The organism is Actinoplanes sp. NPDC049316, assembly GCF_040677315.1.
GTDB lineage: Bacteria > Actinomycetota > Actinomycetes > Mycobacteriales > Micromonosporaceae > Actinoplanes.
Genome location: NZ_JBFAQM010000001.1, coordinates 230687 through 286275, shown reverse-complemented (window position 1 = coordinate 286275; position 55589 = coordinate 230687). Strand labels below are relative to the sequence as shown.

Genomic DNA, 55589 nt, shown 5'->3' with positions numbered 1-55589 from the left:
ACGCGGGCGGTGAAGGTGGAGGCGTTCATGCCGTGCTCGGCGGCGCAGATCCAGTAGCGGTCGAGGGCTTCGACGTGGCGCGGGTCCGGGTCGCCCTGCCACCGGATCATGAACTGCTCGGTGGCGGTGCGGCCCTCGTCGACGCGGCGCTGCGGCACCGCGGGCCGGTCCGCGCCGCGGGCCGCCTGAGCCGCGAACGACAGCGTCGCGGCCGAGACCCGGGACAGGTCGTCACGCGCCTGGGCCTCGGTCATGTCGATCAGCGGCCGCAGACCCCAGGCCGGCGCCAGCATCGCCGTCGCGGCCTGCAGGTCCACCCGGATGTCGCCGGAGCGCACCGGGATCGCGTACGGCTCGGCCGGCGGCAACGGCCGGTCGAGGTCGCCGTCGACGAGCAGGCCCCACACATCGGCGAAGCCGGCCCGGCCGACGAGTTGCTCCACATCGACCCCGCGATAGCGCAGGGCGCCTCCATCTCGGTCGGGCTCGGCGATCTGGGTGTCGAACGCGACTACTCCGGCGAGCCCCGGCGGCACGGTCATCATGCGCCCACTGTCGGGCCGCGGTCATCAACTTGTCAATGTTGATTCAGTCAATATGAGAAGATGACCACATGGGTACGGACCGGCTGCTGACGACCGACGACGTGGCGATGCACCTCGGCGTGAAGAAGGCGACCGTGTACGCGTACGTCAGCCGGGGCCTGCTCACCAGCCGGCGCAACGGCAGCGGCAAGGAGAGCCTGTTCAGCGAGGCGGACGTCCGGGCCTTCGCCGCCCAGCGACGCCGGGGAGCCGCCACCGCGGACGCGACCGGGCCGCCCGCCATCCACACCGGCATCACCCTGATCACCGGCGAGTCCCTCTACTACCGCAGCTTCGACGCGGACACCCTGGCGCGGCGGGAGTCGTTCGAGTCGGTGGCCACGCTGCTGTGGACCGGCACGCTGCGGCACGACCCGTTCCCGGCCGACCCGCAGCTGACGGCGCTGGCCGAGGCCGTGACCGCCCCGCTGCCCGGTTCGGCCCGGCTGACCGACCGGCTGCGCGTCATCGTGGCCGCCGCCGGCGCGGCGGACCGGCTGCGCTTCGACACGACGCCGGCGGCCGTGGTCGTCACGGGCCGCACGATCCTGGCGACGATGATGTCGGCGCTGCCCGAGCGGTCGTCCGGCGACGTCCCGGCGCCGGGTCCGTACCCGTTCGCGAGCGCGCTGTGGACACGCTTGAGCGCGGGGCCGCCGACGCCGGGCCGGATCGCCGCCCTGAACGCCGCGCTGGTGCTCCTGGCCGACCACGACCTGGCGGCCTCCACGTACGCGGCCCGCGTGGCGGCCTCGACCCGGGCACACCCGTACGCGGTCGTGAGCGCGGGCCTGGCGGCGCTGGACGGACCGTTGCACGGGGCGGCCAGCGGGCTCGTCGTCGAGCTGCTCACCGCCGCCCTCCGGTCCGGGGACGCACTCGGCGCCGTCTCCGAGCGCTTACGCACCGGCGGGGTGCCCGGCTTCGGCATCTCGCTCTACCCGGACGGTGACCCCCGGGCCGCCACCCTGCTCGACCTCATCACGCGGCTCGACCCCGCCGACCTCGTACCGGACGGCCGCCGCGCGCTGGACACCGTCCTCGAAGTCGCCGCCACGATGAGCTCCCGGGCCGGCCTCAAACCGAACATCGACTTCGCGCTGGCGGCGTTCACGCTGCTCACGGACATGCCCGCGGACGCCGGGGAGGCGATCTTCGCGGTGGCGCGGACGGCGGGATGGCTCGCCCACGCGATCGAGGAGTACGCCGACCAGCCCAGCCGCTTCCGCCCCACGGGCCGCTACGCGGGCCGCCCACCGCACGAGTGACGACCCGCCGGGCGGTCTGCACGAATGCCGGTGAGACCGAGCCGATCGACGACGATGGCTGCGGATGGGATCGGAAGAGTGTCGGATCTGCCCGATGCCGTTCGTAGCGTATGCAGAGACGGACGCCGGATCCGGACGACCAGAGGGAGCGGATATGCCTGAGTACCTCATCTACTTCAATCAGCAGTGGGTGGGTGACCACACCGAGGAGTGGTTCCGCGGGCGGGGTCCACTCGCCCGGGCGGTTGTCGACGAGATCAAGGCCGCCGGGGCGTTCGTCTTCGCCGGGGGCCTGGAGGAAGAGGACGGACCGGTCTTCAGCGCGGACCCCTCCAGCGGGGCGATCGTCTTCTCCGACGGCCCCTATGTCGAAACCAAGGAGTTCCTGGGCGGCCTGACCATCGTGGACGTGCCCGATGAGGAGACCGCCCGGAGGTGGGCGGGCAAGATCGCGGAGGCCTGCGGGTGGCCGCAGGAGGTGCGCCGATTCAAACCGCCACGCGTGCTGCAGGGCTGAGCCGAAGCGCTCGATCCGGTCAGCGGCGCACCTGGTAGCGCAGGTGGAGCACCCGGTTGCCCTGGATCACCACGTCCGGATCCTCCAGCAGGTGCTGCGCGTCGACCGAGCCGAAGTAGCGTTTGCCGGACCCGAACACGACGGGGACGACGTCCATGCGGACCTCGTCGGCCAGGCCCGCGGCCAGCACCTGGCCGCCGACGTCGCCCGCGGCGACCTCGACGATGCGGTCGCCCGCGAGCTCCTGCGCCTTGGCCACGGCCGCCTCGATGCCGGCGATGAAGTGGAACGGCGCCTCGGGGTTCCAGCCGTCGGGCTGCGGCCGGTGCGTCACCACGACCACGTGGTCGATGCCGCTCGGGGGTTCTCCGCCCCAGCCGTCCGTCATGTCGAAGACGTGACGGCCGCAGATCGTCACGCCGATCTGGTCCCAGTACGGCCGGATGTAGTCGTAGGAGGTCTGCGACACCTTCACCGCGCCGCTCTCGTCCAGCGGGACGTCACCGCCGGCCAACCAGTCGAACAGCGGTCCGGGCTGGTCGTTCTCGTCCGCGACGAAGCCGTCCACCGACACCGAGCTGTACAGGACCACCTTGCCCACGGGCTCTCCTCCGCTGTGAATCGCCCCCAAGTTAGCGTGTCCCGGCCCGGTGTTCTTGTAAGAAATCAATCGGCCGGCAGCGGCCAGCCGTCCAGCGCGTGACCGGGATGTTCGCGCAGGAACCGCCGCCGGACCTCGACGTACCGGGTCGGCGTGAGCCCGGTGAACGCCCGGAACCCCCCAGCATGGCCCACGCCCGCCGGGGTCCCGCGCCGGCACGCTGGGTGGCAAGGATGCCGGAACGGACGGGACCAAAGTCCATGGTTTCGACGTAGTCCGGCGTCATAACCTTCAGGGCGTGATGAGCACCGCCACCCGCCCGGCCCGCCGGCGTACCGTCCGGCAGTTCGTTCCGCCGCAGCACGGGGCGTGGGCGATGCTGCTGCTGCCGTACCTGGCCGGGGTTGTCGTGGCCGGCTTCCGCGTGCCGGATCTGCCGCTGCTGGGCGCCTGGATCGCCGGTTACCTGCTGTCGTACTTCGCCCTGCAGGCGCTCAAGACGCGCCGGCCGCAGCGGTTCCGCGAGCAGCTCATCTGGTACGGGTCCGTCACGGCCGTGCTCGCCGTGCCGGTGATCGTGACGTCGCCGCAGGTGCTGCTGTTCGCTCCCGCGTACGCGGTGCTGCTCGGGGTGAACGCCTGGTACGCGATCCGCCGGCGGGAACGGGCGCTGCTCAACGACTTCGCCTCGGTGGTACAGAGCTGCCTGATGGTCTTCGTCGTGGCGGCCGTGGCCGGGCAGGCGCCGGGGCGGGTGCTGGTCCCGTTCGTGGTCGTGCTCATGTACTTCGCCGGCACGGTGCTCTATGTGAAGACGATGATCCGCGAGCGGGGCAGCCGGGCGTACCGGCACGCGTCGGTGGCGTACCACGCGGTGGCGCTCGTGCTCGCGGCGACGCTGGGGCCGGTCCAGGTGGCCGTGTTCGCGCTGCTGCTGGCGCGGGCGTGGGTGCTGGCGGGGCGGCCGCTCAGCCCCAAGCAGGTCGGGCTCGTCGAGATCGGCGCCACCGTGCTGGTGCTCGTGGCGGCAGTCGCCTGACTGTGCCCGTACTTGTCAGAAGCGGGACCGTTACGACGCGATGCCGCGACGGGGGTCGGGGTAGACGGCGTCGAAGGTGGTCAGCCAGCGCACCTGCTCGCGCGGGGGTACGCCGCAGCCGCGCAGGAAGGCGACCAGCGATTCCCGGCGCGGCACGGTGCGGCCCGTGACCAGGTTGTGCACGGTGGCGCGGGAGATCGGCGTGCCGGCGTCGGTGCTGCGCCGGGCCACGCTGTCGAGGGAGCGCCGGCATGCGATCATCAGGGCGCGCAGGCGGCGGGCGAACTCGTGCGGTGTGGCGGCGCCGGTGGGGTCCGGGGGCGCCGAGGTGATGCTGGTGACTGTGTTCATCGCTTGCAAGACTCCGTCGTGGCCGGCGGTGCGGGGGTGGATAGCCACCGCCCATGCTGCGGCGGGCCCGGGAGCCGAAACAAGAACGCGGCCGCGTACGACTTCTAGAGCGGCAACCACTCGATGCCGGTGGTGATCTCGGCGAGGATCTCCGGCAGCGGCTCGACCCCGAGCCCCGGCCCGGACGGCACCGCGAGATGACCTTCCTCCAGCACGAACGGCTCGGTCAGGTCGGTGCGGAAGTAGCGGCCGGAGGCGGACGTGTCGCCGGGCAGGGTGAAGCCCGGCAACGCGGCCAGCGCCACGTTGGCCGCCCGGCCCAGGCCGGTCTCCAGCATGCCGCCGCACCAGACCGGGACGCCGTGCGCCGCGCAGACGTCGTGGATGCGGCGCGACTCCAGGTAGCCGCCCACCCGGCCGGGTTTGATGTTGACGATGCTGCAGGCGCCGAGCCGGATGGCGTCCGCCGCCGCGCGGGCCGAGGTGATCGACTCGTCGAGGCAGATCGGGGTGCGCACCTTCGCCGCCAGGTCCGCGTGCCCGACGATGTCCTCCTCGTCCAGCGGTTGCTCGATGAGCAGCAGGTCGAAGGGGTCGAGGGCGGCCAGCAGCGCGGCGTCCGCCCGCGTGTACGCGGTGTTCGCGTCGACCTGCAGCAGCACGTCGTCGCCGAAGCGCTCGCGGACGGCACGCACCGGCGCCACGTCCCAGCCCGGCTGGATCTTCAGCTTGATCCGGACATAGCCCTCGGCCAGGTAGCCGTCCACCGCGTCGAGCAGCTCCCCGAGCGAGTCCATGATGCCGACCGACACCCCGCACGGCACGCGGTCGCGCACCGCGCCGAGCTCGCGGGACAGCGGGCGGCCGGCGGCGCGCAGCTCCGCGTCCAGGATCGCGGTCTCCAGCGCCGCCTTGGCCATCCGGTGGCCCTTGAAGCGGTGCAGCGCCGGGGCCACCGCGGCGGCGTCCGCGGGCTGCTCGGCGGCGAGCGCGGGGACCAGGAAGCGGCGCAGCACGTCGGCGACCGCCTCGGCGTACTCGCTGGAGTAGAGCGGGTCGGCCATCGCCACGCACTCGCCCCAGCCCTCGGCGTCCTCGGTGACCGCGCGGACCAGCAGCACGTCGCGGCCGGTCTGCGTGCCGAAGGAGGTGCGGAACGGCGCCACCAGCGGCATCCGTACGCGGCGCAGCTCGATCCCGGTCAGCTTCATGCGGTCCCCCCGTCGGCGGCGGCGCGGGTGACGACGTACCACCCCGCGCGGTCGAATCCCTGCGCCGTGGCGCCCTCGGCCAGCAGCGTGCCCAGCGCCTCGCGGACCGCCAGCCGCCAGCGCCGCGCGCGGGCCGCGTCGGTCCGCCGCAGCGCCTCGATGTCCGGCGGCACGGCCACCAGCACGGTGTCGCCGTCGGTGCGCCCGGGCACCGGCTCGCCGTCCGGCGAACGGTCCAGGCCGATGACGGCGCCCGCGCAGCTCAGGTCCGCGACGTTCCAGCGGCGCACGTCGCCCGCACAGGCCTGCCGGACCCGCGGCGCGGCCAGCTCCCAGCGCACGAGGAGCCGGTCGGTGTCGTCGCCGCCGTTGACCCCGTCCCGCATGCCGCCGTAGAAGTCGGTCAGGTACTGCACCGGCACCCCGCCGAGCTTGACCAGGTTGAAGTACGCGTTGCGGCTGACCAGCGGGTCGAACGTCCACGTGACCGTGTCGACCCCGTGGCGCAGCGCCCACGCACGCTGGTGCAGCTTGAGCGCCCGGCCCACGCTGCGGCCCATCGCCGCGGGTGCGACCCCGGCGATGTGGCTGTGCAGCTCCCGCTGGGCCGGTGGGGCGAAGAACCCGACGCAGGCGCCGACCATGCCGGAGTCGTCGAACGCTCCGGCCACATAACTGCCGGCCTTGCTCAGCGCGCGCAGCAGCTCCGCGGTGACCAGCGGGGTCGCCGGATCCGGCCGCCAGATGGCCGTGAACAGCCGGTCGACCTGCCGCAACTCGCTCAGCTCGGTGAGGACCCGGACCCGCACCCCGGCGGCGCCGGCGGCCGCGTCCGCCGCCAGGTCCGCCTCGCCGGGCCGGGCCAGCACCCCGGTGTGGTCGCTCACGACACCACCGCATCCGGGTACGCGGCCGGCGCCATACGGTCCGCGGCGAGCAGGTCGGCGGTCAGGGCGGCGACCAGCGCGGCTCGCCGCGGCAGCTCCGCCACCACCACGTGCTCGCTGTCGGCGTGCGCGCCACCGCCGACCGCTCCCAGACCGTCCAAGGTGGGCGTACCGACGCCGGCGGTGAGGTTGCCGTCCGAGGCCCCGCCGACCGCGGCCTGCCCGGGCGCGGGCAGGCCGAGACGGCCCGCCACGGCGACGGCCCGGGCGTAGAGCGCCGCGGACGCGGAGGCCTCCAGCGGTGGCCGGTTCGGTCCGCCGTCCAGCTGGTGCCGCGCGCCGGGCAGCACCGGGGCGAGCGCCCGCATGGCCCGGTCCACCCGCTGCTGCTCCTCGCGGCTGGCGGCCCGCACGTCGACCGCGGTCTCACCCTCGGCGGGGACGGTGTTGACGGTGGTGCCGGCCGCCAGCGCGGTGGGCACGACGGTCGTTCCCCGGCCCGGATCGGCCAGCGCCTGGATCGCGAGGATCTGATGCGCCAGCTCCACGGAGGCGTTGACGCCGCGGTCGGGTTCCAGGCCGGCGTGGGCGGCGCGGCCCCGCACGCGCAGCCGATACATCGAAACCCCCTTGCGTTCGGTCTTCAACGCGCCGCCGTCGGCCGAGGCCTCGAGCACGAGCGCCGCGGCGCACCCGGTCGCCGTCGCCTCGATCAGCTCCCGGGAGCTCGGCGCCCCGAGCTCCTCGTCTCCGGTGATCAGCACGGTCACGCCCGTACGGTCCGGCAGCTCGGCGACGGCGTGCAGCGCCTGCACCACGCCCGCCTTCATGTCGAAACAGCCGGGGCCGCGCAGGACGCCGTCGGTGATCGAGAAGGGCCGGGACCGCAGCGAGCCGACGGGCCAGACCGTGTCGTGGTGCCCGGAGATCAGCACCCGCACCGGGCCGTCGCCGAAGCGCCAGCGCAGATGGGTACGCCCCTGCAGCACGATCCGCTCCGGCGGCGCGCCCAGCAGCCGGACGCCCATCTCGGCGACCACGTCGGCGCTGCGGGCCACGGCGACCACGTCGTGCGACGGCGACTCGCAGGTCACCAGCCGCTCGATGTCGGCGAGCATCTCCGGCAGCCGCCGGGTGAACCGGCCCAGCACGTCCATGTCAGGCCACCTTCGGGGTCGCGCGGACGCCGAGGTGCACGTACCGCTCCCCGGTCGGCAGCCGGTAGAAGGTCACCGGGATCCAGGTGCCGCTCTCGGGCAGGCGTACGGCGAACCGGTCGGCCGAGACGGGGACGAGGTCCAGTTCCTGCACCGGGTCGGGGGTGAGCTCGGCCAGCGGACCGGTGACGGTCATCCGCAGCCGGGGCCCGTCGTCGCCGTCGAGCACCTCGATGCGCGAGCCGGCGCGCTCGTACGTGCCCAAGGGCAGGTCCGCGTCCACCGGGCCGGCCGGCGGCGCGAACGGCTCGGGCATCCGTACGCCGGCCACCTCGGCCAGGATCTCGGCGTAGAGGTCCTGGTAGAGGCCGCGGCCGTCGTCGGTGTTGGTCAGCAACGCCACGGCCAGGCCCTGCTCCGGCAGCAGCCGCAGGAACGCCGCCTGGCCGATGGTGTTGCCGTCGTGGCCGACCAGCCGCCGGCCGTCCCAGCCGAACCGGATCCAGCCCAGCCCCCACGAGTCGCCGAGCACCTCCTTGTCGGGCAGCTCGACCTGCTCGGCCACCATCTCGGCGGCGGCCGCCTCGCTGAGCACCCGGGTGCCGTCCGGGGCCAGGCCACCGCTGAGGTGCAGCCGGGCGAAGCCGAGCAGGTCGGCCACGCAGGCGTTGATGAGGCCGGCCGGTCCCATCGCCCGCGGCAGCATCCACACCGGAGCGCGTACCGGGCCGTCCGGTCCGGAGCTGTGCCCGGCGGCCGTGCGGTGCAGCAGCGCCTCCTCCGGCAGGGTGCCCGTACGCCGCAGCCCGAGCGGCTCGCTCAGCCGCTTCCGGACGGCCTCGTCCCACGTGCCGCCGGTCAGCTTCTCGATGACCCGGCCGGCCAGCACGTATCCGGAGTTGCAGTACGACCAGGTGGCGCCCAGCGGGTGGTTCTGGGCGACGTCCGCCAGCCCCGCCACGTACTTCTCGACGCAGTCGTCGCCGCGGCCGGTGTCGGTGAAGACGTCGCCGTCGATGCCGCTGGTATGGGTCAGCAGGTGGCGCATCGTCACCTTCTCGGCGACGCCCCGGTCCGAGAGCCGCAGCTCCGGAAGGACGTCGACGATCGGCGCGTCGAGCTCCAGCTTGCCCTCGTCGGCCAGTTGCAGGGCGAGCGTCGCCGTCCACACCTTGCTGATCGAGCCGATCTGGAACACCGAGTCCGTGGTGGTCGCGACGCCGGAGTCGGCGTTGACGACCCCGTACGCGGCCTCGACCAGCTCGTCCTCCCCGCCGCGGCGCAGCCGCAGCACGCCGAGCACGGCCCCGGGCACCTGGTGCCGCTCCGCGAGCGCGGACAGCCGGCGCTGCCAGTGGGCGGCGTCCAGCGGGGCCGGGCGCTGCTCGGCGTGGCGGCGTACCCACTCGGCGACACGCCGGTTGTAGTCGATGCGCTGTGACGGCGGCCCGTCCACGATGACCAGGTGCGAGGCGCCGGGGTAGAGCACCAGCTCGGCCGGGATCCGCCGCTCGCGCAGCGCGGTGTACCACTGCTGGGCCTGGCCGGCCGGGCAGCGCACATCGGCCTCGCCGTGCAGGATCAGCGTCGGGGTCCGCACGGCGCCGGCCCGGGTGATCGGCGACATGGCCGCGTACCGCTCCGGGATCTGCCACGGCGGGCCGCCCAGCTCGTACGCGGCCAGGAACGCCCCGTCGTCGGAGGTGCCGGCCATGCTGGCGAGGTCGCTGACCACCCCACCGGCCACCGCCGCGGCGAACCGGTCGTCGTGCGCGGTCAGGTAGCACGTCAGGTAGCCGCCGTAGCTGTAGCCGGTGACCGCCAGGCGCTGCGGGTCGGCGATCCCCTCGGCGACGAGGTCGTCGAGCGGCTCCAGGAAGTCGGCGGCGTCGGCCTCGCCCCACGCGCCCAGGGTGGCGTTGAAGAACCGCTCGCCGTAGCCGTCGCTGGCCCGCGGGTTGAGCAGCAGCACCGTCCAGCCGTCCGCGACGAGCTCCTGGTGGTAGAGGTGGACGTCGTCGGCGGCGCCGTTCCACGCGTTGTGCGGGCCGCCGTGGATGTCCAGCAGCAGCGGGCCCGGGCCCTGCGCCGCCGGGTCGCGGATCAGCCAGCCGTGCACGACGGTGCCGTCGGAGATGGTGAACTCGCGTTCCTCACGCGGGAACAGCTCCACGTCGGTCCCGGCCGCGGCGGTCAGAACCGTCTCGGCGCCGGTGGCCAGGTCGACCGTCACCACATCGCCGTACGAGGTGGGGGTGGCGAGCACGACGGCGGCGGTGGGGCCGGACACGGACAGCCCGGACACCACGCGGCCGGCGCCGGCCACGACCGGGCGCGGGTCGCCGCCGGCGGCGTCGACGGCGTACAGGTGGGTGCAGCCGCGGTCGCGTACGCAGAACAGCACGCTCGCGCCGTCGGCGGTGAACCGCGGCGCCGCGCCCGGGTAACCGGGAGCGCCCGGCATGACGTTGCGGTCCAGCCCCGCCGCCAGATCGCGCACCTCTGCCCCGTCCAGCGGTACGCGCAGCAGCCGCGCGTGCCCGACCGGGTCCCCGGGCATCCCGACGACGATCAGCGCGTCGCCGTCCGGCGTCCACGTGACCGTGCTGCCGAACCCGTCCGCCAGCCCCACCGCGCGCGGCCGGGCGTGCCGGTCGCCGACGTCGAGGACGTGGACGGGCGCGCGGGCCGCCAGATCGGCGTCGGAGGCGGTCGCGGCGCTGAACGCCAGCCGGGTGGAGTCCGGCGACCAGGCCGGGTCGCCGGCGTGCCAGTCGCCCTCGGTCAGCTGCCGGCACCGGCCGGTCTCGACGTCGACCACGAAGAGGTGTTTGCGCAGGCCGCGCAGGAGGCCGGTGCCGTCGGCCTGATAGTCCAGACGGTCGATGACCACCGGGGCGTGCGCGCGGCGGCGGCCCGCCGCGGCGGCGTCCTCGCCGGGGACGGCGCCGGTGTCCACGCCCGCCGCGAAGGCGATCCGGGCGCCGTCGGGGCTCCACACCGGCGGGCCCGCGCCGAGCGGGAGATCGGTGACCTGCTCGGCCTCACCACCGTCGGCGGGCAGCAGCCACAGCTGCGCGGGTCCGTCGTCCGCGCGCAGGAAGGCCAGCCGGCTGCCGTCCGGCGACCACGCCGGGGCGGTGTCGGCGGGCCCGCGGGTGAGCCGGCGCGGCTCACCGCCGGGCCCGGCCGACCAGAGCTCGTACCGCACCCGGTCGGCCTCCGCGTCGGCCGTGCGCAGCACGTACGCGACCCGCCCGTCGTGGCGCAGGGCCGGCTGCCCCGGCACGGCGACGGCCAGAAGATCCTCGATGCGCTGGCGACGCGGCACGGCACCCTCCCACAGGTTCGTCGGCTTCCCTGCGCGAAGCCTGCCCGCTGCCGTGGTGCGGTGTCTTGGTACGCCGCGACGAGAAGAGGCCGCCCCTCTCGTCGGTTACGCCAGCGGCGCGAAGACGCGGAGCTGGAGCATCGCGCCGAAGCGGGCGTCCGGGTCGGCCAGGTCGATCGCGCCCAGCTCGGCGAGGCGGCGCAGCCGGTAGCGGAAGGTGTTCGGGTGCACGTGCAGCACCGCCGCGGCCGCCACCACGTCGCCGAACGCGTCCAGCCACGCGGCGAGCGTCTCGACCAGCCGTGCGTTGTGCTCCGCGTCGTACGCCAGCAGCCGCGCCACCGCGCCGCTGGGGGTGTCCCCGCGGGCGGCGACGGCGTCGCGCAGCTCCAGCAGCATCGCCTCGGTGTGCACGTCGGTCAGCCGGGCCACGCGCCGGTCGCCGGGGTGGCTGCGCAGCACCCGCAACGCCCGGTCGGCGCTGGCCCGCGTGGTGGGCAGCTCCGCCACCGACGACGCCACCGGGCTGACACCGGCCACGATGCAGGCCCGCTCGCCGATGCGGTCCAGGAAGCCGGTCGCCGCCCGGACCGCCTGCCGTTCGCCGTCGGCGGCGGTGACGGGCAGCAGCCCGTACGTGATGTCGCCCAGCAGGGCCACCGCGCTGCCCGCGTGCACGGCGCTCAGGTGCATCGCCAGCGCGTCGCTCATCCGCTGCCGCTGGGCGGCGAGGCCCGAGGTGTCGGTGGCGCCGCCCTCGGGCGGATCCGTCACACCCACCGCGATGACCACGAGCGGCCGGTCGGCCAGCCCCAGCCGGGCCAGGGAGTCGCGGGCGCCGGCGCCGCCCTCCAGCGCCGTGCCGACCAGCTCGGTCCGCAGCCGGCGCTCGACGTCGGCGCCCGCGCGCAGCCGCAGCATGTGCAGCGCGACCAGGTTGGCGGCGTCGCTGAACGCCCGCGAGCGGTCCGGGGTCAGCGGGCGGCGCACCGCGGCCCAGATCGAGCCGAGGAACTCGTCGCCGGCGCGGACGGCCACCGCCACCCGGGGCACCGAGAAGTCGCCCGCGTCCCCCGGCGGGGCCACGAACACCGGCTGCTCGCTGCGGTGCAGGTCGCGGGTCACCCCGGTACGCGAGAGCATGCGCGCGTACCGCTCGGGGACCTGCCGGCCCAGGATCGTCTCCACCCGCGACTTGTCCGCTTCCTCCTGGCGCCCGGAGAACGCCAGCACGCGGGAGTCGGGGTCCTCGATGGTGACCGGCGCGTCGACGAGCGCGGCGACGGCGTTGGCGAGGGCGAACAGGTCGCCGGACGGCATCCCGCCGAGGGTCTCCGGCCCGGCGTCGCCGACGTCGCCCTGGCTGAGCATGGACCGCAGCAGCGCGGCGAGCTGCGCCCAGGACGCCCCGCGGGTCAGCGCCAGCACCGCGACCCCCGCGTCCTGCGCGGCGGCGCGTACCTCGTCCGCGGCGGGGACCGGGGCGCGCAGGACCAGCCCGGCGGCGCCGTGGCGGCCCAGCGAGCGCAGCAGCGCGGTGATCTCCTCCGGCTCGCGCAGCCCCACGCCCAGCACCAGCGCGTGCGGCGGCAGGCTCGGCTCGTCGTACGGGTCGTGGATGGCGACACCGCCGATCGGGTCGCCGCCGCGGGGCTCGCCGTGGACCAGCTCCAGCAGGGTGGCGCCCAGGTCGTCGAGGACCCGGCCGAGGCTGGCGCGAGGCTGCTGGCTCATGGGCGGCCCTTCCGGATGCGCGACGAGAGCTCGATGATCGTCCGTCCGGGCCCGCGCGGGCAACGGAACCGCCGGATCCGGTGCGGGTCAGCGGGCCACTACGGCCGCGGCCGGTGCGGCGAAGTGGCAGGCTGCGAGGTTGCGGTGGCCGGGGCCGTCCGGAGCGCTCGCGCGGCACACGTCCCGCTCGGGCAGCACCAGGGGGCCGACGGGGCAACGCGGGTGGAACCGGCAGCCGGCCGGCGGCTGGTGCGGATCCGGCGGCGCGGCGTCGGCGACCTGCCGCGGCGGCTCCGGCACCGCGGCGCCGGCCCGCGGCACGGCCGCGAGCAGCTCCCGCGTGTACGGGTGCTGCGGATCGCCCAGCACGTCCGCGACGGGCCCGTACTCGACGATGCGGCCCAGGTACATCACCGCGACGATGTCGCTGACGTAGCGCACCACGGCCAGGTTGTGCGAGATGAACAGCATCGTGAGGCGCATCTGCCGCTGCAGGTCGCGGACGACGTTGAGCACCGCGCCCTGGATGGACACGTCCAGCGCCGAGGTGATCTCGTCGGCGACGATCACCTCGGGCCGGCCGGCCAGCGCGCGGGCCAGCGCCACCCGCTGCCGCTGGCCGCCGGAGAGCTCGTCCGGGCGTACGCCGGCCCGGTCGGCGGGCAGCCCGACGAGCTCGAGCAGCCGGCCGGCCTCGGCGCGGCGCTGCGCCGAGGCCGGTGCCGGATGCCGCGGGATCGCCTCGGCGATCGAGTCGCCGATGCTCATCCGCGGATCGAGCGCGGAGTACGGGTCCTGGAAGACCATCTGCAGCGGCGGCCGGCCCGCCTCCCGGGAGACCTCGCGCACCGGCCGGCCGGCCAGCAGGATCCGGCCTCCGCTCAGCGGCGCCAGCCCCACCGCCGCCCGGGCCAAAGTCGACTTGCCCGACCCCGACTCGCCGACCAGCCCCACGACCGCGCCGGCGGGCACGACGAGGTCCACCGCGTCGACCGCCACGGTGCCCCGGCGGCGCGACCCGAACCGGACGCTCACCTGCTCGAAGCGCAGCTCCCGCATCGCTGCCTCACGCCCGGCGCGGGGTGGCCCGCGCGCCGAAGTGCACGTACCGCTCGCCGCCGGGAAGCTGGTAGAAGGTCGCCGGGATCCAGTTGCCGGTCTCGGGGTCCTGACAGACGAACAGGTCCGGCGCCACCGCCACCATCGGGTAGTCGACGTCCTGCTCCTGCAGCACCTCGGCGAGCGGCCCGGTGAGGCTGACCCGCATCACCGGCCCGTTGTCGCCGACGAGGACCTCCTGGCGGATGCTGGCGCGCTCATACAGGCCCGCGTACGGCGCCGGGTCCACCTCGACGGGCTCGTCCGGCGGGCCCAGCGGCTGCGGGAGGGTCACCCCGGCGAGCTCGTCGAAGATCTCGCGGTACAGGTCCTCGTACAGTTTGCGGCCGTTGCCGCCGTTGGTGAGCAGCGCGACCGCGAGGCCCCGCTCGGGCAGCAGGCGCAGGAAGGCCGCCTGCCCGATGGTGTTGCCGTCGTGGCCGATGAGCCGGCGCCGGCCCCAGCCCATGCGTTCCCAGCCGAGACCCCAGGAGTCGCCGAGGGTGTGCTTGTCCGGCAGGTCCGCGTGGAACTCGGCCATCGCGGCGGTGGCGGCGGCGCTGAGCACCTGGGTGCCGTCCGGCGCCTTGCCCTGACGCAGGTGCAGGCGGGCGAAGCCCAGCAGATCGGCGGCGGTCGCGATGATCGCGCCGGCCGGTCCGGCGGAGCGCGGGATGCCCCACACCGGCGCGGGTACGGTGGTGCCGTCCTCGGTGAGGTGCCCGACGGCGGCCCGGAACAGCAGCGCCTCCTCGGGCAGGGTCATGGTGTGCGTCAGCCCGAGCGGGGTGATGAGCCGCTCGCGCAGGGCCGCGTCCCACGTGCCGCCGGTGATCTTCTCGATGACCCGCCCGGCCAGCGAGTAGCCGGAGTTGCAGTACGACCACGTGGCGCCGAGCGGATGGTTCTGGGCGGCGTCGGCGAGCAGGGCGGCGTACTTCTCCAGGCAGTCGTCGCCGCGGCCGGTGTCGGTGAGGATGTCGCCGTCGATGCCGCTGGTGTGCACCAGCAGGTGCCGCATGGTGAGCCGCTTGGTCACCTCGGGGTCGCCCACCCGCAGCTCCGGCATCACCTCGAGCAGCGGCGCGTCCAGGTCCAGGCGGCCCTCGTCGACGAGCTGCATCACCATGGTGGCGGTCCACACCTTGCTGATGGAGCCGATCTGGAACACGGAGTCGGTGGTGACCTCCACGCCCGTGCGCAGGCTCAGCACCCCGTACGCCGCCTCGGCCAGGTCGTCGCCGTCCGGCCCGGTACGCAGGATCCCCAGCGTCGCGCCCGGCACGCCGTGCTCCTCGGCGAGGGCGGCGAGCCGCCGTCCCCAGTGGTCGGTGTCCACACTCATGACTGGTCCCTTCCTGCAGTGGTCTCCTGGGGCGCCACGGCCACGGGCGCCAGATCGGCGTGGTGACAGGCGACGCGGCGCCCGTCGTCGTACGCGGCCGGCGGCGGGTCCTGCTCGCGGCACACGTCGGTGGCGAGCGGGCAGCGCGGCGCGAACGCGCACCCGGACGGCAGCCGCGCCGGGTCCGGCGGCCGGCCCGGGATCACCGCGAGCGGCCGGTCGCGGTCGGTCGCCATGCCGGGCACGGCCGCCACCAGGGCCCGGGTGTACGGGTGCCGCGCGTCGCCCAGCAGCGCGGCGGAGGGCAGGTCCTCGACGATGCGCCCGGCGTACATGACCAGCACCCGCTCGCACACCTGGGCGACCACCGTGACGTCGTGGCTGATGAACAGCAGCCCCACCGAGTCGGCCGTACGGATGTTCTCCAGCAGCCGCAGCACCTCGCGCTGCACGGTGACGTCCAGGGCGGTGGTCGGCTCGTCGGCGATGATCAGCGCCGGGCCGGCCATCAGCCCCATGCCGATCATGGCGCGCTGGCGCATGCCGCCGGAGAACTCGTGCGGCAGCTGCCGGGCGCGGCGCTCGGCGGCGGGGATCCGGACGGCGCGAAGCCGGTCGACCGCGCGCGCCCAGCCGGCCCGCCGGTCCGCGCCCTGATGCCGGCGGACCACCTCGGCGAGCTGGTGGCCCACCCGGTGGGTCGGGTTCAGCGAGGTCATCGGGTCCTGGAACACCATGGCCAGGGAGGTGCCGAGCAGCCGCCGGTGCGCCGCGGCCCCGCGCCCGCGCAGGTCGGCGCCGAGGAACTCCAGCCGGTCGGCGTCCACCCGCCCGGGCGCCGCGACGAGCTGGGCGATCGCCAGGGCGGTCAGGCTCTTGCCGGAGCCGGACTCCCCCACGATCCCGACGGCCTCGCCGGGGCGCAGCTGGACGCTGACTTCGCGCACCGGGCTGATCTGGCCGCCCCGGACCGGGAAGGTGACCCTCAGGTTCTCCACGGCCAGCAGCGGTGCGATCTCCGCGGCTGCGGCGGCCGGCCGCGGCGGCGTGGCCGCGGTCCGGGCCGCCGGGACGGCGTCTTCCGCCGACCGCAGGCCGATGGCGCGCGCCACGACCTCGCCGGTGAGGCTGAACGCCATGGCGGCGAGGATCACGGCGGCCGCGGCGGCGAGCGCCCCGGCGGGGTGGATGTAGATCTGCGCCAGGCCCTCGCCGAGCAGCCGGCCCCAGTCGTAGGCGGGCGCCTGCACGCCCAGGCCGAGGAAGGACAGGCCGGCGAAGGCGAGCAGCGCGCTGCCGGCGGCCAACGTCGCGGCGACCACCAGGGGCTCGGCGATGTTCGGCAGCACGTGGCGCAGCAGGATCCGGATCCGGCCGACCCCGGCGATGCGGGCGGCGGCGATGTAGTCGCGGCCGGCCACGGTCGCCGCCATGGTCTGGGTGAGCCGCGCGAAGCCCGGCGCGGTGGCGAGACCGATCGCCAGCACGGCGCCCTTCGCGCCCACCCCGAACACGACGGCGAAGAACAGGGCGAGCAGCAGGCTGGGGAACGCCACCGCCACGTTGATCACGGCGCCGATCCACCGGCCGGCGCGGCGGCCCAGCACCACCGGCGCGGCGCCGAGCAGCAGCCCTGCGCCCACGCCGAGCACGGTGGCCGCCAGCGCCAGTTCCACCGACAGCCGGGTGGCGACCAGCACCCGGGCCAGGATGTCGCGGCCGAGCAGATCCGTGCCGGCCGGATGGCGCCCGGACGGTCCCTGCAGGATCTCCGCGGGGTGCACGGCGTCGGCGCGGGTCTGCCACACCATCGGCGCGAACACCGTCAGCAGGAGCACCGCGAGCAGCAGCACCACGGCGGTCACGCCGAGCGGGCCGCGTACCGTCCGGCTCCAGCGGCGGCTGGTTCCCCCGGCCACCGCTCAGCTCTCCCGGATCACGGAGCGCGGGTCGAGCACGGCCAGGGCCACGTCGACGGCCAGGTTCACGAGCAGCACCCCGACGCCGTAGACGAGCACCACGCCCTGCACGGTCGGGTAGTCCTTGGCGAGGATCGACCCGACGATGGTGCCGCCCAGGCCCGGCCAGGCGAAGACGTTCTCCACCAGCACCGTGCCGGCCACCAGCCCGCCGAGCATGAGGCCGCCCATGGTGAGGGTCGCGGTCACGGCGTTCGGCAGGGCATGGCGCAGGTACACCACCCGTGACGGCAGCCGCTTCGCCCGGGCCGTACGGATGTAGTCGGTCTGCAGCACCGCCAGCATCTCCACCCGCACGAGCCGGGCCAGCACGAGCGCCGGACCGAGGGCGAGCGCCAGGACCGGCAGCACGTACGAACCGGGTCCGGACCGGCCGGCCACCGGTGCCCAGCCGAGCTGCACGCCGAAGACGAACACCAGGCCCACGGCGACGAGGAACTCCGGGACGGTGGCGAGCACGACGCTGGCCGAGGTGAACATCCAGTCCCCCGCGCGGCGCCGCCCGTCGCCGGCCAGCACGGCCATCAGCGTGCCCAGCGGTACGGCCACGAGCACCGAGACGGCGAAGGCGAGCAGGGCCAGCTCGACGGTCGCCCCCATCCGCGCCCCGATCACCTGCGACACCGGCAGGCCCGAGGTCATCGACGTGCCCATGTCGCCGGTGAGCAGGTTGCCGAGGTAGTGCGCGTACTGCAGCCACAGCGGGTCGTCCAGGCCCATCGCCGCCCGTCGCTGCTGGACGAGCTCCAGCGGCGCCCGCGGGCCCAGCGCCGCCCGTACGGGGTCGCCGGGCAGCGCGTGGATCATGAGGAACGCGGCCGTCACGAGCACCCACAGCGACAGCAGCAGTTGCCCGGTGCGGCGGACGGCGAACCGCACCCAGGCGTTGTCACCGAGGCGGCTGCGCCGGCCGGCCCGTACGGCGAGGGCGGTCACGCGTCTCTCCCCTGCATCGTCCGGCGCTCAGCCGAGCATCCGGATCGACGTGGGGTCCACGTCGCCGTCGGACAGCTCGACGGTGGCGCCGCGGGCGTAGAGGGGCACGTTCGAGTTCGCGAACGGCACGAGGTCCAGCTGCTGCAGCAGCGCCTTCTCGGCCGCCAGCCACTGCGGGCAGCCACTGTCACCGGGCAGCTTCTGCGCGGCGGCGACCGCCGTGGTGTAGTCCTTGTTGTCGATGAAGGCGAAGTTGGTGCCCTGCGGCGGCGTCGGGCCCGACACGTACGACACCAGCTGGCTGGGCAGCGTGACGGTGATCGGGAACAGCGCGACGTCCCATGCCAGCTCACCGCTGACGATCTGGCCGACCTGCGCCTCGCTGATCGGTTTGAGTTGCACCTGCACGCCCGCCGCCGTCCACTGCTGCTGCATCAGCTCGGCGGCGGCCGGGGTGCCGGCGCTGCCGGACGTCGGATAGACCAGCGTCAGTGACAAGGGCTTGCCGTTGCGGGCCGTCTCCAGCGTCGCTTTGCCCCCGGCGGCGTCGAACGCGGGCAGCGTCCCGGTGACCGTGTCGCCCTTGCAGGGGGTCATGGCCGGGGCGACGAGGCCGGTCGGGGCGGATCCCTGCCCGCTGGTGTAGACCTGCCGGAGCGGGGTCAGGTCGAGCGACTGCACCAGCGCCCGGCGTACGGCCGCGTCCGCGGTGAGCAGCCCGGACTTCTGGTTGAACAGCATCTCGCCGGACGGGGCGAGCACGTCGCGCCGCTGGTAGCCGTCGCCGCGCAGCCGCTGGCCGTCGGGGCCGGTGAGCCGGGCGACGTTGACCTCGCCGGAGAGCACGAGGTTCGCGGTCGTGGCCTCGTTCGGGATGATCCGCAGGACGACCTTGTCCGGCAGGCCGGGCCGGCCGGCCTCCCAGTCGCCCGGGCCCCACGCGTACTCCTTGCGCCGGGTGAGCGTGTAGTGGTCGTTGGCGACCGCCTCGGTCAGCGTGAACATGCCGGTGCCGTCGGCGCCCTGCTTCAGGCTGCCGCGGTTCTTCATGCCCTTGTCGCAGACGATCGGCAACCCGCCGAGGTTGCGGTCGAGGAAGGCGTCCGGCGTCGGCGAGGTGACCGTGACCGTGCCGGCGGCCTCGTCCGCCGTGGCCTTCGCGCCGGCCGGGACGTACGTGCCGACCCGGCTGGAGCCGTTCTTGACGTCGCCGACGAAGGTGATGTTCGCCGCCACCGTCGCCGGGGTCAGCGGGCTGCCGTCCGCGCACGTGATGCCCTTGCGCAGGGTGAACGTTGCGGTGGTCGTGGTGGCCTGCCACTTCTCCGCCAGCGCGGGCAGCAGCTTGCCGTCCGGGGCGAAACCCAGCAGCGAGTCGTACAGGAACCGGTCGACCTGTCCCGTGACGGACAGCGAGGTGAAGTGCGGGTCGAGGTTGCCCGGGTCGCCCGCCAGGGCCATCGTGAACGTCTTGCCGTCGGCCAGGCGGGCGCTCGCGCCGCCCTGGTCGTCGCCGCAGGCGCCCAGCAGGAGCGTTGCCGCGCCCACCGCCGCCACCGATCGCAGAGCCTTCATCTCGCCCTCCACGTGCTCCGTGTTGGCCGCCAGCGTGCCGATCGGGTGGTCCCGTTGTCTTTGGCCTCTCCGACAACATCGCGCGGACGCAGTTGTCCGCGACGACGACGGCGGCGACCGGGCCCCGCCTCATCGGCTGGGGTCGATGCCAAGCCGCGGGCCTCAGACCGGCGGGCCGGTTGCCGACAGAGGAGGTGTGCGAATTCGTCGCGGCGCCGCGCTGGTGCTCAGCTGCGTGCCGGCGCTCGCCCTCGTCGGCCTGGTGGGCGGCTACCTGCTCGCCACGGACCGGGCGGCGAGCGAGCGCCTGCGCAGCGAGTTCGCCGACCGCGCCACGGTGGCCGCCCAGCTGACCGGCGGCGCCTTCACGGCGAGCGATCAGCAGAACCGGTCCACCGCCGAGCAGACCCATGCCGGCGACGCGAGGTCCGTGCAGGCCGCCCTCGACAAGGACCCGAGCTCGGCGTTCAGCGCCGTCGTGGCGGACGACGGGACCGTCCTCGGCGCCCGGCCGCCCCAGCTGCGCAGCGCGGCGGGCATGGCGCTGCTGGCACCCGTACGCACGCTGGCGCAACAGCGCTCGACGATGGTCTTCGGCGACCTGGTGCAGGACGGCGAGGCGCGGCGGCTGATCTTCGGCGTGCCGTTCACCGTCGCGGGCCAGCGAAGGGTGTGGCTCACCGCCGTGCCCCTGGAGACCATCGACGTCTTCACCAAGGGCTACCTCAAGAGCTCGCTGGGAACCCCGGCGGGGCATGCCTTCATCATCGACGCCCACGGGCTGCTCATCGCGTCCTCGGACGACGACGACCTGGGCGGCCCCCTGCCCGGCGACGGTCTCGCCGCGGCGGTGCGGTCCGCCGGATCCGGGGTGGTCGGCGGCGGCTACTACAGCTCGGCGCCGATCCCCGGCACCGGCTGGCGGGTCGTGTTCACCACGCCGCAGCGGGCCCTGCTGGCGCCGATCCAGCCGACCCGCCGGCTGGCCTGGCAGATCTTCGGCGGGTTCGCCCTGGCCGTGCTCTGCATGGTCGCGCTGGGCGCCACCGCGGTGGCGCGCTCCGCCCGGCTGGCGTACGAGCGGCTGCACGACGGGCTGACCGGCCTGCCGAACCGTACGCTGTTCCTCGAGCGCGTCGAGCGTGCCCTGTCCGAGCGGCGCCGCCACGGCGGAAAGCTCGCGGTGCTCTTCATCGACCTCGACGGCTTCAAGCCGATCAACGACCGCCACGGCCACGCGGCGGGCGACGCTCTGCTGCGCGCGGTGGCGTTGCGTTTGCGGGAGGAAGCGCGGCGCGGCGACGCGCTCTGCCGCTTCGGCGGCGACGAATTCCTCGTGCTCTGCCCGGATCTGGCCGCCGACGACGCCGTCGCCGTGGCCCGCCGCCTGGTCGAACGGATCGGCGAGCCGTACGAGATCCAGGGCCGTACCGTCCGCGTGGGCTGCTCGGTCGGCGTGGCGGTGACCGGCGCGAGCACCACCGACCCCACGGCCCTCATCCACGAAGCCGACCAGGCCATGTACGAGGCCAAGCACGGCGGCCGCAACCGGATCGAGGTGTTCCACCCGGTCGCGGCCACCATGTGAGCGATCGGCGTCAGCTGTCGAGCGTGCGGTACCAGACGGCGTCGTCGTGCCCGGTCACCGCGACGTCGATGCCGGTGGCCGATCCGGCCGCCGACGGGCCCGAGTTCAGCCGGCCGCCCACCGACGACCAGCCGGACCACGTGCCGCGCAACGACTTGCGCCACAACGCGCCGTCGTTGCCGGCCGCGAACAGGTCGAGCCGCCCGGGTCCGGTCGACGCCACGGCGGGGGCCGACGCGACCACGCCGCCCCGGGAGACCCAGCGGCTCGACCAGGCGCCGCCCGCGTACGACTTCTGCCAGACCGCGTCGTCCGTGCCGGCCACCACGACGTCGATCCGGTCGGGCTCCGAGGAGACCGCGGACGGCAGCGAGGCCGCGTATCCGCCGAGCGACGACCAGCCGGACCACGTACCGGACAACGACTTGACGTAGATCTCGCGGTCCACCCCGACCGCGAAGAGGTCGAGCCGGCCCGGCCCCCGTGAGGCGATGGCGGGGGCGGCGATCAGCGTGCCGCCCAGCGACTCCCACCGCGACCACGCGCCGTCGGCGAAGGCCAGGTGCACGACGTCGTCCGCGGCGCCGCGCGCGACCACGTCGACGCGCCCGGGGCCCGCGGCGACGGCGGCAGGCGCCGAGGTCAGCGTCCCGCCCAGCGACTCCCAGGTGGACCAGGTCCCGGCCGTCCTCGCCTTGTGCCACAGCCCGTGGTCCGCACCCACCACGAAGACGTCCAGCCGGCCGGCGCCGTCCGACGCCACGGCCGGCTGGGAGATGGCCGTGCCGCCGAGCGAGGCCCAGTCCGCGTCGGCGGCCACCCGCGCGGCGCGGCCCGTGACCGTGCCGGTCATCGGATCGATCCCTGCCGGGCCGGCCGCCTGCACGGCCGCCGGAGCCCCCATCACCGAGCCCGCGACGGCCACCGCCGCGAGCACCAGCCTGAGCCGAGTCCCCATTCCGCCTCCATCCATAGACGTCGGTCGATGAGCATAGCGACTGGCGTTGCGTTCACGGCTGCTGGGCCCGAGTCCTGGCTGCGGGCATCTCCGAGCCCTCTCCCCCTCAGGCCGCGGCAACCTGTCCGCTCCGGCGCTGGGCCGGGCCTGCACCCGGCGCCGCCAAAACTCGACTGGACGACATGCGGGACCCGGCGCCGGTCGCCGTCCCGCCCCGACCGTCCAGGCCGAGGAGCGTACGCCCGATGACCACCCGACATATCCGCGCCCGAGCACGGCAGCCGTTCACCGCGGCGGTGATCGCGGTGCTCGCCACGATCCTGACGACCACGGGTACGCCCACCGCGGCGTCCGCCTCGGTGCCCTCGGTGGCCCAGAAGTGGTCGTCGCTGATGTACCACAGCCTCACGCCGACCCCGGCGTACCTGCAGCTCCGCAAGACCCTCTCCGCTCAGCGCAAGAGCCTGGCGACCTGGTCGGACCGGCTCGTGCAGCGCCGGACGACCCACGACGCCGCGCAGAACACGCTGACGACCGCGGTCGCGACCGACGCGGCCGCGCGTACCCGGTATGCGCTGGCGCGCGAGACCCTGGCCACCGCGCGCAACAACCTGACCGTCGCTTCGCAGCAGCGTCCGCGCAACGCCACCGCGGTGACCAAGGCGAAGAACGCCGTCACGGCCGCCGCGACGACCACGGCTCTCCGCCGGACCCAGGCGAGTGCGGCCGCGGCGGTCCTCAAGACCGCGCAGACCGCCGCCTCGACGGCCACCGGCAACCTCGACGCCGCCGGGGTCGCGTGGGACCGCACCTACGCGGCGATCGTGACGAACCAGCGCCGGCTCAAGACCGCCGACGCCCAGCGCGCCGCCGACGCCACCCAGGCGTCCGGGCTCAGCCGTGACGTCGTCTCCCAGGTCCGCAAGGCGTTCACCAACGCCGATACCACCTCGGTCAACGGCACCACCGTGCACCGGAACGTCGCGTACGCATACCGCGCCATGCTGAACGCGGCGAAGGCCGACGGGGTCGTCCTGTCCGGCGGCGGGTTCCGCACGAAGCAGCGGCAGATCGAGCTGCGCAAGATCAACGGCTGCCCCGACGTCTGGCGGGCGCCGGCGTCGTCCTGCCGCGTGCCGACGGCGATCCCCGGCACCTCGCTGCACGAACTGGGCCTGGCCGTCGACATCACGTCCGGCGGCAGGAGCCTCACCCGCGACAGCGCCGGGTTCCGGTGGCTGTCGGCGAACGCCGGCCGGTACGGCTTCGTGAACCTGCCGTCCGAGGCCTGGCACTGGTCGATCACCGGCGGCTGACCGGCCCGCCCCCCTCCTGCCGCATGCCGTCGCGGAGCAGCTCCACGAGGTGTCTGCCGCGTACGCCGGCCAGGTCCTCGGACTGCGTGCGGCAGGAGAAGCCGTCGGCCAGGAACACGTCGCCGTCGCCCGCCGCGCGCAGCGCCGGCAGCAGCTGCTGCTCCGCGACCTGCACCGACACCTCGTAGTGGCCACGCTCGACGCCGAAGTTGCCGGCCAGGCCGCAGCATCCGCCGAGCCGGACCACGTCCGCGCCGGCGGCCTTGAGCAGCTCGGCGTCGGGCGACCACCCCATGACGGCGTGGTGGTGGCAGTGCGGCTGGGCGATCACCTTCAGGCCGTCGAGCGACGGCGGCGACCACCCTTCGGTACGCGAGAGCAGCTCCGCCACGGTGACCGTGGCGGAGCTGACCTTCTTGGCCGCCTCCCCGTCGAGCAGCTCGGTGAGGTCACTGCGCAGCACACCGGTGCAGGACGGCTCCAGACCGACGATCGGGATGCCGTCCTCGGCCGCGGCCTCCAGCTCCGACACCGTCCGGCCGAGGATCCGCTTCGCCGCGTCGAGCTGACCGGTCGTGATCCACGTCAGCCCGCAGCAGGCGTCCTTCGACGTGATCCTGGGGGCGTACCCGGCGGCGGTGAGCACCTCGACGGCCGCGCGGGCCACGCCGGGTGCGAAGTGGTCGGTGAAGCTGTCGACGAACAGCACGACAGGTTTACCCTCGGTGGCCGGCTGCTGCCGCGCGTGCCAGCCGCGGAACGTCCGGTCGGCGAACGCCGGGATCGAGCGGCGGGCGTCGACGCCGGCCAGGAACAGCGCGACCCGCCGCAGGCCGGGCAGGGTGATGAGCCGGTTGGCCAGCCGCGGCATCCGCGAGGCGAGCCGCGACCAGCGCGGCAGCCAGCCCAGCGAGTAGTGCGACCGCGGCCGCAACCGCCGCGAATAGCTCTGATGCAGCACCTCGGACTTGTACGACGCCATGTCGATCCCCGTCGGACAGTCCGACAGGCAGCCCTTGCAGGACAGGCACAGCTCCAGCGCGTCGTGCACGGCGGGTGAGCGCCAGGACGGGGCGAGATCGCCGTCGAGCATCTCCTGCAGCACCCGGGCCCGGCCGCGGGTCGAGTCCTTCTCGTTCTTCGTGGCCAGATACGACGGGCACATCACGCCGCCGGTACCGGTGTTGTCCGCCCGGCACTTGCCGACGCCGGTGCACCGGTGCACCGCCTGGTTGAAGTCGCCGTCGTCGCCGTGGTATGCCAGCGCCAGCCGCTGCCGAACCGGGCGGGCCTGCGCCACCCGTACGTTCGCGTCCACCGGATCCGGGTCGACCAGGTTGCCGGGGTTGAGCAGGCCGTCCGGGTCGAAGGTGCGCTTGATCTGCCGGAACAGGCTGATCGCGGCCGGCGAGTACATCCGGGTGAGCAACTCGCTGCGGGCGCGCCCGTCGCCGTGCTCGCCGGACAGCGACCCGCCGTACGAGACGACCAGGTCGGCCGCGTCCTCCAGGAACGCCCGGAACCGGCCCGTGCCGCCCGGCTTGTCGAGCGGGAAGTCCAGCCGTACGTGCACACAGCCGTCGCCCAAGTGCCCGTACGGCATCGCAGTGAGCCCGTGCCGGTCGACCAGCGCGTCGAAGTCACGCAGATAGGCCCCGATCTTCGCCGGCGGCACGGCGGCGTCCTCCCAGCCGGCGTGCGCGGGCAGCCCGGAGGGCGCCCGCCCGGCGAGCCCGGCGCCGTCCTCCCGGATCCGCCACAGCGGCGCGGCCGCGACCGGGTCCTCGACCACCATCGAGTCGACGGCGGCGGCCGCGGCGACCAGCTTCGCGACCCGCTCGCGCACCTCACCCAGGTCGTCGCCGGCCAGCTCCACCATCAGCCACGCCTGCCCGCCGGGCAGCGGCGGCACCGAGCCCGGGCCGCGGCGGCTGCGCAGCACCTCGCAGATGCGCGAATCGATGCCCTCGCAGGCGGTCGGCGCGAACTCCAGGATCGCCGGGATGACGTCCCCGGCCGTGCCGAAGTCCGGGTAGCCGAGCACCACCAGCACCCGGTGCGCGGGGTCGGCGACCAGCCGTACGGTCGCCTCGGTGACCACGGCGAGCGTGCCCTCGCTGCCGACCAGGAACTCGGTGAGGTTGAACCCGCGCTCCGGCAGCAGGTGCTCGACGGCGTACCCGGAGACCTGCCGGCCGAACCGGCCGAACTCGGTGCGCGCCACGGCCAGGTTGGCCCCGACGACCTCGCGCAGCGCGTCCGTGATCTGCTCGGCGCCGCTGAGCTGCGGCCCGGTCACCAGCCGCGACCCGTCCACGGTCAGAGCGGACAACGCGAGCACGTTGTCCGACGTACGCCCGTAGCCCAGCGTCCGGGCCCCGCACGAGTTGTTCCCGATCATGCCGCCGATCGTGCAGCGGGTGTGGGTCGACGGATCGGGCCCGAACCGCAGCCCGTGCGGCCGGGCCGCGGCCTGCAACGTCGCCTGCACCGTGCCCGCCTGCACCCGTGCGCTGCGTCCGGCCGGATCGAGGTCCAGCACCCGGTTCAGATACCGGCTGAAATCCAGCACCACGCCCGGCCCGATGGCATTACCGGCCACCGACGTGCCGGCGCCCCGGGCGGTCAGCGGCACCCCCAGCTCACGGCACACGGCCAGGGTGGCCGCCACCTCGTCCTCGGACCGGGGCCGCACCACGGCCCGCGGCACCACCCGGTACAGCGAGGCGTCCGACGCGTACATCGACCGGTTCGTCGCATCGTCCAGCACGTCGCCGACACCGGCCCGGCGAAGACGGACGGCAAGGTCTGCCCTGGTCACGTGGCGGGCACCGCGGCTGCTGAACACATGGCTGAACAATATCCCGCGGTACCGCCCGGCCCCGGCGACGGGATCCCCGCCATCCCGGCATGCAGACCCGCCCCTCCTGCGCGGTCTCAGTAGCCGACGTCGCGGCGGCGCAGGCCCAGGTAGCCGGCGCCCATGGCGGCCGCGGCCACGACGACGATCGCGATCAGCGGCGCCGGCGCGAGGTGGGCCGGCGGCACCTGCGGCGTGTGGGCGAACGGGGATGCCCGCTGCGCCCAGCCGGGCACGTCGAAGGAGTCGGCGAACAGCGCGATGACGGCGCAGTAGCCGACGGCCACCCAGCCCACCACGGCGGCCTGGCCGACCAGGAACATGTTCATCAGTGCGACCACGGCTCTCTAGGGACTGCACCAGCACGAGGAGCACGGTTCCCAGCAGCCAGCACGGCAGGCCGGCGCGCTCCCGGCGGAGCATGAACCGCAGCAGGCTCCCCGTACCGGTCATCAGGCCGGGAGGCGGATGCCGACCCGGGCGCGGACCGCGTCGACCGCGTCCCAGTCGGTTCCGCCGAGGGTGGTCAGCGCGGCCGGGAACACGCCGTCCTGTTCCTTGAGGATGTGCTCGCGCAGCACCTCGAGGGTGACGATCAGCTCGTCCGGCCATCCGCTGTCGGCCGGGATGCCCGTGGCGGCCGCGCCGAGGACCGCTTCGACGCGCCGGTGTTCGTCCTTCAGGGCGGCCACATGGTCGGGGAAGTCGTCGGCCATCAGCGGGAACAGCCCTTCCTCCTCGACCGCCGTGTGCGGCTCGAGGACGGTGGCGATGCGCCGGGCCAGGTCGGCCATGAGCTCCACGTCGCCCGCGGCGTGGGCGGTGCGTACTTCGGCGATCATCCCGACGACCTCGTCGTGTTCGCGGGTGAGCTCCTCGATGGCGGTGACGGACTGGCAGCCGCAGTACTCACACATGATCTGACCCCCGGGCCTCGGAACGGTCCGGCGCACACCGCCGGACCGTTCAACTGTTGCCGCAGCCGAGCGGGACCTGCCAGGGACTTTGTACCCGGCCTCGGGGGACCTCGGTGCCGCCGGCGCATCCTGCGTCACTTCACTCACGTGCGTTGGGGCCGTCCGGCCCTGCCGATCTCGTCCCGGCCGATCGGCACGATGGGCACACAGCCCATCACTGAAGGTGGTTGGAGTGATCATCTACCGCGTCCGGGTGGGGCCGCGGTGACGGCCGCCGTCCTGCCGTACGGTGCCAAGGCGCTGGTGCCCGCCGGTGCGGGGGCGGTCCCGGCCGACCTGGATCTGCGGCCGGCGGCCGAGCCGGGCGTCACCGTCGTGACCAGCCCGTCGGCGTCGCTGCTGACCGAGAGCCTGACCACCGCGCTGACCGGCGCCGGGCGCCGCCCGGTGTGGTTGCGGCTGGGTCCCGAGGACCGCGACCCGGCCGAGCTGCTGACGTCGCTGGTGGTGGCGGCCCGGCGGCGGGAGCCGGGCGCGGGGCGGGCCACGCTCGAGCTCATGCGCGCCCGCCCGGGTCCGGTGCACGGCTGGCCCGACCTCTTCGACCGGTTCGCCGACGAGCTGGGCGTCCTGCTGGCGGACCGCGGCGCGCTCGTCCTCGAACACGTACACCATCTCCCCGCCGCCGGTACGGGGCTGGCTCTGCTGGGGCGCCGCGTCTTCTCGGCGCTGACCGGGGCCGGGGTGTCCTGTGTGCTGCTCACCCATCAGGAGCTGTCCCCGGCGGCGCTTCCGCCGGGCGTCGTTCGCAGCATCGGGCGCGAGCTCCGGCCACCCCCGCCGGTCGCCCAGGCGGCGCTGCGGGCCGCGCGGGAGGCGCTCGGCCCGGACGCCGGCCAGGGGTGGCCGGCCGGGGGCTGCGTCGACGACCTGCTGACACGGGTGGCCCGCGGCCTGCTCAGCACGGCCGCCGTCGCGGAGCTCCGCCGCCTGGGGCTGGCCACCGAGCTCGAGTACGCCGACCTGTCCGCGGGCCGCCTCCCGGACGGACCCTGGTGGCAGCCGCTCGAGCAGGGCTGGGCCCGGATCAGGACCGCCTGGCGCCGCCCGTTGCAGGACGTTCTCGGGTCGCGCCACCTGCCGGGGCACGACGAGCTATGCCGCGTCGCCGAGGCGCTGGCAGCCGCGGGCAACCTGGAGCGGGCGGTGCCGCTCCTCCTGGACCTGCACGAGGAGGAGCAGGCCGCCCGGCTGCTGTCCGGCGCCGCGGAACGCCTCATGGACCTCGGCCAGTGGGAGACCCTCGACCGCTGGGTCGGCCGGCTGCCGGCGGCCGTGCTGGCGGGCTACCCGGAGTTGATCCACGATCAGGGCGAGATCGCGGCGGCCCGGGGCGAGGTCCCGGCCGCGCACCGGTGGTTCGACCTCGCGTCGTCGCGGTTCACTGCGCGTGCCGACCATCGCGGCGCCTGCCGCAGCATGCTCGCGGCGAGCGCGCTGGCGGCTGCCACCGGCGACCTGCCCACCGCCGGGGCGCGGGCGGCCGCGGCCCGCGCGCTGGCCGAGGCGACCGGGGAGCCCGCGTACGGGATGTGGGCCACCTGGCAACAGGCGAGCGTCACCCTCGCCGGCGGCGAACCCGACGCCGCCCTGGTGGCGTTCACCCAGGCCGCTTCCGGTACGGCGACGAGCGAGCCGGTGGGCCTCGCCGGACGGCTGAGCCGCAAGCTGCTCGGGGTGCGCCGCGAGCGCGAACGGCACCGCAGGGCGCAGGCCGCCCTGGAAGCGGTGGAACGCGAGACACTCGCCCGGCTGCACGCCTCGGCCACTGAGCCTCCGGCCGTGGACCCGGCCGAGGGCTGGTCCGCCACGCCGGTCCCGCTGCGCGTACGCCACCTCGGTGGGGCGCCTGCCGTCGCGGCGGCGCCCGAGCCGGGCACCGTACGCGCCGAGGCGTCCCCGCCCGGACCCGTCCTCGTGGCGCAGCTGCTCGGGCCGCTCCAGGTGGCCCTCGACGACACGCCGGTCCAGGATCTGATGGGCAGCCGGGTCCGGTCGCTGCTCGCGTACCTGGTCACCCACCGCCGCCCGTGGCCCTCGCGCGAGGTGCTCGCCGAGGCCCTCTGGCCGGACGCCCCGCCGGAGGCGGCCCGTAACAGCCTGCACGTCGCCGTCCACGGCCTGCGCCGGGCCCTGCGCGCCGCCTCCGAGGCGCCGGTGGTGATCCGTACGGGCGCCGCCTACCGTCTGGCCCCGCAGCTGCGGGTGTGGCTGGACACGGACGACTTCGAGGACCGGATCCGGCGCGCCCGGGAGCGCGAGCGGGTCGGCGATCGGGAGGCCGCGGTGGCCGGCTACGAGCACGCCGTCGGCCGCTACCGCGGCGACTTCCTCGCCGACCTGCCCTACGAGGACTGGCCGGCGCTGCTGCGCGAGCGGCTGCGGGTGGCCTACCTGGAAACCCTGGACCGGCTCGGCGCCCTGCACTTCGGCGCGCACCGGTACGCCCGCTCGGGCGAGCTGTGCCGGCGGCTGCTGGAGCTCGACCCGTGCCGTGAGGACGCGCACCGCAGGCTGATGCGGTGCCACAGCCGCGAGGGTCAGCCGCACCTCGCCCTGCTGCAGTTCCGTGCGTGTGTCCGCACCCTGGCCCAGGAACTCCAGGTCGAGCCGGGCCCGGAGACCGTGGAACTGTACCGCCGCATCCGCCGGCACGATCCGGTGTGAGCGCTTAACGGGGCGCGCGCAGCCGTTAAGCGGCAGATCGAGATCGCTTAATCGCCCGGCGGCAGCATGACGGTGTCAGAACAGGTCCATCTCGCAAGGGAGCAAACCATGTCCCAGTTCGAGGGCCCGGTGGGCGGGATCAAGGGTGCCTTGACCCTCAAGCCGCGCGACCCCGCGGCGCCGGGAACCACGCCCTACATCATCCAGGTCGACAACCCCTTCGAGGTCGAGGTCGACTGGTACGTCGCCGGGGACAGCGCGGCCTATCTCGGCGGCAAGTGGCACCTGCGGCTGTACATCGCCCCGGCCGACGGCACCGCGACGAAGTCCGGGCTGCTGGGCAAGACGGACGTCGACGTCAGCACGGTGTCGTCGCTGCCGGTCCCGCGCAAGTACAGCCACACCTTCAAGATCGCCGCCGGCGTCATGACGGAGGGCGTGTACCACATGACCGCCGTGCTCACCTACGACAACGGCGGGCCGCCGCTCGAGATGGCGGCCTTCGGCGAGATTCCGTTCATCGAGTTCTACGTCGCCTGACCAGCAGCCGTCCCGCCGGCGCGGGCTTCCGCGCCGGCGGGACGCCGCCACCGAGGAGGAGCAAATGGCGACCGAGGACACGGCGCACCGCATGGCCGTCGGTGACCCCGTCCCCACCGGCGACGGGCAGCGCTACGAGAGCTTCCTGTGGCGGCTCCGGATGGCCGAGGACGGAACGGTGAGCGACGCGAGCGTCCAGCATGTCGCCACCGGGGAGATGAAGCACTGGCCGGCCTGGGACCCCGCGGCGATGCTCAGCTTCGTGACCTCCCGCGCCACGAGGGACACCCGGGCCACTAAGGAGGCCCGCGCGGCCGAGGAAGCTCGAGCGGCCGAAGAGGCCCGCGCAGCCGAGCGAAGGCGCGTGGCCCAGGAGAAAGACGCGGCCCAGGCGAGAAGCGCGGCCCAGGAGCGAAGCGCGGCCCAGGAGCGAAGCGCGGCCCAGGAGCGAAGCGCGGCCGAGCAGAAGCGTGCGGCCGAAGAGGACCGTGCGGCCGGGAAGATCGGGCGGGCCGCGGAGGCCGGCAGGGCCGGGACGGAGCCGGCGCCGGCGGCCGGTCTGCGGCTGGGCAGCCCGCCGGTCCCCGCGGGAACACGGTTCGGCCTCACCCTGACGCTGGACTTCGGCGCGGGCGGCGGGGCCCCGTACCGGATGGTCTACGACCTGGTGGTGGTGGCCCGCCGGCTCGACGGCGACCTGCACGAGGCCGTCGTCCGCGACAACGGCATCCTCGAGGCGGACTCGTCGGGCATCACGGTGGAGGCGGACGGTCTTCCGGCCGGCGTCTACCGGCTGGACGCCGCGGTGACGCTGACCAAGCCCTCGATCGGCTTGCGGGGGCGGACCGCCCTCGTGGAAGGCGTTCTCCTGACGGTGCTGCCCCGGTGAACCCGCCCGGCGGCGGTCAGGCCGCGGGGCCCCAGTCGATGCCGTTGTCCCGCAGCCAGGAGCGGTCCGATTCGGCCACCTCGGGCTCGGCCGCGGGGGCGACGCCGGGCTGCATCCGTACGCCGCCCTTGCCGCCCACGTGCGTCACCTGTTCGTCGCCGGGCTCCAGCACGACCTTGTCGTAGTTCGGCGGCCACCGCAGCAGCATCCGGCGTCCGCAGTCGCGGCAGTGCCATTCCTCGGCGCCGGAATCGCCCTGTCCGGCCAGTTCCATCTCGTGCGTGGTCACAGGTGTCCCATCCGTCGACCGCAGTGACGTCAAGATCGACATACGTCACTTCCTGGGCTGAAGAGTGCCCGGCCGGCGCTGCGTGAAACCTGGCAGGGCGCTCCTGCCCACGTTGTGGGATCGCCGCGGCCGCGCCCCGGTCACGCCATGAAGCCGCCGTCGGCGGTGACGATCGCGCCGTTGACGTTGGCCGCCTCCTCGCTGGCCAGCCAGGACACCAGGGCCGCGATCTGGTCCGGCTGCGCCGCCGGCCGGCTCCTGGCGAAGGACCGGCCGAGCCGTTCGAAGGCCCATTCGACCGCCGGCGCGGACGTGACGCCGATGTTGGTCTCCACCCCGCCGGGGCACACGGCGTTGCAGCGGATGCCGTCGTCGGCGTACAGGGCCGCGATGGACCGGGTCAGGCCGATCACCGCGTGCTTGGAGGTGACGTACGCCGTCCCGGCCACCCAGCCGGTGAGCCCGCCGATGGAGGCGACGTTGACCACCGCGCCGCCACCGGCCTCGCGCATCGCGGGCACCGTGGCGCGGCACAGGCGCATGACCGCGGTCAGGTTGACGGCCAGGACGTGATCCCAGGTGGCGTCGTCCAGCTCGGTGAGCGGCAGGAAGTGGTCCATGATCCCGGCGTTGTTGACCACCACGTCGACCCGGCCGCCGGCCTCGGCGACGATCCGCGCGATCCCGTCCGGATCGGTGATGTCGGCCCGGACGCCGCGGGCGTCGTGGCCGGCGTCGGCGATCGCCTTCAACGTGCCGTCGAGGGCCGCGCCGTCCACGTCGGTGGCCACCACCCGGGCGCCCTCGCGGGCGAACCGGATCGCGGCGGCCCGGCCGATGCCGGATCCCGCTCCGGTGATCAACACGACTCTGCCGTGGTGCCGCATGGCGTCCATGACCTGCTCCTTCATGGCTCGATCCCGTCACCGCCAGCATGATCCGCTCGCGAGCGCAGCGGTACGGACCTTGGTCACGCCGGCCCGGACCACCGGCCCTGTCCTGCCCCGGGCCGGTGGCGCACCCCGGCCGGCCGGGCACATCATGGGCGCATGACACTTCGCGGCGCAGCGGACACGACTTTCGCCGAAGGCGCCGGGCTGGCCTGGCGGGCCTGCCCGGGCGGGCACGACGCGGCACTGCGGCTGTCCGGGGCACGGCTGCCCGTGGTCGGCACGGCCCGGCTCTACACCTGCGGGATCACGCCGTACGACGTGACGCATCTGGGGCACGCGGCGACGTTCATCTGGTCGGACCTGCTCACGTCGGTCTGGCGGCTCTGCGGGGTCGACACCGTGGGCTGCCGCAACGTCACCGACGTCGACGACGTCCTGACCCGGGCCGCGGGCGCGCACGGCAGCGACTTCGCCCAGTTCGCGCTGCAGCAGGAGTACGCCTTCGACAAGGACATGACCGCGCTACGGGTACGCCGCCCGGCATACGAGCCACGGGCACGGCACTACATCCGTACGGTGCAACAGCTCGCCGAGGCGCTGCTGGCCGCGGGTCACGCGTACCTCCGCAACGGTTTTGTGTTCTTCCGCGGCGCGCACGTCGCGCAAGCCTCGGGCCTGCCGCGCGAGGAGGCGCTGGCCCGCTCGGCCGAGTTCGGCGACGACCCGCACGACCGGGACCGCGACGACCCGTTCGACGTGGCGGTGTGGCGCCCGTCGGCGCCCGGCGAACCGGCCTGGCCGAGCCCGTGGGGCCCGGGACGGCCCGGATGGCACGCCGAATGCGCGGCGATGGCCCTGTCGGTGCTCGGTCCGAGCGTGGACGTGCTCGCCGGCGGCGAGGACCTGGCCTTCCCGCACCACGCCTACCAGGCGGCGATGGTGGAGGCGGTGACGTCGGTGGCGCCGTTCGCCCGCGCCCGCCTGCACGTCGGCGCGGTCCACCAGGGCGGCGCCAAGATGGCCAAGTCGACGGGCAACCTCACGCTGGTCGCCGACCTCCTGCACGACCACTCCCCCGCGGCCGTCCGGCTGCTCGTACTCGACCGGCCGTGGCACACCCCGTGGGAGTACCGTCCCGGCGACCTCGACCGGGTCGCCTCCCGGCTGGAGACGCTCTACGCGGCGGCCGGGCGGCCCGGCGGCGCCGGGCACGCCGCAGCCGGGGTCGTCGAAGCCCTGCTCGACGATCTCGACGTGCCGCGCGCCATCGGGATCGCCGTGGCGGACGGCGGCGAGGCCGCGCGGCTGCTGCTGCGGGTGCTCGCGCTGGCCTGAACGGCTTCCAGCTCGTCGGCGTCGAGGAGATACAGGTACGGGCACTCCTGTGGGTTCGCCGCGAGGCAGCTCCCGCAGGGACGCGACGGATCGATGACACACATGCCGGCCTCCTCACCGTCGTTGCTGCCCCCAGTCTCGTGCCGGCGCCGCGCGTGCGGACGGGGCCGACGGCCCGGTCGCCCGGGTCCGACGGCCCCCACCGCCCCGGGCTCAGGAGCCGCCGGAGATGTACCAGTAGCCGGTGACCGACCCGGCGGGCACGTCGGGGCTGACCGCGCCCTTGCCCCAGAAGTAGTCGTTCAGGCTCACCGCGCCGCCCGGCCCGATCGGGCCCATGCTGGCCCACACCACCGAGGCCGGCTGGTCGTCGATCGAGGCCTGCGCCCAGGCGGTGCGGACCGGCATCGGCTTGTTCCACCACAGGAACGGGCTGCGCAGCAGATAGTTGGCGTACGTGCCGCCGTGCGAGGCGCTGTGGTACGAGATCGTGTGGAAGCTGTTGATCTGGTGCAGGCCGGCGAACGCGGGACCCCAGCGCTGCCACCACCGCCGGCCGCCGGAGTCCTGCGCGAGGACCAGGCAGGTGAACAGGCTCATCCACTCGGCGTCGCCGTTGCCCCAGCGGGCCTCCGTGTTCGCCAGGAACGAGTCGTCGTTGCTGCTGCACCCGGCGAAGCTGAACCCGGTCGGCGCGCCGTGGCCCTGCCAGTAGGTCATGTCGACGTGGTCGGCCCAGTTGCTGTCGTCGCCGCCGTACGCGGGATCCTTGAAGTCCTGCTCCCACGCGTTCTGGTCACGCCAGCTGAACTCCACCGGGATGCCGCGGCCGCTGAACTGGTTGTTGAACGAGGCGAGATTGTTGCTCGTGTACGGCAGCCCCGAGCACGGACCGGTGCCCTCGCTGCCCACGTCGGCGACGCCGTACGCGCGGGACATCACCCGGCCGGCGCCTCCCGGCCGCGGTTCCTGCGGCGCCGGAGGCTCGGGCAGCCGGGCGTCCACCGCGGCGGGTACGACGACACGCTGCGCCTGGGCGCCCGCCCGGTCCACGCCGGAGCACCGGAAGCTCGGCTCGATCGCCTGCAGGGACGCGGACAGCTCCGGCGCCCAGTAGACCGGCGCGGCCGACGTGACGCGGACGCCTTCGCCCATCGCCCGGGCACACCGGTCCATCGCGCCGGCCGCGTCGAGCACGTCGACCGAGCCGGCCTCCGCCAGCTCGCGCGTGCTGAACGATAGGCCGGTGACGGCACCCTTGCCGTCGAAGGCGAGGCGGATCTTCGCGCCCGGGCCCTCGTAGGGCAGCCCGCCGAGCGTGAACGCGTACGAGACGCTCGTGTCCAGCGCGGCCGACACGAGGGTCCGCCCCCGCCGGTCGACCGCGGTCATCGTGGTCTTGCGCGCGACGGGCTTCGCCTCCCGCGGCAACAGCTTCGCCACCTTGAGCGCCCGTGTCGCCCGGCGCAGCGCGTCTCCCGTGCTGATGGTCCGCAGGCGCTTGAGCGCCGCGACGTCGAGCAGGGCCCTCGTGGTCGGCCGGCCGTCCTCGTCGCGCTCCTTGCCCCGCCCACCGGCCCGGGTCGGCACGGCGAGGAACGACTGCTCGGCCGCGTACCGGACGCTGCCGTCCTCGCCGCGGGCGACCTGCTTGAGGCCCAGCGCCCGGGTCAGCCCGGCCGCCTGCTCATCGCTCAGGCCGGACGACCGTACGGCGAAGACCGGCAGCGTCAGCCGCTCGGCCGCGACCGCGGGCGTGCCGGCCACGACCGCGCCCAGCGGTACGGCGAGCGCCACGGCCAGCATCCCGGCCACCGCGCCTCGCCGTCGTTCCGGTGTTTCCGTCTCGCACTGCATCACTGCCCCCCGCGTTCGTCACTGCGGCACCGGTCGGCGCCGGGCCCAGTATGGGCAGCCGGAATTGCCGGAAATGCCGTTACGGAACGCGAGACGGATAGGCGACAGGGACGTCCGATTTTTCCGGCTTCGGTCAGGCAGACCTCGTCCTGCCGATCACGGACGCCCGTCCCTCCGATCGACGAGATCGCAGCCTGAGCCGAGAATGTACGGTCAGTGGCCCGTCGGCGGGATGATCGATGTCTTGCCCACCTGCGCCATCCGCTTCTGCTTCTTGGCGGCCTGCTTCTCCTTCAACGTCTTGCCTTGCTTCTTCGCGCTGTGCTTCTGCGGGGACTTGCGAATCATGATGACTCCCTCACGATGGTCCGCCGAGAGACCGTCAGCCGGAGATGTACTGGAGGAGGCCGTACACCAGGAAAGCGGGCCAGACGAAGGCCTTCAGCACGCCGATGACGCCCGCGCCGAAGCTGTCGGCCTGGCTGATGTACCAGACGAGGGCGCCGATCAGGCCGATGCCGTAGACGGCGTCTCCGCCGCCGGGGCCGCGGATCACGTTCCGGCGCTGCTTCGTGTCGCTCATGCCTGGCCCCCTCATGCTGCATCGGCCCCGCCCCGGTCCGGAGGTTCTCAGCGTGTCCCCGGCGACCGCTTCGCCGGCAGGGTCGTTGGTCCCCGTATCCCGTGCTGCCGCCCCGCCCGGCGGCCCTCATCCCGGTGACCTTCCGCCCTGGCCACGGTGGACGCCGCGGGGGTGGACTCGAGGGGAGAGACCAGGAGACTGGAGTCCGCCATGTCCGGGACACAGACGAACCACCGGCGCGTCGGCGTACGGAAGTTCAACAAGGCGATTCTCAACCCCGTCATGCGGCTCGCGGCCGGGCGCCGGCACTTCTACGCCGCCGCGCTGCACCACGTCGGACGGCGCTCCGGGCGGGAGTACACCACACCGGTCGTCGCCGAGCCCGTCGAGGGCGGGTTCGTGATCCCGCTGCCGTACGGGACCGATGTGGACTGGCTGCGCAATCTGCTGGCGGCCGGGCGGGCCACGATCGACGTGTACGGCGTCGGCTACACGATCGGTGAATTCCGGGTGATCGACGCCGCGCAGGCGCTCCCGACCGTACGGCCGAGCCGCCGCCGGGTGTGGCAGCGGCTCGGCATCGAGCACTTCCTGCACGTCCACGCGTTCTGAGAGCCATGGAGGCGATGGTGATGACCCGTGTGCTCGTGGCGTACGCCACCAGGAACGGCTCCACCCGGCAGGTCGCGGAGGCGGTGGGGACCGCGGTCCGCGCCACCGGCACCGAGGTGGAGGTCGTGCCCGCACACACCGTTGTCGAATCCCCGGCCGGCTGGGACCTCGTGATGCTCGGTGCCCCGATCTACTCGGGGCGGTGGCATCGGGACGCGCACCGGTTCCTGAAGCGGCACCGGGCCGCGTTGAGCTCCGTGCCGGTGGCCGTCTTCGCCCTGGGTCCCCGCCGCGACGAGGAGGAGGCCTGGCAGAGCAGCCGGGCTCAGCTCGACCGTGCGCTGGCCAAGCGGGCTTGGCTCGTACCCGTCGCGGTCGGGTTGTTCGGTGGGGCCGACCCCGTCGGCCGCCGCCGGGCCGGCCGGCGGGACCTGCGGGACTGGGCGCGGATCGGCGCCTGGGCGCGCAAGGCCCTGGCCTCCTCCGGCGTGGCGCCGGAGGAGGTGGAGGACTCGCCCGTCAGGGGCGCGCCGGCTGTTTCGTGAGGATCGTCTCGGCGACGAGCGCGAAGAGGTGGTCGACCCGCGAGGCGAGGGCGGGCTGATCGCCGACCCACGCGAGCGCGCCGCCGAGGGCGTACAGGTCGGTGCCGTCGATGTCGGTGCGCGCGGCGCCTTCGGCCTGGGCGCGGTCGAGGAGCCGGGCGCCCGCGGCCCTCATCGTGGTGCAGGAGGCGTGCAGCGCGGAGTCCGGGTCCTCGATGGCGGCCACCATCGAGTCGATGACGCCCCGGTAGTTGTGCGCGCACGCGACGAATTCGCGCAGCCAGGACACGAGGGCGTCGCCGGCCGACGGGGCAGCCTCCAGGTCGCCGGCCTTCGCCGCCAGCTCGTCGAAGCCGGTCCGGAGCAGCGCCTCGAACAGGGCCTCCCGGGTGGGGAAATGGCGGTACATGGTGCCCAGCCCGACCCCGGCGCGGCGGGCGATGTCGCGCAGCGACGCGTCGGCGCCCTCCTCGGTCACCACGACGCTCGCGACCGCGAGCAGCTGCTCGTAGTTCCTTCTGGCGTCAGCCCGCACGTACCCCTCCCGTTGCTAAACGGAGCAGTGACCCGTATATTCGGAGCACCGACCCGCTTAGGGTAGTCCATCCGCACACCCGAGGGACAGCGATGCCGACCAGGACCATGAAGGCGACCCGGCTGCACGAGTACGGCGGCCCGGACGTGCTGCGCCACCAGGACGTCCCGATGCCCGAGCCGACGGAGGGTGAGGTCCTCGTCCGCGTGCACGCCGTGGGCGTCAACCCGCCCGACTGGTACCTGCGCGACGGGCTGACCGTCATGCCCGCGGAGCTGCGCCCGAAGATCGACCTGCCGGTGACCCCCGGCACCGACATGTCCGGTGTGGTGGAGGCGGTCGGCGCAGGCGTGCCGGAGTTCTCCCCCGGCGACGAGGTCTTCGGCATGCTGCGCTTCCCCGGCTTCCGGGGCAGCACCTACGCCGAGTACGTCACAGCCCCCGCGTCCGACCTCGCCCGCAAGCCGGCCGGCCTGGACCACGTGCACGCCGCGGCGGCGCCCATGGCCGGGCTCACCGCATGGCAGTTCCTGATCGACCTCGGGCACGATCACCCGTCGCCGTTCCAGGACCACCGTCACCGCCCGGTGCCGCTCGGCCCCGGGACGACCGTGCTCGTCAACGGCGCCGCGGGCGGCGTCGGCCACATCGGGCTGCAGCTGGCGAAGTGGAAGGGCGCACGGGTCATCGCGGTGGCGTCGGGCACGCACGAGGCGTTCCTGCGGGAGCTCGGCGCCGACGAGGTCGTCGACTACACGAGGACCCGTCCGGAGGAGGTCGCGCGTGACCTCGACCTGGTGCTCGACACCGTCGGCGGTCCGGCAAGCCGTCGCTTCCTGCGTACGCTCAAGCGCGGCGGAGCCCTGTTCCCGGTGTTCTCCGGCGAGTTCGACGCCGACGAGGTCGCACGGCTGGGCGTCACGGTGTCGATCACCCAGGTGCGCTCGAACGGCCCTCAGCTCGCCGAGCTCGGACGGCTGCTCGGCGACGGCACGATCCAGGTCGCCATCGACAGCACGTACCCGCTCGCCGAGGCCGCCGAGGCGCACCGGCGGGCCGCCCGCGGCCACATCCAGGGCAAGATCGTCCTGACCGTCGAGCCATGAGCAGGGCCGTGCGGGCGAGCCGGACCTCGCGGCGCCGCCGTAGCGGGCGCCGGATCAGCGCAGCCCGTACGGCAGATCGTCGCCGGCCTCGATCTCGATCAGCCGGTTGTACTTGGCGACCCGCTCGCCGCGGGCCGGCGCCCCGGTCTTGAGCTGACCGCAGCCCGTGCCCACCGCGAGGTCGGCGATGAAGGTGTCCTCGGTCTCGCCCGAACGGTGCGAGACCATCTGGGCCCAGCCGGCCTCGCGGCACAGGCGCATGGTCTCCAGCGTCTCGGTCACGGTGCCGATCTGGTTCACCTTGATCAGCGCCGCGGTGGCCGCCTTGCGGTCGATCCCCTCCGCGACGATGGCCGGGTTGGTCACCAGCAGGTCGTCGCCGACGAGCTGCGCCCGGCCGCCGAGGCGTGCGGTGAACTCCACCCAGCCGTCCCAGTCGCCCTCGGCCAGGCCGTCCTCGATGCTCCACACCGGGAAGCGGTCCACGATGGCCTCGTACCGGGCGATCATGTCGTCGGTGGTGAGGCTCTCACCCGCGACGTGGTAGCGGCCGTCGCGGTAGAACTCGCTCGCGGCCGGGTCCAGCGCGATCGCCACGCCGTCGCGGCCGGGGGTGTAGCCGGCGTCGGTGATGGCGTCGACGAGGGTGGAGAGCACGTCCTCCGGGGCGTCGATCTCGGGGGCGAAGCCGCCCTCGTCGCCCAGGCCCGTGGCGAAGCCCTTGTCGGCCAGGCGGCGGCGCAGCGCGGCGTACACCTCGGCGCCGGCGCGGACCGCCTCGGTGAGGTCGGGCGCGCCGACCGGCGCGATCATGAACTCCTGGAAGTCGAGCCGGTTGGGCGCGTGGGCGCCGCCGTTGACGACGTTGAAGTGCGGCACGGGCAGCCGCGGGGTGACTCCGGCGGGGGTCAGGTAGCGCCACAGGGGCAGGCCGGCGAGCAGCGCGAAGGCGCGCGCCGCGGCCATCGACACACCGATGATCGCGTTGGCGCCGAGCCGGGCCTTCGTGGCCGTGCCGTCCGCCTCGATCATCGCCCGGTCCACGGCCGCCAGGTCGGCGAACTCGCGACCGCGGAGCAGGTCGGCGATCTCGCCCTCGACGTGGGCGACGGCGCGCAGGACGCCCTTGCCGGCGTACCGCAGCGGGTCGCCGTCGCGGAGCTCGACCGCCTCGCGGCTGCCGGTGGACGCGCCGGACGGCACTCCGGCGCGGACGGTGCGGCCGTCGGGCAGCCGCAGCGTCACCGCCAGGGTCGGGCGGCCCCGCGAGTCGAGCACTTCCACGGCCGTCAGGCCGGCGATCGTCAAGGTCATTTCGGGCTCCCACAGCCAGAGGCGACAGGCCACGTTCCTCTGCCGACTCTTCCAGTGGCCGTACGCGTCGTCATCGGGCCGAAGGTCCCGCCGGGCGGGGCGAGGGAACCGGTGGGTCAGCGCCAGAGCGCCTCGGCGAGCGCGATCCCGCAGAACGCGGCGCCCAGCCCGGCGACGACGCTCGCGACCACATTGAGCACGGCGTACGCGCGCACCCGCTCCTCCAGCAGCCGCACCGTCTCGAACCCGAACGTGGAGTACGTGGTCAGCGCGCCGCACAGCCCGGTGCCCAGCAGCGCGTTGACACTGCCCGGCACCGCGTGCACCGCGACGCCGTGCAGCAGCACGCCGAGGATGAAGGAGCCGGTGACGTTGACGGTGAACGTGCCCCACGGGAAGACGGAGTCGTGCCGCGCCTGCACGGCCCGGTCGGCCAGGTAGCGCAGCGGTGCCCCGATCGCGGCGCCCAGCATGACGAGCAGAGCCGTCACGAGTCACCCTGCGCGGCACGGCCGACGTACCGGATGACCTCGACCGGGTCGATGATCACCAGACCCTCGGCGACCAGCTCGTCCAGCTCGGGCAGGAACCGGCGGATCCGGTCCTCCTGGTCGACGATGATCACGGCGACGGGCAGGTCCTCCGACAGCGACAGCAACCGGGTGGTGTGGATGCGCGACGAGGCGCCGTACCCCTCGATGCCGCGCAGCACCGACGCCCCGGCCAGCCCGGCGACGTGCGCGCGGTGCACGATCTCGTGGTAGAGCGGCTTGTGGTGCCACGTGTCGTCCTCACCGATGAAGACGGTCAGCCGTACCGCCGGACCCTCGATCTTCATGAGGCCTCCTTCCGCCGCCCGCGGCGCCGCCGGCGGGTCACCAGGCGGGCCGCGGAGACGCCGGCGTACACCGCCGCGAGCGCGGCGAGGACCGTGCCGGCCAGATAGACGAGCCCGGTACGCGCGGCGCCGGCCGCCACCAGCTGCTGAACCTCACCGGTGTACGTGGAGAAGGTGGTGTAGCCGCCCAGCACGCCGACGCCGAGGAAAGGCCGGACCAGCCGGTGCGCCGACCACACCTCGGTGATCAGCACCATGAGGATGCCGATGAGGAGGCAGCCGGAGACGTTCGTGGCGAAGGTGGCCCACGGAAAGCCTCCCGGCAGGTGCGGCCACGCGGTGGCCAGGCCGTAGCGGGCCAGCGCACCGAGGGCGCCGCCGAGCGCGACGGCGCCGAGCACCGCCCGCGGCGTCCGGGACAGCTCCCGCCGTTGCGAAGCGACATGCAGGTCGACGTCCGGATCCGTAGGCAGTCCGGTGGACTGAGACACGAGTGATCCCCTACCAGTGGCGGCAGGTCGACTCTACAACCGCGAGATCACCCGGAGTGCGCGGCCTCCGCCCGCTGCGTGGCGCCGCCGTGCTGCTCGTGCTCCTCGTAGAACTCCCGGAACGCGTCGAACGCCCGGGCGCCGTAGACGGTCGCCGGCCCGCCGTTCATGAGGAACGTCACGCCGATCGCCTCGGCCGCCTCGGCCGGGGTGGCGCCCTGCTGGACCGCGGCGTGGGCGTGCGCGGCGATGCAGCCGTCGCACTCCTTGCTGACCGCGATCGCCAGGGCGATCAACTCCTTGGTCCGTGCGTCCAGCGCGCCGGGCGCCAGCGCGGCGCCGTGCAGCTCCCGATAGCCGCGGTACACCTCGGGAATCGCCTGCCGCAGCGCGCGGGTGGGTCCTCTGAGCGCGTCGCGTACCGCTTTGCCGTGGCTCATGACATTGCTCCCTTGCCGACGACGTTCGTTCGCCGGGTCCCATCATCGGCCCGCGGTACCGGAATCCGGGCAGGGCCGAAGGTCCACTGAATGCGGGAAAGCCGGCCGAGTCGGTAAAGCTAGCCTTACCTCTACAGTTGGCGGGTGACCCGAGTGACCCCCATGGCCCCAGCCGCCTCCCGGCTCCCCGCGCAGCCGGCCGGGCGGATCGCCGCGCTCGCGGATTTCCCGCCGGGCAGCCTGGTGCGGGTGACCGGCACCGCGGCGGAGGCTCCGGCTCCCGTCGTACGCCGGCTCGAGGATCTGGGATTCACCGCGGGCTCGCAGGTGGAGGTCGTGCGGCGGGCGCCGCTGCGGGACCCCACGATCTATCGCGTACGCGACTACGACGTGTGCCTGCGCCGCGCGCAGGCGGCGTACCTGCTGGCGCGGGAGTTCGACGAATGAGCGACCACTGCGGCGCCCCGGGCGACCGCGGCGCGGGCGGGGTCGGCGTCGCCACACCGCGCATCGCGCTCGCCGGCAGCCCGAACGCCGGCAAGACCAGCATCTTCAACGCGCTCACCGGCCTGCGCGCCAAGACCGGCAACTATCCCGGCGTGACCGTCTCCCGCTTCGTCGGCACCAGCCGGATCAACGGCCGCCAGTATGTGATCGAGGACCTGCCCGGCACCTACAGCCTGGCCCCGATCAGCCCGGACGAGCAGGTCATGGTCGACGTGCTGGACGGCCGTCTCGACGGCGAGACGCCGCCCGACGCGGTGCTGGTCGTCGTCGACGCCACCACCCTGCGCCGCTCGCTGCGGTTCGCGGCGGAGGTCATCGGGCGCGGGCTGCCGACCGCGGTCGTCGTGACGTTCACCGACGAGCTCACGGCCCGGCAGGGCGCCCTCGACGTCGAGGCGTTCGGGCAGGCGCTCGGCGTACCGGTGGTCGTGGTGATCGGCCGCGGCGGCCAGGGCGCGGACCGGCTGCGCGAGCTCGTCGACGACTGGCGGTCCTGGGCCGCTCCGGCCCTGGCGCCGCCCACCGATCGGGCCGAGCTGGACGCCTGGGCCGAGTCCGTGCTGACGTTCGCCGGCTACCGGCCGCCGGGCCGGCACCGGATGACGCAGCGGGTCGACGCCGTCCTGCTGCACCCGGTGGCCGGCACGATCGTGTTCCTGGCCGTGATGGTGCTGTTCTTCCAGGTCGTGTTCCGGCTGGCGGCGCCGCTGCAGGGGTACGTCGAGTCGTTCTTCGGCTGGCTGTCCGCGCTGGTCACCGCGCACGTCCACAACCCGTGGCTGGGCGGGCTGCTCGGCGACGCCCTGATCGGCGGGGTCGGCGGCGTGGTGGTCTTCGTGCCGCAGATCATGCTGCTGTTCCTGCTGATCGCCGTGCTCGAGGGCATCGGCTACATGTCCCGCGCTGCGTTCCTCATGGACCGGGTGATGGCCCGCGCCGGCCTGGAGGGGCGGGCCTTCGTCTCGCTGCTGTCGTCGTTCGCGTGCGCGATCCCGGGCATCATGGCGACCCGCACGCTGCCCTCGGCCCGTGACCGGCTGGCCACGATGATGGCCGCCCCGCTGATCACCTGTTCCGCCCGCCTCCCGGTGTACGTGCTGCTCATCGGCCTGCTCGTGGACCCGTCGGCCCGGGTCGGCCCGCTCGGGCTGCAGGGCCTGGTGATGTTCGGCATGTACCTGCTCGGCGCCGTGTCGGCCATGCTGGCCGCCTGGGCGTTCAAGAAGATCGGCGGGCGCAAGGGCACGGCGATGCCGTTCTACATGGAGATGCCGCCGTACCGGATTCCGACGCTGCGGTCCGTGCTGATCGCCATGGGGGAATCGGCGCGGTCGTTCCTGCGCAAGTGCTCGACCATCATCACGGTCACCACCGTCGTGCTGTGGCTGCTGCTCAACCTGCCGCTGCACTCCGCCGCGGACCTGCGCGCGCACGGCGTCGACCCGGGTGACGACCGGGCGGTGTCCGCGTACGTCACCGATCACAGCTATGCCGCGGCGCTCGGGCGCGGGGTGGCGCCGGTGTTCGCGCCGCTGGGCTTCGACTGGCGGATCAACATCGGCGTGCTGTCCGCCCAGTCGGCCCGGGAGACCTTCGTCGCCACGCTCGGCCAGGTGGCCGCCGCCGAGGACGCCGAGCATCCGGCCCAGGCGCTGCGGACCATGACGTACCCCGACGGGCCGGACGCCGGGCAGCGGGTCTTCACGGCGCCGACCATCGCGGCGCTGCTGGTGTACTTCGCCTTCGCGCTGCAGTGCATGGCCACGGTCGGCATCCTGCGACGCGAGACCGGCGGGTGGAAATGGCCGCTGGTCGCGTTCGGCTATCTCACGACGCTGGCGTGGGTGATGGCGTTCCTGGCGCATACGGTCACCGCCGCGCTGACCGGGGGCGGCTGATGATCCCCATCCACCCCCAGGCCTGCCCTGGACGCCCAGAACGGCTGCGCTGGATCACCCCGGCCGGCGTGCTGGCGTTCACCGGCGTCCCGGACAGCGTGCCGGGGGCGCTGGCCACGCTGCTGCGCGACGGGACGCTCGCGGCGGTGTCGGTGGAGGCCGCCGCGGTCGTCACCGACCTGGCCGCGGGACGCAGCTGGTCGCGCGACGGCTCCCGCGTACGGTCCGCGCTGCACGAGGCGCTCGTCGACCCGGACGGCTGGACCGCAGCCGCCCCCGGCGACCCCGACGAGCCGTTGCGGGCCGCGGCCGCCGCGCTGATCGGCGGCCGGGCGGGCGAGCTGGCGCTCTCCCACGGCGGCGGCCTCGAGCTGGTGGACGTCCACGACGGCGTGGTGACGGTCCGCATGTCGGGCGCCTGCAACGGCTGCCCGGCCGCGGGGATCACCCTGCGCCACCGGCTCGAGGACGAGCTCCGCCGCCGGTGCCCCGGCGTCCGCCGGGTCGTCGCCGGCGCTTAGGCCTCGAACAGCGGCGTGCTCAGATACCGCTCGCCGGTGTCGGGGAGCACGACCACGACGGTGCCGCCCTCGTACTCCGGGCGGCGGGCCACGCGGGCCGCGGCGTACAGGGCGGCGCCGCTGGACACGCCTGCCAGGATGCCCTCGGTGCGGGCGAGCCGGCGGGCGGCCGAGCGGGCCTGCCCCACGTCGACGCGGACCACCTCGTCGTAGACGGTCGGGTCGAGGACCTCCGGCACGAAGCCGGCGCCGATGCCCTGGATACCGTGCGGGCCGGCAGCGCCGCCGGAGAGCACCGGGGACTCGGCCGGTTCCACCGCGTACACCCGCAGGCCGGGCTTCTTCTCCTTGAGCACCTGGCCGATGCCGGTCAGGGTGCCGCCGGTGCCGACCCCGGCGACGACCGCGTCGAGGTCTCCGTCGGTGTCGTTCCAGATCTCCAGGGCCGTGGTACGCCGGTGCACGTCCGGGTTGGCCGGGTTGTCGAACTGCCGGGGCAGGAACGCGTTGCGCTCGTCGGCGATCTCGAGGGCCCGGGCGACGGCGCCGCGCATGCCCTCGGCCGCGGGGGTCAGGACCAGCTCGGCGCCGTACGCAGCCAGCAGAGCCCGCCGCTCGGCGCTCATGCTCTCCGGCATGGTCAGCGTCAGCCGGTAGCCGCGCGCGGCCGCCACCACGGCGAGGCCGATGCCGGTGTTGCCGCTGGTCGCCTCGACGATGGGCACGCCGGGCCGGAGCTCCTCGGTGGCCTCCGCCGCCTCGATCATGGCGAGCGCGATGCGGTCCTTGACGCTGCCGCCGGGGTTGGCGGACTCGAGTTTGGCGAGCAGCCGGGCCGGCAGGCCGGGCTCGAAGCGGGACAGCCGCACCAGCGGGGTACGGCCGATCAGAGCGGTGATGTCGTCGTGGACCATGGCAGGCTCCCGGGGATGACTTGGGCCGCCGGCGCGCGCAGCCGGGCGCCGGCGGGGACGTCGGACAGGACGAGGCAGAGGGCGCCGATCTCGGCGTCGTCGCCGATGTGGACGGGCCCGAGCACGGTGGCGCCGACGCCGAGCACGACGCGGTCGCCGACAGTGGGGTGCCGCCGGCTGCCCTTCGGGTCGCGGCGCCACCCCCGGCCGCCGAGCGTGACCTGGTGGTACATGGTCACGTCGTCGCCGATGCGGGCGGTCTCCCCGATGACGACCCCGGCGCCGTGGTCGATGAACAGCCGCCGGCCGACGACGGCGCCGGGGTGGATCTCGATCCCCGTGACGGTGCGCATCGCCTGGGAGATCAGGCGCGGCAGCAGGGGTACGCCCCGGCAGTGCAGCCAGTGCGCGAGGCGGTGGCCCCAGACGGCCCACAGGCCGGGGTAGAGCAGGACTTCGGCGCGGTGGATGCCGTACAGGGCCGGGTCACGCCGGCACGCGGCGCGGACGTCGTCCAGCACGAGGTGTTCCTTGTCGGGAAGGCGTGAACAGGGGCTGAGGGATCAGCGCCCCGGACAGCGCTCGTCGAACACCCGGCGCACGTGCCGGCCCGCGAGGGGTACGGCGAATCGGTAGCCGGCCAGCCGGCGTCGCGTACCCCTCTCGATCATGGACGCGACGCTATCCACGCGTTTCCGCGCCGGACAGGGCCGAAAGACCCGCGCGGTGCAGGCGCACCTGCCAGACGTCCGGGCCGTCCTGCAGCCATTCGGTGGCGAACTGGCCGCTGTATCGCCGGTCGATCTCGCTGAGCAGCGGCAGCGGCGCGTGCGGCGCCACGAGCACCAGCGCGCCGTCGGCCGGTACGGCGTCGACGGCGGCCAGCACCTGGGCGTGCCGCTGCGCGTGCGGGAGCTGCCGTACGTCGATCCGCGCGTCGATGCTCAGCGCCGGGGCCGGCGCCTCGGCCGCGCCGGACGAGTCACCGCCGCACCCGCAGCCTCCGCAGCCGCACCCGGACGCCGCGGGCTTGCCGTCCTCTTCCCCGAGCAGCTCGTGCATGCCCGCGAGCAGGGCCGCGAGGTCGACGTCGTCGGCGTCCACCAGCACCGGCACGATGAGCTCGTTCTCCTTGGCCAGGTGGGACTCGAACACCGCGCGCAGCGCCCGGCCCGCCGCCGCGGCCGCCACCGGGGACGGCGTGGTCTCGAGCTCGGTCACCAGCTCCGCGATCGCCCGGTGCTCCTCCAGCATGCCGTCGACCAGCAGTTTCGCCTCCGGCCGGCGGGCGGCGGCCGGGTAGAGCGCCTCCTCCTCGGCGTACGCGTGCGGCAGCAGCTCGGTGTGCACCCAGCCGACGAGCGCGTCGCGGACCGTCCAGGTGCGCCGCAGGCTGCCGACGTCAGCGGCCTCGACGAGCTCGGCGACCTGCCGGGTCAGGGCCGCGGCCAGCTGCTCGTGGTGGCTGACGACGGCCGCCGCCGCGGTTCGGTCGGACTGTGACATGACGCGCTCCTCTGGTTTTGATGCCAACTGACGTTATAACGTTTAGCACCGTGGAAACCTCCGGTACAGGCCCGAGCGGCGAGACGATCGACACCCCGCGGCACCGCGCCCTCGGGTCGGCGAGCCGGGTCACGATCCTGCGGCTGGTGCGCGACGCGGCCGGTGGCCTGACCGCAGCCGACGTGGCCACCGCCACCGGTCAGCACCTGTCGACCACCCGCGCGCACCTCGAACGCCTCGTCGAGGCGGGGCTGCTCGTCAAGGCCCGCGCGAGCGGCGGGCTGCCCGGCCGGCCCGCCTGGCGCTACCGGGCCACCGCTGCCGACCCCGCGCCGGCGCCGTACCGGGCGCTGGCGGCCGCCCTGCTCGCCCACCTGCCGCACGGCCAGGGCGACACCCGGGAGGCGGCCGGCCGCGTCGGACGGGACTGGGGGCGGCAGCTCGCCGCGACCGCGCCGGCCCACCACGACCCGGTCGACACGGTCAGCACCGTCCTCGACGGGCTGGGCTTCAGTCCGCGACGGCTGTCCGCCGAGCCGGGGGACCCCGTCGAGCTGCACCTGCACACGTGCCCGTTCCTCGAGCTCGTCGGCCAGAATCCGGACGCCATGTGCGGCCTGCACGCCGGCGTGGTCCAGGGCGTCCTGGAGAGCCGCGGCGGGGACGGCGACGGCACCGTGCTCGAGCCGTTCGGCGCGCCGCACGCCTGCGTCGTCCGTCTTCCGGGGCTCCGCCGGCGCGCCGCCGGGGAGCCGTGATGCCGATAGCGGCCGCACTTCCGGTCCGCCTGCGCGTCCCCGTCCTGGCCGCAGCGGGGCTCGCCCTGCTCGGCGGCCTGTATGCGGCCCTGCTCCTGCTCGGCACCGCGGTTCCCACGCCGCCGTCGTCCATCGAGGACGTGCACGGACCGGTCATGGTGTTCGGCTTCGTCGGCACCCTCATCGCGCTCGAACGCGCGGTGGCGCTCGGCCGCCGCACCGCCCTGCTGGCGCCCGCGTGTTCCGCCGCGGGCGGCCTGACGCTGCTGGCCACCGGCCCCACTCTGCCCGGCAAGCTCCTCCTGATGGGCGGGGCCGTGGGGCTGCTCGGCATCTATCGGATGCTGTGGACCCGTCAGGAGTCGGCCGCCCTGCTCGCCCAGGCGGCCGGCGCGCTCGCCTGGTACGCGGCCACCCTGCTCTGGCTGGCCGGCTTCGCCGTGGCTGACGCCGTACCGTGGATGGTGGTCTTCGTGGTCGCCACCATCGCGGGGGAACGCCTCGAGCTGGCCCACGTCGCGCTGACCGCCCCCGCCGCGCAGCGCTGGTTCCTGACCGCGCTCGCCGCCCTGGTCACCGCGGCCACCGCCGCCAGCCTGTGGCCGCAAACGGGTACGCAGCTGTTCGGCCTCGCGCTGCTGGGCGTCACCGCGTGGCTGGCGGTCTTCGACGTCGCGCGGCGCACCGTGCGCGGCACCGGACTGCCCCGCTACGTCGCCGCCGGCCTGCTCGCCGGGTACGCCTGGCTGGCCCTCGCCGGACTGCTCTGGGCCGGGGCCGGGAGGACCGGCGCCGGTGCCCGCTACGACGCCACCCTGCACGCCGTCTTCCTCGGCTTCACGCTCTCGATGATCTTCGTGCACGCGCCCGTGATCCTGCCCGCGGTGCTGCGCCGTCCCCTCCCCTACCGCCCCGTGCTCTACCTGCCGCTCGCGCTGCTGCACGGCTCCCTGCTGGTGCGGGTCGCAGCAGGCGACGCCGCAGGCCTGCAGCCGGTGTGGCGCTGGTCCGGCGTCGCCAACGTGGCATCGGTGCTGCTCTTCATCGGATGCGCCGTCGCCGTCTCCGTCTCCGCGCCTCGTAGCCGAGTCCTCGCATGAGCACCGCGGTGACCGGCCGAGCCACCTGGCACCGCCGCACCGGGCTGCTGCCGGCCGCATATCTGGCCGCGCTGGTCCTGCTCGCGTTCGTGCACCCGTTCCTGCCCGCGTGGCGCTGGCTCGCCATCCACCTGTTGCTGCTGGGCGCGGCGACCAACGCGATTCTGGTGTGGAGCGCGCACTTCACCGCTGCCGTGCTGCGCGTCCCCGCGCCCGCTCACCGGCGGGCCGAGGCCGTACGGCTGGCCGTGCTCAACGCCGGCGTGATCGCCGTCCTCGCCGGCGGCACCGCGGACCGGCCGTGGCTCGGGGTGGCCGGCGCGGCCGCTGTCTTCGCCGCCGTGGCCGGGCACCTGGCGTGGCTCGCCGTACGGCTGCGATCGGCGTTGCCGGCCCGGTTCGCGGTGACCGTGCGCTACTACCTGGCCGCCGCGGTGGCGCTGCTGACCGGGATCCCGGCCGGCGCGTGGATGCTCGTCGCCGACGCGCCCGTGCGGTCACGGATCCTGCTGTTCCACGCCCACGTCAACCTGCTCGGCTGGATCATGCTCACCGTGCTGGGCACCGTCCTCACGTTGTGGCCGACGGTGCTGCGTACGCGCATGGACCCGGCGGCGGTCGCCGCGTCCCGGGCCTCCCTGGGCACCGCGCTCGGCGGCCTCGGCCTGCTCGCCGCCGGGGTGCTGGCCTGGTGGCCGCCGGCCGCCGTGGCGGGCCTGCTGGTGTTCGCGGTCGCGGTGCTGGTGACCGCGCTGCCGGCCGCGCGGGCCGCGCGGCAGAAGCCGCCGGAGTCGTTCGCCGCCTGGTCCATCGCGGCCGGCGCGGGGTGGCTGCTCGTGGCCCTGGCCGTCGACGGGGTCACCCTGATGCGCGCGGCCGGTCCCGACGCGGCTGCCGACCACTTCGGCGCCGTGCTGACGCCGCTGCTCGTGGGCTCGGTCGCCCAGATCCTGCTCGGCGCGCTCGCGTACCTGCTGCCCATGGCGCTCGGTGGCGGGCCGGCCCGGGTCCGGGACCGTACCGCCGCCCTGGACCGGCGGTGGCCGCAACGACTCGCCATGACCAACGCCGCGCTGATCGTCTTCCTGCTGCCGGTCGGCCCGTACGTCCGCATCACCACATCGCTGCTGCTGCTCGCCGCGCTGGTGCAGTTCGTGCTGCCGGCGGCCCGCCTGCTCCTGCTCGACCGGAGGTAGTCACCATGTCCGACCGGCCCCTCGGCGGCCTCGCCACCGGCGCCGCCCTGGTCGTGCTCGCCGTGCTGACCGGCGTCGCCGCGCAGCGGGTCACCGGCGGCGACCCGGCCACGGCCGCCGCGACGACCGCCGTCGCCGCCACCGGGCACACCACCACGGTCGCGGTGACCGTGGAGAACATGCGCTACCACCCGCAGCAGATCACCGTCCCGGCCGGGGACCGGCTGGTCATCGACCTCATCAACCACGACCAGCGGCGCCACGACCTGGTGCTGGCCACCGGCGCGAAGACCGGCCCGATCGGCGCCGGCCGGACCGCCCGCCTCGACGCCGGGGTGATCGGCGGGACGGTCGCGGGCTGGTGCTCGCTGCCCGGGCACCGCCAGGCCGGCATGACGCTGTCCATCTCGGCCACCGGGTCCGCCTCCGTCCCCGAGCCCCACCCGGCCACCGGCGCCGCCAGTCCCGAACCGGCCGCCACCGTCGACACCATGGCCGACCCGGGACCGGCCTTCCAAGCCCGCGACGCGACAGCACCACCCCTGCACGCCGGGCGGCTCCACCGGATCACCCTGCACGTCCGCCAGGTCGAGCTCGAGGTCGCCCCGGGCGTGCGGCAGACGATGTGGACGTACAACGGGACCGTGCCCGGGCCCACGATCCGCGGCCGGATCGGCGACACCTTCGTGGTCACCCTCATCAACGACGGCACGGTCGACCACGGCGTCGACTTCCACGCCGGCGCGCTCGCCCCCGACGAGCCGATGCGGCCCATCGAACCCGGCCGGCGCCTCACTTACCGGTTCACCGCCACCAAGGCCGGCATCTGGATGTACCACTGCTCGACCATGCCGATGCTGCTGCACCTCGCCAACGGCATGTACGGCGCCGTCATCATCGACCCGCCCGGCCTGTCCCGCGCCGACCGCGAGTACGTGCTCGTGCAGTCCGAGCTCTACCTCGGCGGCGACCTCGCCGCCATGCGGGCCGACCGCCCGGACGCGATGATGTTCAACGGGTACGCCGCCCAGTACACCCACCGTCCCCTCGCGGCCCGCGCCGGCGACCGCGTCCGCATCTGGCTCCTCGACGCGGGCCCGAACCGCGACACGTCCTTCCACGTCGTCGGGGCCCAGTTCGACACCGTCTACGCCGAGGGCCGCTACCAGCTACGCCCGGCCGATCCGGGCGGCGCCCAGGTGCTGACGCTCGGCCCGGCGGCCGGCGGCTTCGTCGAGACCGTCCTCCCCCAGCCGGGCCACTACCCGTTCGTCACCCACGCCATGGCCGACGCCGACCGCGGCGCCCGCGGCACGATCGAGGCGACCGCCCGCTGAGCCGGCGGACCGGCGCCGCGCGGCGTGATGGAAGCGCCCGGCGGGTCAGCCCGGGCCTTGCGGACCCTCGAGGCGGTCGACGGCGGCCTGGACGCGGTCCCGGTCCAGGGCCACCGCCGCCTCGGCGAAACCCTCCCTGATGGTTCGCCGCCCGGAACCGCCGATGTGGTCGAGCAGCGCGGCCACCGGGCGGTTCTCCGCGAGGAAGTACGCGCTGAACGTGTGGATGCCGTTGTCCAGGGCCGCCTCGGCGAGCAGCTCGACCAGCGCGGTGGCGAGCCCGACGCCGCGCCACGCCCGGTCGACGGCCACGGCGACGTCCGCCGCGTCGCCGGGCACCGCCTCGTAGCGGGCGATGGCGACCCCTCGTCCGGTCCGGGGGTCCGTCGCCACCAGGGCGAATCGATCCCGGTAGTCCACCGTGCACAAGTGGGTCAGCAGCTCCGGGGTGACGTGCGGCGGCCCGCCGACGAAGCGGCGGCGCAGGGTGTCCTCGTCGGCCGTACGGATGGCCTCGGCGAGCTGCCCGGTGTCGTCCGGCCGGATCGGGCGCAGCTGCACCGTACGGCCGTCCGACAGGCGCAGCGCGCGCTCGTAGCCGCGCGGGTAGCCCGGCGGCAGCGGCGAATTCATGCGTCCATGGTGGCCGTACGCGCCGCGTCCGGCATGGGACGTTCGGCCCTGACATTCATGCATCCGATGGTGTGCGATGAACGTGGCGGCTCAGGATCCGTACGAGCCGCAGGCCCTGCAGGTGACGACCGATGGGGATGCCATGACGTACCGGAACCGGGTCGACGCCGGCAGGCAGCTCGCGCAGGCACTGAGGCACCTGCGCGGCCGGAACGTGGTGGTGCTGGGCCTTCCCCGTGGCGGGGTGCCGGTCGCGGCCGAGGTCGCGCGGGAGCTGGGCGCGCCGCTCGACGTGATCGTGGTCCGCAAGGTCGGCGTGCCCTGGCAGCCCGAACTGGCGATGGGCGCGGTCGGCGAGGGCGGCGCCGGCGTGGTCAACACCGGGGTCGTGCGCATGGCCGGGGTCCCTCGCGAGGAGCTGAGCGCCGCGCAGGCGCACGCCCGGGTCGACGTCCAGCGCCGCCTGCAGGCGTTGCGGGGCAACCGCCCGCGGGTGGACCTGACCGGCCGTACGGCGGTGGTGGTCGACGACGGCATCGCCACCGGATCGACGGCCCGGGTCGCGTGCCGGGTGGCGCGGTCGCTCGGCGCCACGCGCATCGTGCTGGCCGCGCCGGTCGGTGCGCCGGACGCGGTGCGGGACCTGGCCGGCGACGCCGACGAGGTGGTCTGCCTGCAGCGCCCGGCCGACTTCACCGCGGTGGGCCGCTTCTACGACGACTTCCGGCCGACCGGGGACCACGAGGTCGCGGCCCTGCTCGACCAGGCCGCCGCCATGCAGGCCGGTGATCCGCCGGGGTCGGCGATGGACGCCGAGGTCACCGTGGACGCCGGCGGCACACGGCTGTCCGGCCGACTCACCGTGCCGGGGGACGCCACCGGGGTGGTCGTCTTCGCCCACGGCAGCGGCAGCAGCCGGCACAGCCCGCGGAACCGGTACGTCGCCCAGGTGCTGCACCGGGCCGGGCTCGGCACCTTGCTGTTCGACCTGCTGACCGCGGAGGAGGAGGTCCACCGCGGGAACGTCTTCGACATCGGGCTGCTGGCCGGACGCCTCGCCGAGGTGGTCGCCTGGGTGCGGGCGCAGCCCGCGACGGAGCACCTCCCGGTCGGCCTCTTCGGGGCGAGCACGGGCGCCGCGGCGGCGTTGCGGGCCGCCGCCGATCCAGCCCTGGACGTGGCCGCCGTGGTGTGCCGAGGGGGCCGGCCCGATCTGACCGGGGCCTCGCTGGGCGACGTGCGGGCGCCGACGCTGCTCATCGTCGGCGGCTCCGACCGCCTGGTGCTCGGCCTGAACCGAGCCGCGGCCGGGCGGCTGCGCTGCGCCCACCGGCTGGCGATCGTGCCGGGCGCCTCGCACCTGTTCGAGGAGCCGGGCGCGCTGGACTCGGTCGCCGGCCTGGCCACCGACTGGTTCACCGGCCACTTCCCGGCCGAGGTGCATCGCGAGCCGCTGCGGGACGTTCGGCCCTACTGACGGGCCCGGATGCGGCGTGGACTTCGGGGATGGGTACGCAGTTCAGCAGGAGGTGACCGAGATGGCATCCGCAACCATGCCCTGGCGGCGGTGGCAGGACTGGCTGACCACGGCCGCGGGCGTGTTCCTGGCGCTGTCGCCGATCTGGGTGGAGGTCGGCACGGCCGGCACCTGGGCCATGGTGATCATCGGCGCGGCGATGGCCGTGTTCGGACTGGTCGCGCTCTACTCACCGGGCCTCATGACCGACGAGGTGCTGGCCATCGCCGCCGGGGTCGTCGCGTTCCTGGCGCCTTGGCTGTTCTCGTACAGCGACGCGACCGGGGCGGCGTGGACCTCGTGGGTGGTCGGCGTGATCGTGGCGGTGTCCGGGGCGCTCGCCCTGCCCGCCAGCCGGGCCGCGCACCAAGGCCTGGCGGCTCACGGATGACGATCTGACCGCCGGCGGGCACGGGCCTCGAGGGGCCCGTGCCCGCCGCGTCTCAGCCCCGCCTCCGCCGGGACAGCGCGTCGACCGTGACGGCCGCGATCAGGACCAGGCCGGTGACGATGAACTCCCACTGGACGGCGAGGCCCTCCAGGTACATCCCGTTGTAGATGCCGCCGATGACGAGCCCGCCGAGGACCCCGTGCATGGCCTTGCCCCGGCCGCCGAACAGCGACGTGCCGCCGATCACCGCCGCCGCGACCGCGTAGAGGACGAGCTGGCCGCCGTTGACGTTGTTCGACATGCCGCCGAGGTAGGAGGCGTACAGCAGGCCGGCGACACCCGCGGTGACGGAGCAGAGCACGAAGGCCCAGGTACGGACCGAGCGTACGTCCACACCGGCGCGGCGCGCGGCCTCCGGGCTCCCGCCGATGGCGTAGATGTAGCGGCCGAACCGGCTGCGCTGCAGCAGCACGGTCCACGCGGCCAGGACGCCGAGCACGATGAAGATGGCCCAGGGCACGCCCGCGAGGGTGCCCAGCGCGGCCCGGTTGATGTTGCACACGGCGACCACCGCGGCGCCCGCGGCCGCCACCGACGCGATCTTGATCAGCGTGACGCTGAGCGGGGCGGCGACCAGCCCGCTGCGGCGCCGGCGCGCGTCCCGGCGGTACGTGGTCACCCCGAACACGGCCACGAACGCGGCCAGCACCAGCCAGCCCTGCAGCGGCGTGACGTGGCCCCACATGAGGTCGTACAGCACGCGCAGGTCGGCGTCGTCCCCGCTCAAGCTGGGGTAGCCGGAGAACGGGCCGAGCGACAGGATGATGAGCAGGACCCCGTTGAACACCAGGAGCCCGCCGAGCGTGACGATGAACGCGGGCAGCCGCAGCCGGGTGATCAGGGTGCCCTGCAGCGCGCCGATCGCGGCGCAGGCGAGCAGGGCGGCGGCGATCGCGGCCCACCAGGGCCAGCCGGCGGTGGCGGGCTGGACGAGCTGGACGGCGATCACGCCGCCGACCGCGCCGACGTACCCGGTGGACAGGTCGATGTCGCCGAGCAGCAGCGT

General features: G+C 74.3%; 55 protein-coding genes and 1 pseudogene (2 of these 56 running past the window's edge). 22 read left to right on the top strand and 34 right to left on the bottom strand.

Features of this window, described 5'->3' with window-relative positions; translation table 11 throughout:
- A protein-coding gene (locus AB0K03_RS01265) for a citrate synthase 2 (protein WP_364678733.1) crosses the window boundary here: on the bottom strand, nt 1–545 show its 5' end (the start). It extends 574 nt beyond the left edge of the window; only the first 545 of its 1119 coding nucleotides appear in the window; it begins with the start codon at nt 543–545; its stop codon lies beyond the left edge, outside the window.
- 68 nt (nt 546–613) lie between these two features.
- Between AB0K03_RS01265 and AB0K03_RS01260 the strand changes: the two genes are divergently transcribed.
- Both AB0K03_RS01260 and AB0K03_RS01255 read left to right on the top strand, forming a co-directional pair.
- The gene (locus AB0K03_RS01260; protein ID WP_364678730.1) at nt 614–1852 is read left to right on the top strand and encodes a citrate synthase family protein; all 1239 of its coding nucleotides are present in this window, start codon (nt 614–616) and stop codon (nt 1850–1852) included.
- A 154-nt stretch (nt 1853–2006) separates the two neighbouring features.
- Entirely contained in the window at nt 2007–2369 is a 363-nt protein-coding gene (locus AB0K03_RS01255) for a YciI family protein (protein WP_364678728.1), read from the top strand.
- Nucleotides 2370–2388: 19 nt separating this feature from the next.
- Here the strand turns inward: AB0K03_RS01255 and AB0K03_RS01250 are convergent, their stop codons facing one another.
- Together AB0K03_RS01250 and AB0K03_RS01245 are read right to left on the bottom strand one after the other, a co-directional pair.
- Nucleotides 2389–2970, bottom strand: a complete 582-nt coding sequence (locus AB0K03_RS01250; RefSeq protein WP_364678725.1) for a dihydrofolate reductase family protein — start codon at nt 2968–2970, stop codon at nt 2389–2391.
- A gap of 65 nt (nt 2971–3035) precedes the next feature.
- Complete coding sequence (locus AB0K03_RS01245; protein ID WP_364678722.1) at nt 3036–3164, bottom strand: hypothetical protein; 129 nt, start codon at nt 3162–3164, stop codon at nt 3036–3038.
- A gap of 107 nt (nt 3165–3271) precedes the next feature.
- Between AB0K03_RS01245 and AB0K03_RS01240 the strand changes: the two genes are divergently transcribed.
- On the top strand, nt 3272–4009 hold the full coding sequence (locus AB0K03_RS01240) for a YwiC-like family protein (protein ID WP_364679380.1): 738 nt from the start codon (nt 3272–3274) through the stop codon (nt 4007–4009).
- Nucleotides 4010–4039: 30 nt separating this feature from the next.
- Here the strand turns inward: AB0K03_RS01240 and AB0K03_RS01235 are convergent, their stop codons facing one another.
- The 11 genes from AB0K03_RS01235 to AB0K03_RS01185 all read right to left on the bottom strand — a co-directional run bounded on the left by AB0K03_RS01235 (nt 4040) and on the right by AB0K03_RS01185 (nt 19613).
- Entirely contained in the window at nt 4040–4360 is a 321-nt protein-coding gene (locus AB0K03_RS01235; protein WP_364678720.1) for a helix-turn-helix transcriptional regulator, read from the bottom strand.
- A 104-nt stretch (nt 4361–4464) separates the two neighbouring features.
- Nucleotides 4465–5571: an o-succinylbenzoate synthase gene (menC, locus tag AB0K03_RS01230; protein WP_364678719.1), complete on the bottom strand. Its 1107-nt coding sequence runs from the start codon at nt 5569–5571 to the stop codon at nt 4465–4467.
- Entirely contained in the window at nt 5568–6458 is an 891-nt protein-coding gene (locus tag AB0K03_RS01225) for a GNAT family N-acetyltransferase (protein ID WP_364678716.1), read from the bottom strand. Before AB0K03_RS01225 ends, menC begins: the two co-directional genes overlap by 4 nt.
- Nucleotides 6455–7615, bottom strand: a complete 1161-nt coding sequence (locus AB0K03_RS01220) for a M20 family metallopeptidase (RefSeq protein WP_364678714.1) — start codon at nt 7613–7615, stop codon at nt 6455–6457. Before AB0K03_RS01220 ends, AB0K03_RS01225 begins: the two co-directional genes overlap by 4 nt.
- 1 nt (nt 7616) lies before the next feature.
- Nucleotides 7617–10946, bottom strand: a complete 3330-nt coding sequence (locus tag AB0K03_RS01215; RefSeq protein ID WP_364678711.1) for a serine hydrolase — start codon at nt 10944–10946, stop codon at nt 7617–7619.
- Nucleotides 10947–11051: 105 nt separating this feature from the next.
- Nucleotides 11052–12680 carry a helix-turn-helix domain-containing protein gene (locus AB0K03_RS01210; RefSeq protein ID WP_364678708.1) on the bottom strand — a complete coding sequence of 543 codons (1629 nt, stop codon included), beginning with the start codon at nt 12678–12680 and terminating at the stop codon, nt 11052–11054.
- Nucleotides 12681–12767: 87 nt separating this feature from the next.
- The gene (locus AB0K03_RS01205) at nt 12768–13739 is read right to left on the bottom strand and encodes an oligopeptide/dipeptide ABC transporter ATP-binding protein (protein WP_364678706.1); all 972 of its coding nucleotides are present in this window, start codon (nt 13737–13739) and stop codon (nt 12768–12770) included.
- Between the two features lie 7 nt (nt 13740–13746).
- Nucleotides 13747–15123, bottom strand: coding sequence for a serine hydrolase domain-containing protein (locus tag AB0K03_RS01200; RefSeq protein WP_364678704.1), 1377 nt, complete (start codon nt 15121–15123; stop codon nt 13747–13749).
- Nucleotides 15120–17042 (bottom strand): dipeptide/oligopeptide/nickel ABC transporter permease/ATP-binding protein, encoded by a 1923-nt coding sequence (locus AB0K03_RS01195; RefSeq protein WP_364678701.1) that lies wholly within the window; start codon nt 17040–17042, stop codon nt 15120–15122. Before AB0K03_RS01195 ends, AB0K03_RS01200 begins: the two co-directional genes overlap by 4 nt.
- Nucleotides 17043–17045: 3 nt before the next feature.
- A complete protein-coding gene (locus tag AB0K03_RS01190; RefSeq protein WP_364678699.1) occupies nt 17046–18038 on the bottom strand; it encodes an ABC transporter permease in 993 nt (330 codons plus the stop codon).
- Between the two features lie 27 nt (nt 18039–18065).
- The gene (locus tag AB0K03_RS01185; RefSeq protein ID WP_364678697.1) at nt 18066–19613 is read right to left on the bottom strand and encodes an ABC transporter substrate-binding protein; all 1548 of its coding nucleotides are present in this window, start codon (nt 19611–19613) and stop codon (nt 18066–18068) included.
- 196 nt (nt 19614–19809) lie between these two features.
- Here AB0K03_RS01185 and AB0K03_RS01180 point away from each other — a divergent pair, with 196 nt between their 5' ends.
- Entirely contained in the window at nt 19810–21201 is a 1392-nt protein-coding gene (locus tag AB0K03_RS01180; protein ID WP_364678694.1) for a diguanylate cyclase domain-containing protein, read from the top strand.
- Nucleotides 21202–21211: 10 nt separating this feature from the next.
- Here AB0K03_RS01180 and AB0K03_RS01175 read toward each other — a convergent pair whose 3' ends face one another.
- Nucleotides 21212–22159 (bottom strand): hypothetical protein, encoded by a 948-nt coding sequence (locus tag AB0K03_RS01175; protein WP_364678691.1) that lies wholly within the window; start codon nt 22157–22159, stop codon nt 21212–21214.
- 245 nt (nt 22160–22404) lie between these two features.
- On the opposite strand from AB0K03_RS01175, the gene AB0K03_RS01170 reads away from it, so the two are divergent.
- Entirely contained in the window at nt 22405–23475 is a 1071-nt protein-coding gene (locus AB0K03_RS01170; RefSeq protein WP_364678689.1) for a M15 family metallopeptidase, read from the top strand.
- Here AB0K03_RS01170 and AB0K03_RS01165 read toward each other — a convergent pair.
- The 3 genes from AB0K03_RS01165 to AB0K03_RS01155 all read right to left on the bottom strand — a co-directional run bounded on the left by AB0K03_RS01165 (nt 23462) and on the right by AB0K03_RS01155 (nt 27252).
- Nucleotides 23462–26296, bottom strand: coding sequence for an FAD-linked oxidase C-terminal domain-containing protein (locus AB0K03_RS01165; RefSeq protein ID WP_364678686.1), 2835 nt, complete (start codon nt 26294–26296; stop codon nt 23462–23464). The genes AB0K03_RS01170 and AB0K03_RS01165 overlap by 14 nt on opposite strands.
- A gap of 116 nt (nt 26297–26412) precedes the next feature.
- Complete coding sequence (locus tag AB0K03_RS01160) at nt 26413–26664, bottom strand: hypothetical protein (protein WP_364678684.1); 252 nt, start codon at nt 26662–26664, stop codon at nt 26413–26415.
- Nucleotides 26665–26787: 123 nt separating this feature from the next.
- Complete coding sequence (locus AB0K03_RS01155; protein WP_364678681.1) at nt 26788–27252, bottom strand: hemerythrin domain-containing protein; 465 nt, start codon at nt 27250–27252, stop codon at nt 26788–26790.
- Nucleotides 27253–27516: 264 nt separating this feature from the next.
- Between AB0K03_RS01155 and AB0K03_RS01150 the strand changes: the two genes are divergently transcribed.
- From AB0K03_RS01150 to AB0K03_RS01140, 3 genes are all read left to right on the top strand, one after another.
- Nucleotides 27517–29979 (top strand): BTAD domain-containing putative transcriptional regulator, encoded by a 2463-nt coding sequence (locus AB0K03_RS01150; protein ID WP_364678678.1) that lies wholly within the window; start codon nt 27517–27519, stop codon nt 29977–29979.
- 108 nt (nt 29980–30087) lie between these two features.
- Nucleotides 30088–30519 carry a hypothetical protein gene (locus AB0K03_RS01145; RefSeq protein ID WP_364678675.1) on the top strand — a complete coding sequence of 144 codons (432 nt, stop codon included), beginning with the start codon at nt 30088–30090 and terminating at the stop codon, nt 30517–30519.
- Nucleotides 30520–30583: 64 nt separating this feature from the next.
- Complete coding sequence (locus tag AB0K03_RS01140; RefSeq protein ID WP_364678673.1) at nt 30584–31408, top strand: hypothetical protein; 825 nt, start codon at nt 30584–30586, stop codon at nt 31406–31408.
- Nucleotides 31409–31424: 16 nt separating this feature from the next.
- Here AB0K03_RS01140 and AB0K03_RS01135 read toward each other — a convergent pair whose 3' ends face one another.
- Both AB0K03_RS01135 and AB0K03_RS01130 read right to left on the bottom strand, forming a co-directional pair.
- Nucleotides 31425–31697: a hypothetical protein gene (locus AB0K03_RS01135; protein ID WP_364678671.1), complete on the bottom strand. Its 273-nt coding sequence runs from the start codon at nt 31695–31697 to the stop codon at nt 31425–31427.
- A 140-nt stretch (nt 31698–31837) separates the two neighbouring features.
- Complete coding sequence (locus AB0K03_RS01130) at nt 31838–32608, bottom strand: SDR family oxidoreductase (protein ID WP_364678668.1); 771 nt, start codon at nt 32606–32608, stop codon at nt 31838–31840.
- A gap of 138 nt (nt 32609–32746) precedes the next feature.
- On the opposite strand from AB0K03_RS01130, the gene AB0K03_RS01125 reads away from it, so the two are divergent.
- Nucleotides 32747–33925 carry a cysteine--1-D-myo-inosityl 2-amino-2-deoxy-alpha-D-glucopyranoside ligase gene (locus tag AB0K03_RS01125; protein WP_364678666.1) on the top strand — a complete coding sequence of 393 codons (1179 nt, stop codon included), beginning with the start codon at nt 32747–32749 and terminating at the stop codon, nt 33923–33925.
- A gap of 213 nt (nt 33926–34138) precedes the next feature.
- Here the strand turns inward: AB0K03_RS01125 and AB0K03_RS01120 are convergent, their stop codons facing one another.
- The 3 genes from AB0K03_RS01120 to AB0K03_RS01110 all read right to left on the bottom strand — a co-directional run bounded on the left by AB0K03_RS01120 (nt 34139) and on the right by AB0K03_RS01110 (nt 36365).
- Nucleotides 34139–35731, bottom strand: a complete 1593-nt coding sequence (locus AB0K03_RS01120) for a DUF6345 domain-containing protein (protein ID WP_364679377.1) — start codon at nt 35729–35731, stop codon at nt 34139–34141.
- Between the two features lie 264 nt (nt 35732–35995).
- Nucleotides 35996–36130, bottom strand: coding sequence for a hypothetical protein (locus AB0K03_RS01115; protein WP_364678663.1), 135 nt, complete (start codon nt 36128–36130; stop codon nt 35996–35998).
- Nucleotides 36131–36164: 34 nt separating this feature from the next.
- Nucleotides 36165–36365, bottom strand: a complete 201-nt coding sequence (locus AB0K03_RS01110; protein ID WP_364678661.1) for a hypothetical protein — start codon at nt 36363–36365, stop codon at nt 36165–36167.
- A 210-nt stretch (nt 36366–36575) separates the two neighbouring features.
- On the opposite strand from AB0K03_RS01110, the gene AB0K03_RS01105 reads away from it, so the two are divergent.
- Together AB0K03_RS01105 and AB0K03_RS01100 are read left to right on the top strand one after the other, a co-directional pair.
- Nucleotides 36576–36977, top strand: coding sequence for a hypothetical protein (locus tag AB0K03_RS01105; protein ID WP_364678658.1), 402 nt, complete (start codon nt 36576–36578; stop codon nt 36975–36977).
- 20 nt (nt 36978–36997) lie between these two features.
- Nucleotides 36998–37522, top strand: a complete 525-nt coding sequence (locus AB0K03_RS01100; RefSeq protein WP_364678656.1) for a flavodoxin domain-containing protein — start codon at nt 36998–37000, stop codon at nt 37520–37522.
- On the opposite strand, the gene AB0K03_RS01095 is transcribed toward AB0K03_RS01100, so the two are convergent.
- A complete protein-coding gene (locus tag AB0K03_RS01095) occupies nt 37497–38057 on the bottom strand; it encodes a helix-turn-helix domain-containing protein (RefSeq protein ID WP_364678653.1) in 561 nt (186 codons plus the stop codon). The two genes, AB0K03_RS01100 and AB0K03_RS01095, sit on opposite strands and share 26 nt — an antisense overlap.
- Before the next feature lie 92 nt (nt 38058–38149).
- On the opposite strand from AB0K03_RS01095, the gene AB0K03_RS01090 reads away from it, so the two are divergent.
- The gene (locus tag AB0K03_RS01090; protein ID WP_364678651.1) at nt 38150–39163 is read left to right on the top strand and encodes an NADP-dependent oxidoreductase; all 1014 of its coding nucleotides are present in this window, start codon (nt 38150–38152) and stop codon (nt 39161–39163) included.
- 54 nt (nt 39164–39217) lie between these two features.
- Here AB0K03_RS01090 and eno read toward each other — a convergent pair whose 3' ends face one another.
- The 5 genes from eno to AB0K03_RS01065 form a co-directional block, all read right to left on the bottom strand.
- Nucleotides 39218–40477 carry a phosphopyruvate hydratase gene (eno, locus tag AB0K03_RS01085; RefSeq protein WP_364678649.1) on the bottom strand — a complete coding sequence of 420 codons (1260 nt, stop codon included), beginning with the start codon at nt 40475–40477 and terminating at the stop codon, nt 39218–39220.
- A gap of 116 nt (nt 40478–40593) precedes the next feature.
- Nucleotides 40594–40968 carry a fluoride efflux transporter CrcB gene (crcB, locus tag AB0K03_RS01080; protein ID WP_364678647.1) on the bottom strand — a complete coding sequence of 125 codons (375 nt, stop codon included), beginning with the start codon at nt 40966–40968 and terminating at the stop codon, nt 40594–40596.
- Nucleotides 40965–41315, bottom strand: a complete 351-nt coding sequence (locus AB0K03_RS01075) for a DUF190 domain-containing protein (RefSeq protein ID WP_364678646.1) — start codon at nt 41313–41315, stop codon at nt 40965–40967. Before AB0K03_RS01075 ends, crcB (AB0K03_RS01080) begins: the two co-directional genes overlap by 4 nt.
- Entirely contained in the window at nt 41312–41806 is a 495-nt protein-coding gene (gene crcB, locus AB0K03_RS01070; RefSeq protein WP_364678643.1) for a fluoride efflux transporter CrcB, read from the bottom strand. Before crcB (AB0K03_RS01070) ends, AB0K03_RS01075 begins: the two co-directional genes overlap by 4 nt.
- Nucleotides 41807–41853: 47 nt before the next feature.
- A complete protein-coding gene (locus tag AB0K03_RS01065) occupies nt 41854–42246 on the bottom strand; it encodes a carboxymuconolactone decarboxylase family protein (RefSeq protein ID WP_364678641.1) in 393 nt (130 codons plus the stop codon).
- Between the two features lie 144 nt (nt 42247–42390).
- Between AB0K03_RS01065 and AB0K03_RS01060 the strand changes: the two genes are divergently transcribed.
- Genes AB0K03_RS01060 through AB0K03_RS01050 form a run of 3 tightly spaced genes read left to right on the top strand, consistent with a single transcriptional unit; the run spans nt 42391 to nt 45172 of the window.
- Nucleotides 42391–42693 (top strand): FeoA family protein, encoded by a 303-nt coding sequence (locus tag AB0K03_RS01060; protein ID WP_364678639.1) that lies wholly within the window; start codon nt 42391–42393, stop codon nt 42691–42693.
- On the top strand, nt 42690–44651 hold the full coding sequence (locus tag AB0K03_RS01055; protein WP_364678637.1) for a ferrous iron transporter B: 1962 nt from the start codon (nt 42690–42692) through the stop codon (nt 44649–44651). The genes AB0K03_RS01060 and AB0K03_RS01055 overlap by 4 nt, the downstream gene beginning before the upstream one ends.
- Nucleotides 44651–45172 (top strand): NifU family protein, encoded by a 522-nt coding sequence (locus AB0K03_RS01050; RefSeq protein WP_364678634.1) that lies wholly within the window; start codon nt 44651–44653, stop codon nt 45170–45172. The genes AB0K03_RS01055 and AB0K03_RS01050 overlap by 1 nt, the downstream gene beginning before the upstream one ends.
- On the opposite strand, the gene cysK is transcribed toward AB0K03_RS01050, so the two are convergent.
- From cysK to AB0K03_RS01035, 3 genes are all read right to left on the bottom strand, one after another.
- Nucleotides 45169–46086 (bottom strand): cysteine synthase A, encoded by a 918-nt coding sequence (gene cysK, locus AB0K03_RS01045; RefSeq protein WP_364678631.1) that lies wholly within the window; start codon nt 46084–46086, stop codon nt 45169–45171. The two genes, AB0K03_RS01050 and cysK, sit on opposite strands and share 4 nt — an antisense overlap.
- On the bottom strand, nt 46059–46607 hold the full coding sequence (epsC, locus tag AB0K03_RS01040) for a serine O-acetyltransferase EpsC (protein WP_364678628.1): 549 nt from the start codon (nt 46605–46607) through the stop codon (nt 46059–46061). The genes cysK and epsC overlap by 28 nt, the downstream gene beginning before the upstream one ends.
- Before the next feature lie 160 nt (nt 46608–46767).
- Nucleotides 46768–47592, bottom strand: coding sequence for a DUF2249 domain-containing protein (locus AB0K03_RS01035; protein ID WP_364678626.1), 825 nt, complete (start codon nt 47590–47592; stop codon nt 46768–46770).
- Between the two features lie 50 nt (nt 47593–47642).
- Here AB0K03_RS01035 and AB0K03_RS01030 point away from each other — a divergent pair, with 50 nt between their 5' ends.
- The 4 genes from AB0K03_RS01030 to AB0K03_RS01015 are packed head-to-tail and all read left to right on the top strand — an operon-like array spanning nt 47643 to nt 51983.
- A complete protein-coding gene (locus AB0K03_RS01030) occupies nt 47643–48350 on the top strand; it encodes a helix-turn-helix domain-containing protein (protein WP_364678623.1) in 708 nt (235 codons plus the stop codon).
- Nucleotides 48350–49450 (top strand): hypothetical protein, encoded by a 1101-nt coding sequence (locus AB0K03_RS01025; RefSeq protein ID WP_364678621.1) that lies wholly within the window; start codon nt 48350–48352, stop codon nt 49448–49450. The genes AB0K03_RS01030 and AB0K03_RS01025 overlap by 1 nt, the downstream gene beginning before the upstream one ends.
- Nucleotides 49447–50646: a hypothetical protein gene (locus AB0K03_RS01020; protein ID WP_364678619.1), complete on the top strand. Its 1200-nt coding sequence runs from the start codon at nt 49447–49449 to the stop codon at nt 50644–50646. Before AB0K03_RS01025 ends, AB0K03_RS01020 begins: the two co-directional genes overlap by 4 nt.
- Before the next feature lie 5 nt (nt 50647–50651).
- Entirely contained in the window at nt 50652–51983 is a 1332-nt protein-coding gene (locus tag AB0K03_RS01015) for a multicopper oxidase domain-containing protein (protein ID WP_364678617.1), read from the top strand.
- 45 nt (nt 51984–52028) lie between these two features.
- Here the strand turns inward: AB0K03_RS01015 and AB0K03_RS01010 are convergent, their stop codons facing one another.
- Nucleotides 52029–52616 carry a GNAT family N-acetyltransferase gene (locus AB0K03_RS01010; RefSeq protein WP_364678614.1) on the bottom strand — a complete coding sequence of 196 codons (588 nt, stop codon included), beginning with the start codon at nt 52614–52616 and terminating at the stop codon, nt 52029–52031.
- Between the two features lie 142 nt (nt 52617–52758).
- Between AB0K03_RS01010 and AB0K03_RS01005 the strand changes: the two are divergent.
- From AB0K03_RS01005 to AB0K03_RS00995, 3 genes and pseudogenes are all read left to right on the top strand, one after another.
- A pseudogene (locus tag AB0K03_RS01005) lies at nt 52759–53340 on the top strand (phosphoribosyltransferase family protein); the annotation flags it as partial.
- 81 nt (nt 53341–53421) lie between these two features.
- Nucleotides 53422–54093 carry an alpha/beta family hydrolase gene (locus AB0K03_RS01000; RefSeq protein ID WP_364679375.1) on the top strand — a complete coding sequence of 224 codons (672 nt, stop codon included), beginning with the start codon at nt 53422–53424 and terminating at the stop codon, nt 54091–54093.
- 61 nt (nt 54094–54154) lie between these two features.
- The gene (locus AB0K03_RS00995) at nt 54155–54523 is read left to right on the top strand and encodes an SPW repeat domain-containing protein (protein ID WP_364678611.1); all 369 of its coding nucleotides are present in this window, start codon (nt 54155–54157) and stop codon (nt 54521–54523) included.
- A 52-nt stretch (nt 54524–54575) separates the two neighbouring features.
- On the opposite strand, the gene AB0K03_RS00990 is transcribed toward AB0K03_RS00995, so the two are convergent.
- A protein-coding gene (locus tag AB0K03_RS00990; RefSeq protein ID WP_364678609.1) for an ABC transporter permease subunit crosses the window boundary here: on the bottom strand, nt 54576–55589 show its 3' portion. Its footprint extends 297 nt past the window's final position; only the last 1014 of its 1311 coding nucleotides appear in the window; the start codon falls outside the window, past its right edge; it ends in the stop codon at nt 54576–54578.

Coding starts and splice junctions, on each gene's coding strand:
- AB0K03_RS01260 (WP_364678730.1), top strand. CDS start 614: ATGGGTACGGACCGGCTGCTGACGACCGACGACGTGGCGATGCACCTC.
- AB0K03_RS01255 (WP_364678728.1), top strand. CDS start 2,007: ATGCCTGAGTACCTCATCTACTTCAATCAGCAGTGGGTGGGTGACCAC.
- AB0K03_RS01240 (WP_364679380.1), top strand. CDS start 3,272: ATGAGCACCGCCACCCGCCCGGCCCGCCGGCGTACCGTCCGGCAGTTC.
- AB0K03_RS01235 (WP_364678720.1), bottom strand. CDS start 4,360: ATGAACACAGTCACCAGCATCACCTCGGCGCCCCCGGACCCCACCGGC.
- menC (WP_364678719.1), bottom strand. CDS start 5,571: ATGAAGCTGACCGGGATCGAGCTGCGCCGCGTACGGATGCCGCTGGTG.
- AB0K03_RS01220 (WP_364678714.1), bottom strand. CDS start 7,615: ATGGACGTGCTGGGCCGGTTCACCCGGCGGCTGCCGGAGATGCTCGCC.
- AB0K03_RS01210 (WP_364678708.1), bottom strand. CDS start 12,680: ATGAGCCAGCAGCCTCGCGCCAGCCTCGGCCGGGTCCTCGACGACCTG.
- AB0K03_RS01205 (WP_364678706.1), bottom strand. CDS start 13,739: ATGCGGGAGCTGCGCTTCGAGCAGGTGAGCGTCCGGTTCGGGTCGCGC.
- AB0K03_RS01200 (WP_364678704.1), bottom strand. CDS start 15,123: ATGAGTGTGGACACCGACCACTGGGGACGGCGGCTCGCCGCCCTCGCC.
- AB0K03_RS01185 (WP_364678697.1), bottom strand. CDS start 19,613: ATGAAGGCTCTGCGATCGGTGGCGGCGGTGGGCGCGGCAACGCTCCTG.
- AB0K03_RS01175 (WP_364678691.1), bottom strand. CDS start 22,159: ATGGGGACTCGGCTCAGGCTGGTGCTCGCGGCGGTGGCCGTCGCGGGC.
- AB0K03_RS01170 (WP_364678689.1), top strand. CDS start 22,405: ATGACCACCCGACATATCCGCGCCCGAGCACGGCAGCCGTTCACCGCG.
- AB0K03_RS01160 (WP_364678684.1), bottom strand. CDS start 26,664: ATGAACATGTTCCTGGTCGGCCAGGCCGCCGTGGTGGGCTGGGTGGCC.
- AB0K03_RS01155 (WP_364678681.1), bottom strand. CDS start 27,252: ATGTGTGAGTACTGCGGCTGCCAGTCCGTCACCGCCATCGAGGAGCTC.
- AB0K03_RS01145 (WP_364678675.1), top strand. CDS start 30,088: ATGTCCCAGTTCGAGGGCCCGGTGGGCGGGATCAAGGGTGCCTTGACC.
- AB0K03_RS01140 (WP_364678673.1), top strand. CDS start 30,584: ATGGCGACCGAGGACACGGCGCACCGCATGGCCGTCGGTGACCCCGTC.
- AB0K03_RS01130 (WP_364678668.1), bottom strand. CDS start 32,608: ATGAAGGAGCAGGTCATGGACGCCATGCGGCACCACGGCAGAGTCGTG.
- AB0K03_RS01125 (WP_364678666.1), top strand. CDS start 32,747: ATGACACTTCGCGGCGCAGCGGACACGACTTTCGCCGAAGGCGCCGGG.
- AB0K03_RS01120 (WP_364679377.1), bottom strand. CDS start 35,731: ATGCTGGCCGTGGCGCTCGCCGTACCGCTGGGCGCGGTCGTGGCCGGC.
- AB0K03_RS01115 (WP_364678663.1), bottom strand. CDS start 36,130: ATGATTCGCAAGTCCCCGCAGAAGCACAGCGCGAAGAAGCAAGGCAAG.
- AB0K03_RS01110 (WP_364678661.1), bottom strand. CDS start 36,365: ATGAGCGACACGAAGCAGCGCCGGAACGTGATCCGCGGCCCCGGCGGC.
- AB0K03_RS01105 (WP_364678658.1), top strand. CDS start 36,576: ATGTCCGGGACACAGACGAACCACCGGCGCGTCGGCGTACGGAAGTTC.
- AB0K03_RS01100 (WP_364678656.1), top strand. CDS start 36,998: ATGACCCGTGTGCTCGTGGCGTACGCCACCAGGAACGGCTCCACCCGG.
- AB0K03_RS01090 (WP_364678651.1), top strand. CDS start 38,150: ATGCCGACCAGGACCATGAAGGCGACCCGGCTGCACGAGTACGGCGGC.
- eno (WP_364678649.1), bottom strand. CDS start 40,477: ATGACCTTGACGATCGCCGGCCTGACGGCCGTGGAAGTGCTCGACTCG.
- AB0K03_RS01075 (WP_364678646.1), bottom strand. CDS start 41,315: ATGAAGATCGAGGGTCCGGCGGTACGGCTGACCGTCTTCATCGGTGAG.
- AB0K03_RS01065 (WP_364678641.1), bottom strand. CDS start 42,246: ATGAGCCACGGCAAAGCGGTACGCGACGCGCTCAGAGGACCCACCCGC.
- AB0K03_RS01055 (WP_364678637.1), top strand. CDS start 42,690: ATGAGCGACCACTGCGGCGCCCCGGGCGACCGCGGCGCGGGCGGGGTC.
- AB0K03_RS01050 (WP_364678634.1), top strand. CDS start 44,651: ATGATCCCCATCCACCCCCAGGCCTGCCCTGGACGCCCAGAACGGCTG.
- cysK (WP_364678631.1), bottom strand. CDS start 46,086: ATGGTCCACGACGACATCACCGCTCTGATCGGCCGTACCCCGCTGGTG.
- AB0K03_RS01035 (WP_364678626.1), bottom strand. CDS start 47,592: ATGTCACAGTCCGACCGAACCGCGGCGGCGGCCGTCGTCAGCCACCAC.
- AB0K03_RS01025 (WP_364678621.1), top strand. CDS start 48,350: ATGCCGATAGCGGCCGCACTTCCGGTCCGCCTGCGCGTCCCCGTCCTG.
- AB0K03_RS01020 (WP_364678619.1), top strand. CDS start 49,447: ATGAGCACCGCGGTGACCGGCCGAGCCACCTGGCACCGCCGCACCGGG.
- AB0K03_RS01015 (WP_364678617.1), top strand. CDS start 50,652: ATGTCCGACCGGCCCCTCGGCGGCCTCGCCACCGGCGCCGCCCTGGTC.
- AB0K03_RS01010 (WP_364678614.1), bottom strand. CDS start 52,616: ATGAATTCGCCGCTGCCGCCGGGCTACCCGCGCGGCTACGAGCGCGCG.
- AB0K03_RS01000 (WP_364679375.1), top strand. CDS start 53,422: ATGGACGCCGAGGTCACCGTGGACGCCGGCGGCACACGGCTGTCCGGC.
- AB0K03_RS00995 (WP_364678611.1), top strand. CDS start 54,155: ATGGCATCCGCAACCATGCCCTGGCGGCGGTGGCAGGACTGGCTGACC.